Here is a 56,121-nt window from a genome sequence, read left to right on the forward strand (position 1 = left end):
AGCAGCACCCGATGCTCGGCGTGCCACTGGACGGCACGGCAGAGCGTGCGGCCCTCGACGTCGCGCCCGAGCTGCACGAACTGCTCGGGGGTCTTCGAGTGGTCCACCCGGATGACCTCCTGCTCGATGATGGGCCCTTCGTCGAGGTCGGCGGTCACGTAGTGGGCTGTGGCGCCGATGATCTTGACGCCGCGTGCATGCGCTTGGTGGTAGGGCTTCGCCCCCTTGAACGAGGGGAGGAACGAGTGGTGGATGTTGATCGCCCTGCCTTCGAGGGCACGGCACAGATCGTCGGAGAGGATCTGCATGTAGCGCGCGAGCACCACGAGCTCGATGCGGTGCTCCTCGACGAGGGCGAGCAGCTTGTCTTCGGCTTCGGCCTTGGTCTCGGACGTGACGGGAAGGTGCACGAACGGAATCCCGTAGAACTGGGCCATCGGGGCCAGCTCGGTGTGGTTGGACACGATGACGGGCACTTCGATGGGCAGAGCGCCGGAGCGCTGCTGGAACAGGAGGTCGTTGAGCGTGCGGCCGTCCTTCGAGCACATGATGAGGGTCCGCATCCGATCGCCGTCGGCGGAGATGCCGAGCTTCATTCCGAAGGCTTCGGCCACGGGCGCGAGTGAAAGCTCGAGCTCCTCGCGCGGCGCGGTCGTTGCGACGGTCACCCGCATGAAGAACGTGCCGGTCTCTCGGCTCTCGTACTGGCGGGATTCGGAGATGTTGCAGCCTGCTTCGAGCAGGGCGCCGGAGACGGCGTGCACGATCCCGGGCCGGTCCGGGCAGGAGAGCGTGACGATGAAGGAGTTCGGTACCACGCTGTATAGGTTAGGCGCTGCGGGCACCTTCGCGGTTTTCGGGACGCGGGAGTGCGTCCAGCCGGTGGAGGGCAGCGACCGCGGCGGCCCGGCCGGCGCGGGTCGCGCCGACGGTCGATGCAGACGCGCCATAGCCCACGAGGAAGAGGCGCGGTTCCCGCACGACGCTCACGCCGTCGTCGGACATGAGGACTCCGCCGCCGTGCTCGCGCAGCCCAAGCGGAGCGAGGTGCCCCAGGGAGGCCCGGAACCCGGTGGCCCACAGGATCGCATCGAGTTCGAGCCCCCGCCCGCCCGCCAGCACCGCGCCCTCCCGCGTGAGCCTCGAGAGGGGGCCCAGCGAGGCAAGCACGCCGCGCTCGATGCCGTCCCTGTACTGCCCGGTGAGCGGCAGGCCCGTCGCGGCGACGACGCTGAGTGGGGGGAGCCCGGCGCGCGTGCGTTCGCCGACCCGGCGTTCGACGTCGGCGCCCCAGTTGGCGTCGAAGGGCGCAGTCCGGAAGTCGGGGGTGCGCCGCGTGGACCAGAACGTGGTCGCCCCGGCCGCGTCGAGCTGGAGGAGGAACTGCAGGGCGGACGTCCCGCCGCCGACCACCAGCACGCGTTGGCCACGGAACTCCTCGGCGGAGACGAAGTCATGCGTGTGCAGCTGGCGCCCCCGGAAGAGCTCCTGGCCGGGGTAGCGAGGCCAGTGGGGACGGTCCCACGTGCCGGTGGCGCTGATGACCGTGCTGGCGAGCCATGACCGCCCGTCGGCCGCGCTCACGAGGAGCCCGTCGTCGTCCGTGGGCCTCGTGACCGAGGTGATCCTCACGGGCCGCTCGACCGGCAGCCCGAAGGTCCTCTCGTATTCCCCGTAGTAGCGGCTCACGACGGCGGAGCTTGGCTCGGCGGGGTCGGGGGCCTCGAGCGGGAGGCCCGGGAGGGGGTGGAGACCGTGGGCGGCGTCGAACGTGAGGGATGCCCACCGATGACGCCAGGCGCCTCCGGGTCCGTCGTTCGAGTCAAGGGCGACGTAGTCGCCCCAGGGACGCAGACCTCGGCGCTGGAGCCAATAGGCGGCGCTCAAGCCAGCCTGCCCGGCCCCGATCACCACGCTCTTCAGCGCTGCCACGCACCCTCCTCCATCAGCCAGCTCCATTGACGTGTCAATCAGTGGCATAACCCCAGCGTGAACCGCTGTGTTCCCGCCTCACGCCCGCTGCTCCGGCATGCCGGCCTGGGGGCAGCGCGGTAGACTGGCGTCGTCGCGACTGGCGTTGGGTGGATCACCACCGGGGAGCGACGAGCGCCGCACCGGAGGCTTCCGCCATCCGGGAGGCGCGAACGGGACACCGTGGGTCGTACGCCTGGGCCAGGGGTCGAGCACTCCGTGCCGTCACGCCCCGCCATGCAGTTCCGGCACCGGCGAAACGGCCGGTAGCCTGACCAATAGCACGCCGAGCCCAAATCCCAGGAGATCCCGTGACCACCGCGAATCCCACCGTGTCCTCCGTCAGCAACCTTCCCCTCGCCGACGTCGATCCTGAGATCGCCGCCGTCCTCGACCAGGAACTCGGGCGCCAGCGCGGCACGCTCGAGATGATCGCGTCCGAGAACTTCGCGCCCCGCGCCGTCATGGAGGCGCAGGGCTCGGTCCTGACCAACAAGTACGCCGAAGGCTACCCGGGGCGCCGCTACTACGGCGGCTGCGAGTACGTCGACGTCGCTGAGAACCTCGCGATCGACCGCGTCAAGGCGCTCTTCGACGCCGAGTTCGCCAACGTCCAGCCGCACTCCGGCGCCCAGGCCAACGCCGCGGCGCTCTCTGCGCTCATCAACCCGGGCGACAAGATCCTCGGGCTCTCGCTCGCGCACGGCGGCCACCTCACCCACGGAATGAAGCTCAACTTCTCCGGGAAGCTCTACCAGGTCGCCGCGTACCAGGTGGAACAGGATACGTTCCGGGTCGACATGGACAAGCTCCGCGAGCAGGCCCTCGCCGAGCGGCCGCAGGTCATCATCGCGGGCTGGTCCGCGTACCCGCGGCACCTCGACTTCGCAGCGTTCCGCTCGATCGCCGACGAGGTCGGTGCCTACCTGTGGACCGACATGGCGCACTTCGCCGGACTTGTCGCCGCCGGCCTGCACCCGAGCCCGGTGCCGCACTCGCACGTCGTCACGTCGACGGTGCACAAGACCCTCGCGGGCCCGCGTTCAGGTGTGATCCTCGCGAAGCAGGAGTTCGGGAAGAAGCTCAACTCGAACGTCTTCCCGGGGCAGCAGGGCGGCCCGCTCATGCACGTCATCGCCGCGAAGGCCGTCGCCTTCAAGATCGCTGGCTCGGAAGAGTTCAAGGAGCGCCAGGAGCGCGTGATCGAGGGCGCCCGCATCATCGCCGAACGCCTCAACCAGAAGGACGTCGCGGATGCCGGCGTCTCCGTCCTCACCGGCGGCACCGACGTCCACCTCGTGCTCGTCGACCTCCGCAACTCCGAGCTCGACGGCCAGCAGGCCGAGGATCTGCTCCATGCGGTCGGCATCACGGTCAACCGCAACGCGGTCCCGTTCGACCCGCGGCCGCCGATGGTCACCTCGGGTCTCCGCATCGGGACCCCCGCGCTCGCGACCCGCGGCTTCGGGGCCAACGAGTTCACGGAGGTCGCGGACATCATCGCCTCGGCCCTCAAGGGCGGTGCCGACCTCGAGTCCCTGCACGCCCGCGTGGACCGGCTCGCTGCCGACTTCCCGCTGTACCCCGGCCACGAGGAGTGGTGAGCGCGTCGATGGCGTCCCGCACCTCGGGCAGCGCAGTCGTCCTTGACGGGAAGGCAGCTTCGGCCGCCATCAAGGCCGAACTCGCCGAGCGGGTCGCGGCCCTCAAGGCCAAGGGCATCACTCCGGGTATCGCGACCGTGCTCGTGGGCGCGGACGCGGCCTCCCAGCTCTACGTGGGCATGAAGCACAAGCAGTCCGTTGCGATCGGGATGAACTCGATCCAGAAGGAGCTGCCTGCGGACGCGACGCAGGAGCAGGTGGAGGCGCTGATCGACGAGCTCAACGCCGACCCCGCGTGCCATGGGTACATCGTTCAGCTCCCGCTGCCGAAGCACCTCGACACGGACGCGATCCTCGAGCGGATCGACCCAGCCAAGGACGCGGACGGGCTCCACCCGACGAACCTCGGACGGCTCGTGCTGAACGTGAACCGGCCCATCAGCACGCCCCTGCCGTGCACGCCGCGCGGCGTGATCGAGCTCCTCCTCCGCCACGACTACGACCTCAAGGGCAAGCATGTCGTCGTGGTGGGGCGTGGAGTGACCATCGGGCGGTCGATCCCGCTCCTGCTGACCAGACGCGCGATCAACGCGACCGTGACCCTCACGCACACCGGGACCGAGGATCTCTCGGAGCACCTGCGCCGGGCGGACGTCATCGTCGCAGCGGCAGGCGTCAAGCACATCGTCAAGCCGGAGGATGTCAAGCCGGGGGCCGCCGTGCTCGATGTCGGAGTGACCCGAGAGGCGGACCCGGACGGCGGCAGGCCGAAGGTGTTCGGCGACGTCGATCCGGGCGTCGCGGCCGTGGCCGGCTACCTTTCGCCGAACCCCGGGGGCGTCGGGCCCATGACCGTCGCGCTGCTCATGACGAACGTCATCGAGGCGGCCGAACGGCAGGCCGCCGCCGTCTGACCTTCACTGCAGCCTGATCTGCCAGTGCAGCATTTCCGCCCCCGCGGTCTCCGGACCGCAGGGGCGGAGCGCTTTCTTCTCTCCCGACTGCTACCGGGCCCGACTGCTACCGGGCCCGACTGCTACCAGGGGAGTAGGGCCGCCTGCGCCGAGCGGCCGACGACGGCGGCTTCCTCCGGCGCGTAGGCTCGGCAGCATGCGGGCGAGCCAAGGTGACGACCGGGACAGTGCCGTGCCCACCCGGCATGGCCCGCCGGGCTGGCACGGCCCGCTTGGCTGGCACAGTCCGCCCGGACCCCCGTGGAGCGGCTGGCGCGGCGGCCCTTGGCAGGGCGCCCCTTGGCAAAGCGGGCCGGGGCGCCGGCGTCGCCTGCTCTGGTCGGCCCGCGTCGCCGGCGCGGTGCTGCTCGCCCTCATCCAGCTTGTCGGCACCCACGTCGTGGCGGTGCACCAGCCCGGGTCGCGTCCGCTCGACGTCGTCGGCGTCGTGCTGCTCGTCGCGGGCCCCGCTCTCCTCCTGACGCTGGGCCGAAGCCCGGGTCCCGTGGCGGCGGCCGTGGCCGCGCTCGCGATCGCCTACTTCGCCCTCGGGTATCCGTGGGGCCCCGTCCTCGTTTCGCCTGCCCTCGCGTTCGTGTTCGCCACCGCCGCCGGCGCGCGCTGGTGGACGTGGGGTTCCGGCGCCGCGGTCATCATCGGGGCGGCGGGGTGGGGCCTTCCAGCGGGGGACTGGCTCAGGCCCGCAGCGGTCGCGGCCTGGACCGCCGTCGTCATCCTGGTCGGCGAGGGTCTGCGCGTGCGCCGCGAGCGCTTCGCAGCCCGTCGGCGGGAGTGGGAGGCGCAGCGTCGGGAGGCGCGCGACCAGGAAAGGCTCGACCTCGCCCGGGACATCCACGACGTCGTGGCCCATTCCCTCTCGCTCATCAACGTCCGCGCGAGCATCGCACTCCATCTGGCCGATCGTCGGCCCGAGGAGCTCCGCCCCGCGCTCGAGGCCGTCAAGCAGGCAAGCCACGAGGCCCTCGGCGAAGTGCGGGAACTGCTCGGCGTGCTCCGCCAGGACGTGCCGGTGACTCCGGGCGAGCCGTTCGAGCGGCTGCCAGGCCTCGTCGAGGACGCACGGGGGATGGGGCTCGAGGTGACCCTCGACGCCGAACTCGGCGGGCCGCCGTCGCCCGCCGTCCAGCGGGTCGCCTACCGCGTGGTGCAGGAGGCGCTCACGAACGCGGTGCGCCATTCCGGAGCCCGGCATGCGGACGTGCGGATCGCGCGGAGTGAAGGGAACGTCGTCGTCGAAGTGCACGACGACGGTTCCGGCCTCCGCGGCGCGGAGCCTGGGTCCGGCCTGCGCGGCATGCGGGAGCGGGTGGAGGCCGCGGGCGGGACGCTGACCTTGACCGACGCGGGTGGGCTCCTGATCCGTGCGGCGCTCCCCGAGGACGGTATTGGACCAGAGGGCCGAAAGTGATTCGGATCCTCATCGCTGACGATCAGGCGCTGCTCCGCGCGGGCTTCCGCGCGCTGCTTGACGCCGAATCGGACATGGAGGTGGTGGGCGAGGCCGGCACTGGCGCGGAGGCGGTGGCCCAGGCTGCGCGGCTCGTGCCCGACGTTGTGCTCATGGACATCCGCATGCCAGGGGGCGACGGGCTCGAGGCGACCCGCCGCGTCTTGGCGGCGCAGCCCGAGGGGGTGCGCATCATCATCCTCACGACGTTCGAACTCGACGAGTACGTCACGGGAGCGATCCGCGCCGGTGCGAGCGGATTCCTCGTCAAGGACACCGACCCGGACGAGCTGGTCCGTGCCGTGCGGGCGGTGCATGACGGCGATGCCATGCTCTCGCCGTCCGTGACTCGGCGGCTGCTCGAACGGCTTGCCGCTGAGCGCCCTTCGACCCCGAGTGCACCGCCCGTCGACGTCGCGCAGCTCACCGAGCGGGAGCGCGAGGTCGTGGCCCTCGTGGGGCAGGGCCTGAACAACGCAGAGATCGGTGCGCGGCTCTACATCACACCGCTGACCGCCAAGACTCACGTCTCCCGGGCGATGACGAAGCTTGGCCTGCGCGATCGCGCGCAGCTCGTGGTCCTGGCCTACGAATCGGGGCTCGTCAGGCCGGGCTGGCTCAGCTGAGGACCTCCCTCCCGCGGGGCGCCGCGGGCGGCCCACGTCGAGTACGCGGCGGTGCTCCCCGCGGAGTATCACGTCCCGTCAGGTCACTCCGCTCGGGGGACGCGGTGCCGGCCCCTGCTGGGAAGACTGGAATGAGCGGCTGATCCCAGAGCAGCCCTTGAGACCGAGGAGACACCGTCATCATGATCATGACCCCAGCACTCGTTGCCGCAGACACTGTAGGACACGGTCCCTGGCTCTGGCCGTGGTTCCTGCTCATCCCGCTGTCCTGGATCCTGCTGATCGCGCTCTTCTTCACGTTCGCCAGGCGCTTCTGGTGGCGGCGGCACTGGGGTTCGTTCCGCGGCGACTACCCCGGAACTCCCGGTGGGGGCTTCGGGGGGAGCTTTGGCGAGGGCGGCAGCGCCGAATCCATTTTGCGGGAGAGGTACGCGCGCGGAGAGATCGACGAGGCCGAATACCGCCAGCGCCTGGAGGTGCTCCGCGGCGACTACTACCAGGGCCCGTCGGAGGGGCGATCTTTCTGAAAGATGCGTTGCAGAATCTGGTCGAAATCCCTTCCGAATGACCCTGCTTGTCGAGTAGTGTGCCGTGAGTGTCGCATGAAGCGCGAGGCGTTGCCGGGGGGGCAATGGTGGCCAGTGTTCGTCCCGAGGGGGCGCCAGTAATCAGCGCTCAGGATCTGGTGAAGACGTACGGGGACGTCAACGCGGTCGACGGAATCAGCTTCGCCATTCCGGCCGGGGAATCGTTCGGCCTCCTGGGGCCGAACGGCGCGGGGAAGTCCACGACGATGCGGATGATCGGCGGCGTCAGCCAGCGCACCGCCGGCCAGCTGAACATCATGGGCCTCGACCCCGAGCAGCAGGGACCCGAAGTCCGTGCGCACCTCGGCGTCGTTCCGCAGCAGGACAATCTCGACGAAGAGCTCCGCGTCCGGGAGAACCTCATCATCTACGGCCGCTACTTCGGACTGTCGCGCAGCTACCTCAGCCAGCGCGCCGACGAGCTCCTCGAATTCGCGCAGCTCCAGGACAAGGCGAAGGCCCGGGTCGACTCCCTCTCGGGCGGGATGAAGCGCCGCCTCACCATCGCGCGGTCGCTCATCAACGACCCCAAGATCCTCCTCCTCGATGAGCCGACCACCGGGCTCGACCCGCAGGCTCGGCACGTCCTGTGGGACCGCCTCTTCCGGCTCAAGGAGCAGGGTGTGACCCTGGTCCTCACGACGCACTACATGGATGAGGCGGAGCAGCTGTGCGATCGCCTCATCGTCGTGGACAAGGGACGGATCATGGCCGAGGGCTCGCCTGCCCAGCTCATCCGGAAGCACTCGAGCCGAGAGGTGCTCGAGCTTCGGTTCGGCACGGATCGGAACGTCGCTGTGGCGGAGCGCCTGGACGGAACGGGGGACCGGATCGAGGTGCTCCCCGACCGGGTCCTCGTCTACAGCGACAATGGCGAGGAGTCGCTCGAGGCCATCCGCGGGAGGGGCTTCCACCCGATCACATCACTCGTGCGGCGAGCCTCGCTCGAGGACGTCTTCCTGCGGCTGACCGGGCGGTCCCTCGTTGACTGAGGGCCGGCTCCTCCGGGCGCAGGCTCCCGAGGTGTCTGCGGCCAAGGCGCGCCGCTGGGGCTCGCTCTACTTCATGGAGCACATGCTGCGCAGCATGCGCGCCTACGTTGTGACCATCATCGTCACGAGCATCGGCAACCCGCTCCTCTATCTGTTCTCGATGGGGGTCGGCCTCGCCTCGATCGTCGACCGCAGCCCGAGCGCGCACTTCGCCGGCGTCGGCTACCTTGCCTTCGCCGCGCCCGCGCTCCTCGTCTCGAGCTCGGTCATGACATGCGCGAACGAGATGATGTTCCCCGTCATGGACGGCTTCAAGTGGCGCCGCATCTACTACGGGCCCCACGTCACGCCGCTCGTGCCCGGGCAGCTCGCGGCCGGCCACGTCATGGCGGTGGGCATCCGGCTGCTCGTGCAGTGCACTGTGTTCTACCTGATCATGCTCGGGTTCGGCGCAACGCTGAGCCCGACCTCGTGGCTCATCGTCCCGGTGGGCGTCCTGGCGGGAATGGCGTTCGGGACGCCTCTCATGGCCTACGCGGCGAGGATCGACAAGGAGAACTTCCAGTTCTCCATGATCCAGCGCTTCATCGTCATGCCGCTCTTCCTCTTCTCGGGCACCTTCTATCCCCTCGGGACGATGCCTCAGGCCATGCAGTGGATCGGCTGGATCTCCCCCCTGTGGCACGGGAACCAGCTCGGTCGCCTCGTGACCATCGGGCCCACGGAACCCGTCTGGCTCGTCGCCGTCCACGTCGTCTACCTCGCAGCTCTCGGCACGTTCGGGATGGTCTGGGCGCGCCACAACTACGCGAGGCGGATGGACGCATGAGCATCCTGCACGACGACGACTACATCCTCGCCGCCGACCGCCGCCCGCTGAGCGCGCTCTACTCCCGCAACGCCCGAGCCGTGATCGAGCGGGGCTTCCGGGTCATCAAGAGCCAGAACTGGATCGTGCTCGTGTCGGGCTTCTTCGAGCCGGTGTTCTACCTGCTCTCCATGGGCATCGGACTCGGCCAGCTCGTCGGCTCCGTGCAGGGTCCGAACGGCGCGCCCATCAGCTACGCGGCGTACATCGCCCCAGCCCTCCTGGCTGTCTCCGCGATGAACGGGGCGATCTACGACTCGACGTGGAACATCTTCTTCAAGATGCACTTCGGGAAGCTCTACCAGAGCATGCTCTACACATCGCTCGGTCCATTCGACATCGCGGTGGGCGAGATCTTCATGGCGCTGTTCCGCGGGTTCCTCTATGCACTCGGGTTCACGGGGGTCATGGCAGTCATGGGCCTCATCACGACGCCGTGGGCGCTCCTGCTGGTCCCGGCATCGGTCATGGTCGCCTTCGGCTTCGCGAGCTTCGGCATGGCCATCACGAGCTACATGAAGACGTTCCAGCAGATGGACATCATCACGTTCGTGATGCTCCCCATGTTCCTCTTCTCTGCGACCTTCTATCCGCTCACGGTGTACCCGGAACCGGTCCAGTGGCTCGTCCAGGCGCTCCCGCTCTGGCACGGTGTCGAACTCATGCGCGAGATCAGCACGGGGGCCTTCAGCCTCGTGACGCTCCTGCACCTGCTCTACTACGTCGTCATGGTCCTCGTGGGCCTCGCGTTCACGACGCGGCGTCTCCGCGCGCTCTTCCTCCGCTGACCTCGGTTCAGCCGTCACCTTCCGTGTGACGGGTCTGGGAGAATGGTCGCCATGCAGTCTCTCGGCTCCCAGCACCCTGCCTCCACACGATCGGGCATCCGCATCGGCACCCTCGGGCTGTCCGTCCTCGTCCTCGCGTTCCTCGTCGCGGTCATCTTCGCCGCGAACCGGAACGAGGTGATCGGCTGGATCGTCGCGGTCATCTCGCTCGCGTGGCTCGTGTTTGCCGTGTTCGTGTTCGTCTCCGTCCGCAATGCGGGGCGCCGGGCTCAGGCCAAGTTCGAGGAGGCGGCCCGCCGTCTCGGCGGCCGCGCGCCGTCGATGGCGGGGCCGCAGGCGGCGGGGGAGGTGCGTACGGTCGACGACGCTCGCGACCTCAAGCTCGACCACTCGTTCAAGATCATCCAAGTGCAGGAACGCGTAGTGCGCGAGAATCTCGGCAGGGATTCCGAGCAGGTCGCCCGCGCCCTCGAGACCATCCAGATCACCGCGGCCAACGCCCGCGACATGCTGCGTCCCGACGGTGGGGAGCCCGTCACGGGGACGGTCGTCGACGAAGGGTAGAGTGTCAAGGTGACCCTCGAAGCTGCCATCACTACGCCTGCGTACGCGCCGAAGGACGGCGCGCTGCGCGTCGCAACGGTCAACGTCAACGGTCTGCGAGCGGCATGGCGCAAGGGAATGCCCGAGTGGCTCGCGCCGCGCGACGTCGACATCCTCTGCCTCCAGGAGGTGCGGGCCCCCGACGACGTCGTCAACGGGTACCTGGAGGGTTGGCACGTCCTCCACGCCGAGGCGGACGCGAAGGGCCGGGCCGGCGTCGCCATCGCCTCGCGGGAGCAGCCGACGGCGACGCGAGTCGGCATCGGCGACGACTACTTCGCGACGGCGGGCCGCTGGGTCGAGGCGGATTTCGCGGTCGACGGCGGGAAGCAGCTCACCGTGGTGAGCGCCTACGTGCATTCGGGCGAGGTCGACACCCCCAAGCAGGTCGACAAGTACCGCTTCCTCGACGTCATGCTCAAGCGGCTCCCAGAGCTCGCCGAGCTCAGCGACTACGCGCTCGTCGTGGGTGATCTCAACGTCGGGCACACGCCATTGGACATCCGCAATTGGAAGACGAACCAGAAGCGCGCAGGCTTCCTCCCGGAGGAGCGGGCGTACTTCGACCGCTTCTTCGGCGGCGAGATCGGCTGGAAGGACGTGCATCGCGAGCTGTCGGGCCAAATCGACGGCCCCTACACGTGGTGGTCGCAGCGCGGCCGCGCCTTCGACAATGACGCCGGGTGGCGGATCGACTACCAGATGGCCACTCCTGGCCTTGCGGCCTCGGCGAGGAACGCCGTCGTCGACCGGGCGACGGCCTGGGACACGCGCTTCTCGGACCACGCCCCGCTCGTCATCGACTACAAGCTCCAGACCCCGGAAGACCACCGACCATGACGACTGACTCCACTCCGGCCATGACTCCTCCCGGGCGCCAGCGCCTCGTCTCGGGCATGCAGCCTTCGGGTGACTCGCTGCACCTCGGCAACTACGTCGGGGCGCTCGTGAACATGGTGAAGCAGCAGGACGAGTACGACTGCTTCTACTTCATCCCCGACCTGCACGCGATCACCGTTCCCCAGGAACCCTCGGAACTGCGGGAGCGCACGCGCCTGACGGCGGCCCAGTTCATCGCGGCGGGAATCGACCCCGAGAAGTCGACGCTCTTCGTCCAGTCGCACGTGCCCGAGCATGCACAGCTTGCGTGGGTGCTGAACTGCCTCACGGGCTTCGGCGAGGCGTCGCGGATGACGCAGTTCAAGGACAAGGCGGCCCGCCAAGGCCATGACGCCGCGAGTGCAGGCCTCTTCACGTACCCGATGCTCATGGCAGCGGACATCCTGCTCTACAAGCCCTACGGCGTCCCGGTCGGGGAGGACCAGCGGCAGCACCTCGAGCTTGCCCGCACGCTCGCGCACCGCTTCAACGCCCGGTTCGGGGACACCTTCGTGGTGCCGGAGGCGCTCATTCCGCCCGTCGCCGCGAAGATCTACGACCTGCAGAACCCGACGGCCAAGATGTCGAAGTCGGCGGAATCGCCCAACGGCCTCATCAACATCCTCGATGATCCGAAGGTCACGGCGAAGCGGATCAAATCGGCCGTGACGGACACGGAGACGGTGGTCCGCTTCGATCGGGAGACGAAGCCCGGCGTCTCGAATCTGCTGACCATCAGCTCGACGATCACGGGCCGCAGCATCGACGAGCTGGTGGCCTCGTACGAGGGCAAGATGTACGGCCACCTCAAGGCCGACGTCGCGCAGATCGTGGTCGACGCGGTCGCGCCCATCAAGGCGCGTACAGAAGAGCTCCTCCGCGACCCGGCCGAGCTTGACCGGCTCCTCGCTGTCGGCGCGGCCAAGGCCCGGGAGATCGCAGCGGAGACGCTCTCGGACGTCTATCGGAAGGTGGGCTTCCTGCCTGCCATGGCCCCGGCTGCTGCCTCCGTCTGAGGCGATGACAGGCCGGCCTGAAGGGCAGACTCAGTCGCAGGACGGGGCGAATCCGCTCGTCGGCGTCATCCTCGGCTTCCCGGAGGACGTCGCGGCGGAGCTCCGGAAGTGGCGCGCGTCCTTCGGGGACCCGGTGGCCGACGTCATCCCCGCTCACATCACGCTTGTGACGACGACGGAGACCGAGGACTGGGACGCGACGGTGAGCCATGTGCGCGAAGTCGCGGCGCGGCAGGCCCCTTTCCGGGTGACGCTCTGCGGCACCGGTTCGTTCCGTCCGATCTCGGATGTGGTGTACCTCGAGGTCACGGAGGGGTTCGAGGAGTGCGTGCGGCTCCATGTCGAACTGCAGCGCGGACCCCTCGAGCGTGAGCTCCCGTTCCCCTACCACCCGCATGTGACGGTGGCCCACGATGTGGACGCCGAGCGGCTCGACGAGGCGGAGGAGGCGCTGAAAAACTACAGCACCTCCTTCACAGTGGCTAGCATGGGGCTATATGAGCACGACGCCGACGGCTTCTGGCAACTACGGGAAGAGCTCGACTTCGGGGGAGAAGCGCCAGCGCGCCGCCGGAGCTGACCCGCAGAAGGCCGGCCCGACCCCGCCCACCGACTTGGATCGGCTGCGTCTCAACGCGCTCCATGCCCGCCAGGCCTGGGGCCGGGCGAAGCTGGACGAGAAGGCTGGGGTCAAGCGCTATCTCGCCCTCATCCAATGGATCGTCGCGAAGGTGAGCACCTGGCGCCTCCCGCGCACGATGCAGCTCTACGGGCTTCGCCACGGCCCGCTCATGAGCGCAGGAATCGGCTTCAACATGTTCTTCTCGATCCTCGGCCTGTTGACGACCGGGTTCTCCATCGTCGGCCTCGTGCTGGCCGGGCAGCCGGAGATCGTGAACAAGACTGTCCAGCTTGTCGCGCAGTCCGCTCCCGGCCTGCTCAAGGTCGACGGCCATGAGGGCATCGCGGACCCCAACGCGCTCCTCAACCCCTCCGGTCTGGGCCTGACGGCCATCATCGGGGCCATCGTCACCGTCTTCACCTCCTTGGGCTGGATCAGCAGCCTGCGGGATGGCCTCCGGGGCGTTCTGGCGGAGCCGCCGCTCCAGGTCAATGCCGTCATCGTGCGCCTCCACGACGCTGGAACCCTTCTGCTCCTCGGCGTCGCGCTCGTGCTCACCTCTGGCGTGAGCATCCTGTTCACGGGAGCGATCGGCTTCATCGCGGACCTGCTGCACCTCGACAAGGCCGTCGTGGCACCGATCAGCTGGCTCATCGGGATCGTGGTTCCCCTCGTCCTCAACTGGGTCACCGCCGTCATCATGTTCCGTCTCGCGGCCGGCCTCCGGCTGTCGCGGCGCGCGTGGCTCGAGGCGACGATCATCGCGGGAGCGGGCACCACGGTGCTGCAGCTCTTCAGCAGCCAGCTGCTCGCGCGGGCGGGCGCCAATCCGTTGCTCGCATCCTTCGCGATCATCATCGGCCTGCTCATCTGGTTCAACCTCGTGAGCCAGGTCTACCTCGTCTCGGGATCGTGGGCCGCGATCCGAGAGGCTGATGCGGGTGCCGTCGCTGGGCGCCGGCCTGGCATGCTCGGCTCGTCCCGCCCGTCGTTCCGCCCCGGGCCTCAGCTTTCACGCAGCGAAGCGGAGCTTCGGGCGCGGCCCCGTCGTCAACCCGTCAACGTCGGCTCGCGCGGGCCGCACACGGACGACGGCGCGCGCTCGCCGGGCCTTCCGGACGTTCCGGTCAGCGTGGGGCCGCCCGAGCCCGTGACCGCCGTGGCACCGGATACCGCGCCGCTCGCGCCCGACGCGCCGCAGAAGCACGGCATCGGGAGCTGGCTGCGAGGCCTGCGCCGCCGCGGGCGTGCCTGACGTAGGTTTCCAGAGAGGGCCGGCGGGCACAGCGATCCCGGCGAGATAGGGAGCTGGGCGGCATTGAACGCCGAGCGACATAGGAGGAGGGGCGCCACTGCGATGCAGCAGTGGCGCCCCTCCTCATTCCCTCGGCCCCGCGTCCGGCGGGGGTGGGGTTGACTCAGAACTGGCGGGCGAGGACCGCCTGCTTGACCTCGGAGATCGCCTTCGTGACCTGGATGCCACGCGGGCAGGCCTCCGAGCAGTTGAAGATCGTGCGGCAGCGCCACACGCCTTCCTTGTCGTTGAGGATCTCGAGCCGCATGTCGCCGGCGTCGTCACGCGAATCGAAGATGAAGCGGTGCGCATTCACGATCGCGGCCGGCCCGAAGTACTGGCCGTCGGTCCAGAAGACGGGGCAGGAGGACGTGCAGGCGGCACAGAGGATGCACTTCGTGGTGTCGTCGAAACGCTCGCGGTCCTCGGGAGACTGGAGGCGCTCCTTCGTGGGCGCGTGGCCCGTCGTCACGAGGAACGGCATGATCTCGCGGTACGACTGGAAGAACGGCTCCATGTCCACAATCAGGTCCTTCTCGACCGGGAGGCCCTTGATGGGCTCAACGGTGATCGGCTTGGACGTGTCGAGGTCCTTGAGGAGGGTCTTGCACGCGAGGCGGTTTCGGCCGTTGATGCGCATGGCATCGGATCCGCACACGCCGTGCGCGCACGAGCGACGGAACGAGAGCGAGCCGTCGAGCTCCCACTTGACCTTGTGGAGGGCGTCGAGCACGCGGTCCGTGCCGTACATGGTGAGCTTGAACTCGTCCCAGTGCGACTCGTCCGAGACCTCGGGGTTGTAACGGCGCACGCGGAGCGTCACGTCGAACGTGGGGATCTCGCCCCCGCCGCCGACGCTCGCGGGAAGCTCGACCTTGGATGCAGGCTCTGCAGTTGACGCGGTCATCAGTACTTACGCTCCATCGGCTCGTAACGGGTGAACACGACCCGCTTCGTGCCGAAGCGGATGCCCTTGATGCCCTCGGTCTCGGCCGTGGGGTCCTTGTAGAGCATCGTGTGCTTCATCCAGTTGGCGTCGTCGCGGTCGGGGAAGTCCTCACGGTAGTGGCCACCGCGGGACTCCTTGCGGTGGAGGGCAGCAACAGTCATGGCCTCGGCGAGGTCCAGAAGGAAGCCGAGCTCGACTGCCTCGAGGAGATCGAGGTTGAACCGCTTGCCCTTGTCCTGGATGCTGATGTTCCGGTACCGCTCGCGCAGCTTCGTGATGTCGCCGAGGGCCGTCGTGATCGATTCGGCGGTGCGGAACACCTGCATGTTCGCGTCCATGGTCTCCTGGAGGTCCGAGCGGATCGCGGCGACCCTCTCGGTTCCGGTTCCGGTGCGGACGACGTCGAGCATGGCGATCGTCTCGGCTGAGGGGTCCTCCGGGAGTTCGACGAAGTCGGCCGTCTTGGCGTACTCGGCTGCGTTGATGCCCGATCGCTTGCCGAAGACGTTGATGTCGAGGAGCGAGTTGGTGCCGAGGCGGTTGGAGCCGTGCACCGACACGCACGCGACCTCGCCGGCTGCGTAGAGGCCGGGGATGACCGTGTCGTTGTCCTGGAGGACCTCGCCCTTGATGTTCGTGGGGATGCCGCCCATGGCGTAGTGCGCGGTCGGGTAGACGGGCACGGGCTCGGTGTAGGGCTCGACGCCGAGGTACGTGCGCGCGAACTCGGTGATGTCCGGGAGCTTGGCATCGATGTGCGCGGGCTCGAGGTGGGTCAGGTCGAGCAGGACGTAGTCCTTGTTCGGGCCGGCGCCGCGTCCCTCGCGCACCTCGTTGGCCATCGAGCGGGCCACGATGTCGCGGGGAGCGAGGTCCTTGATGGTCGGCGCGTAGCGCTCCATGAAGCGCTCGCCCTCGGAGTTGCGCAGGATCGCGCCCTCGCCGCGGGCTGCCTCCGAGAGGAGGATTCCGAGTCCGGCGAGGCCCGTCGGGTGGAACTGGAAGAACTCCATGTCCTCGAGGGGGATCCCGCGGCGGAAGGCGATGCCCATGCCGTCGCCCGTGAGCGTGTGCGCGTTCGACGTCGTCTTGAAGACCTTGCCCGCGCCGCCCGTCGCGAAGATGATGGCCTTCGCCTGGAAGATGTGGATCTCGCCCGACGCGAGGTCGTAGCTCACGACTCCGGCAACGCGCTTCTGCTTGTACGGCGTTCCGTCCTCGCGCACAGCGTCCTCTTCGACGACGAGGAGGTCGAGGACGTAGTACTCGTTGTAGAACTCGACATTGTGCTTGACGCAGTTCTGGTACAGCGTCTGGAGGATCATGTGTCCCGTGCGGTCGGCTGCATAGCACGCCCGGCGGACGGGCGCCTTGCCGTGGTCGCGGGTGTGGCCGCCGAACCTGCGCTGGTCGATGCGGCCCTCAGGCGTGCGGTTGAACGGAAGGCCCATCTTCTCGAGGTCGAGGACGGCGTCGATCGCCTCCTTCGCCATGACCTCCGCGGCGTCCTGGTCGACGAGGTAGTCGCCGCCCTTGACGGTGTCGAAGGTGTGCCACTCCCAGTTGTCCTCCTCGACGTTGGCGAGGGCGGCACACATGCCGCCCTGTGCCGCGCCGGTGTGGGAGCGGGTGGGGTACAGCTTGGTCAGCACCGCGGTGCGGGCACGCTGGCCGGATTCAATGGCTGCGCGCATGCCGGCGCCGCCGGCGCCGACGATCACCACGTCGTACTTGTGGACCTGCATACTGGATGCTTCTCTCTCTAGCGCAAGACTGCGGCGTCGCTCGCGTGCGGAGGGCGCCGCCTGGAAGGCATGCTACGGCTTGGGGCAGAAGTCGGCGCCGGTATGGACGCCGTTGATGACCGGGCACGGGTCGAAGGTGAAGATCACCAGCGTGCCGAGGATGATGATGGCCGTTGCGGCGGCGTACAGGACGACGAGGAGCCAGAAGCGGAGGCTGTCCCGGTCGGCGTAGTCGTTGATGATCGTGCGGACGCCGTTCGCGCCGTGGAGCATGGCAAGCCACAGCATGGCCAGGTCCCACCACTGCCAGAACGGGTTGGCCCACTTGCCGGCGACGAAGCCGAAGTCGATCGCGTGCACGCCATGGCCGACCATCAGGTTGACGAACAGGTGCCCGAAGATGAGCACGACGAGCACGATGCCCGAGAGGCGCATGAAGAGCCATGCCGCCATCTCGAAGCCGCCCTTGGCGCCGCTGCCGTGGCGCGTGTACTTGGGGGAGACGCGGCCCGTCTCGGACGTGCTGCGGGGGAATCGAATGTCAGGGGTGGTGCTCATGCCGGTCAGCCTCCGAACACGATCGAGAGTTGGCGGATGGCGAACGCCACGAACACGACGGCCCACACGATGACGACCGTCCACAGCATCTGGCGCTGGTACTTGGGGCCGCTCTTCCAGAAGTCGACGGCGATGATCCGCAGGCCGTTGAAGGCGTGGAAGAGGATGGCGGCCACGAGCGCGGTCTCGCCGAGGCCCATGACCGGGTTCTTGTATTCGCCGATGACGGCGTTGTAGGCGTCAGGGGACACACGCACCAATGAGGTGTCCAGCACATGCACCAACAAGAAGAAGAAGATCACGACACCGGTAATACGGTGCCCGACCCAGGACCACATGCCTTCACGGCCGCGGTACAGGGTGCCAGCTGGTTTCGTCGGCACTGATAAACCTCCCTGCGAGCACCGATGCGGGCGCTCACCAGAAAGGCGAGGGCACCGATGCAGAAGGCGCCCGTCTCGGCTGGCGGACGCGTACTCTGTCGAGCTCCAGCCTAAATCTAGGCTTCGCCCACAGCTTATTCAATTTGCCGACTTCCGTGCGGTCAGGAGAGTGGGGATTATCACAGGGTCCCGCAGTCCGGGCAGAGCGGGGCGCTGCTCCCTCACACTCCGTGCGTCCGGCTCCATTAGAGTGGGGGTGATGAGCACTGATTTTCCGGCGGCGAGCGCACCAGGCCGCGACCCCGTCGTGGACCGATTCGTCGCCGTCATCCCGGCTGGTGGTGTCGGCACGCGGCTGTGGCCACTCTCGCGCGCGGCGGCCCCGAAGTTCCTCCATGACCTCACGGGGTCTGGGAGCACGCTCATCCGGGCGACGTACGACAGGCTGAGGCCCCTCGCCAACGGCCGCCTCCTCGTGGTGACCGGTCAGGCGCACCGCGCGGCCGTGTGCCTCCAGATCCCCGAACTCGACTCGGCCGACCTCGTGCTCGAGAGCGAGCCGAAGGACTCCGGTGCCGCCATCGGGCTGGCTGCGGCCATCCTGCACCGCCGCGACCCGGCGACGATCATGGGCTCGTTCGCTGCGGACCACGTGATCAGCCCTGACTCCGTGTTCCGCGCCGCGGTGCTCGAGGCCATCCATACGGCCGCCTCGGGGGAGCGCGGAAAGATCGTGACCATCGGCATCGAGCCGACCCATCCCTCGACCGGCTTCGGCTACATCCGCGGGGGAGAGGCGCTCGACGTCGAGGGGGCACCCAGCGCCCGTGCCGTCGCCGAGTTCGTCGAGAAGCCGAACCTCGAGGTGGCCGAGAAGTACCTCGCGTCCGGCGAGTACCTGTGGAACGCAGGCATGTTCGTCGCCCCGGTCTCCCTGATGCTCGAGCATCTCGAGGCGAACCAGCCGGAGCTCTATGCCGGTCTCGCCGAGATCGCAGCTGCATGGGATACCCCAGACCGGGACGAGGTGACCGCACGCGTGTGGCCGACCCTGCCGAAGATCGCCATCGACTACGCCGTCGCCGAGCCGGCAGCGGCCGCCGGGGACGTCGCCGTCGTGCCCGGTGCCTTCCGCTGGGACGACGTCGGGGACTTCGCCGCGATCGGCCGGCTCAACAGCGCCCGCGAAGTCGACGCCGTCACCGTCCTGGGCGAGGGCGCACGGGTCTTCACGGAGGACGCGAGCGGAATGGTCGTCTCCGATACGAAGCGCGTGATTGCGCTCATCGGCATCCAGGATGTCGTGATCGTCGATACGCCCGACGCACTCCTCGTGACCACGAAGGAGCACGCCCAGAAGGTCAAGGGCGCCGTGGCGGCGCTCAAGGCGAGCGGCGACACCGACGTCCTCTGAGCCCCGAGGCCATCGGAGACCCGGAGCGGACCGGGGCCGTCCCTGAAGCATGGGCGAAGAGGGCGTGGCGCTAAAGTGAACAGGTGCGCAACTACACCACGGAAGCCGACCCGACGCCCCTCGTCGGCCCCCGTCTCGATCATCTCCTCCCTGATCTCATTGCCTTCCGCCGTGACCTGCATGCGCACCCAGAGCTGAGCTTCCAGGAATACCGAACGACCGACCGCATCGTCGCCCGTCTGGAGGCGGCCGGGCTCGAGCCCAGGCGCCTCGACGGGACCGGCGTCGTCGTGGACATCGGTGAGGGGCCGATCGCGACCGCGCTCCGGGGCGACATCGACGCCCTTCCGATCATCGAGGAGACGGGCCTTCCATTCGCCTCGCTCAACCACGGCGTCACGCACGCGTGCGGCCATGACGTGCACGCGACGTGCGCCCTCGGCGCGGCCCTCGTCCTGGCCGACAAGCACCGCGAGGAGCCCCTCGGGGCAACGGTGCGCATCGTGTTCCAGCCCGCCGAGGAAACGATGCCGGGCGGCGCGCTCGCGTGCATCGACCAAGGAGTGCTCTCGGGTGTTCCGCGCATCATGGCACTCCACTGCGATCCGCGGATCGAGGTGGGCCGGATCGGCACTCGGATCGGCTCCATCACCTCTGCCTCGGACACCATTCGGATCGAGCTCGTGGGGCGTGGCGGCCACACGTCCCGCCCGCACCTGACCGAGGACCTTGTCTTCGCGCTGTCCCAGATCGCGATCAACGTTCCCGCGGTACTGTCCCGCCGCGTCGACGTGCGCAGCGGCGTCTCGATGGTCTGGGGCCAGATCGCAGCGGGCGCGGCGCCCAACGCGATCCCCGCCATCGGCCATATGGCCGGGACGATGCGCTGCCTCGACCGGGAGGCCTGGCACAGCGCGGGCGAGCTCCTCGACGAGGTGGTCCAGCAGGTGGCAGCACCCTACGGCGTCGACGTGCGGCTCGAGCACACCCGCGGCGTACCGCCGGTCGTGAACTCCGAGCACGAGACGGCGCTCATCGAAGCAGCCGCGAGGGCTGAGCTCGGCGAGGACGCGGTCGTCCTCACGCCGCAGTCGATGGGTGGGGAGGACTTCGCCTGGTTTCTCGCCGAGATCCCTGGGTCGATGTTCCGTCTCGGTATCCACACGCCCGGCGGTGAGGAGTATGACCTGCACCGCGGTGACCTCATCGTCGATGAGGGCGCGATCGCGTGCGGTGTCCGCGTCCTCGCCGCGGCCGCCCTGCGCAGTATCCGGGATCTCTGAGGGCCCATGCAGCCGCTCGAGAGCACGCCTGAGGCAGAAGCCGTCGACTGGCCGATGCTCGCGGCGCTTGCCCAGAGTGCTATGCGCAAGGCCTACGCCCCGTATTCCCGGTTCCCGGTCGGCGCAGCCGCCCTGCTCGACGACGGCCGCACCGTCTCCGGCTGCAACGTCGAGAACGCGTCCTACGGGCTCACGCTGTGCGCGGAATGCACCCTCGTCGGCCAGATCCAGTTGACCGGCGGCGGCCGCATCCGCGCCTTCGCGTGCGTGGACGCCGAGGGGGCGCCACTCATGCCGTGCGGGCGCTGCCGCCAGCTCCTCTACGAGTTCCGCGCCCCTGGCATGGAGCTCATGACGAAGCGGGGCATCCGATCGATCGATGACGTCCTTCCGGACGCGTTCGGGCCCGAGGACCTTGAAGTTCCCGAGGAGGAGGAGGCACTGTGAGCGAGCCCTTAGCCAGAGCCGGCGCGGCCGAGCCGTTCGACGCAGTCGACGTCATCCGCACGAAGAGGGACGGCAGAGACCTCTCGGACGGTCAGATCGAGTGGGTCGTCGACGCCTACACCCGCGGCGTCGTGGCCGAGGAGCAGATGTCCGCACTCGCCATGGCGATCCTGCTCAACGGGATGACCCATCGTGAGACCGCCCGGTGGACGGCCGCCATGATCGCCTCGGGCGAGCGCCTCGACTTCTCCACGCTGCGGACGCCGGGCGGGGGGACGCCGGTGACGGCGGACAAGCACTCCACCGGCGGTGTTGGCGACAAGATCACCCTCCCGCTCGCCCCCCTTGTCGCGGTGTTCGGGGTTGCCGTGCCGCAGCTCTCGGGGCGGGGCCTGGGCCACACCGGGGGGACGCTTGACAAGCTCGAGTCGATTCCCGGCTGGCGTGCCGGGCTCAGCAACGACGAGATGATGGCCCAGCTCGACGCCGTGGGCGCGGTCGTCTGTGCAGCAGGCAGCGGGCTGGCTCCCGCCGACAGGAAGCTCTACGCGCTCCGCGATGTCACGGGCACGGTCGAATCGATCCCGCTCATCGCCTCCTCGATCATGAGCAAGAAGATCGCCGAGGGCACAGGCTCCCTGGTCCTCGACGTCAAGGTGGGGTCCGGTGCGTTCATGAAGGACGAGGCACAGGCGCGCGAGCTCGCAGAGACGATGGTGGCCCTGGGTGCGGACGCCGGGGTGAACACGGTGGCGCTCCTCACCAACATGTCGACTCCGCTCGGGCTCACCGTCGGGAACGCGATCGAAGTCGAGGAGGCCGTCGAGGTGCTCGCCGGCGGCGGGCCCGACGACGTCGTCGAGCTCACGGTGCGTCTGGCCGAGGAGATGCTCGCGTGCGCCGGCGTGCACGACGCCGACCCCGCCCAGGCGCTCCGCGACGGACGCGCGATGGATGTATGGCGGAGGATGATCGAGGCCCAGGGCGGCGACCCGGATGCTGCCCTCCCGCGCGCGCGGGAGAACGAGATCGTCTACGCCGCGGCCGATGGGGTCCTCGTCGAGCTCGACGCCCTCAAGGTGGGGACCGCCGCGTGGCGGCTCGGTGCCGGCCGTGCGCGCAGGGAAGATGCCGTGCAGGCGGCCGCAGGAGTACGACTGCACGCCAAGCCGGGCGCGTTTGTCCGTGCTGGCGAGCCGCTCATGACCCTCCTGACGGACACCCCAGAGCGCTTCGGGCGGGCGAAGGAGGCGCTGGAGGGAGTTGCCCTGATTGCGCCGGCCGGGGCCCGCCCAGCCCAGAAGCTTGTCATCGATCGACTCGCATGACACCCTGAAAGAGACCTTAGCGGCGCCAGGGGACAGCGTCGCTACGCGGAGCGTTCCACTCCAGCGGATGGCGGCATGCCTGAGGGCATGCGAAACTGAAATCAGGCCCGCCGCGCAAGGAGCACCCTCACATGCTGAACGTTCTGGATCATGCGATTCTGCATGCTGCGGGGCAGTGGTGGATCTATCCGATCCTGCTCCTCTTCTTCTTCATAGACGGCTTCGCCGTGATCGCTCCGAGCGAGACCCTCATCGTGGCGCTTGCAGCCTACTGGCGTCACAGCGGCGAGCCGAATCTGTGGGTCCTCGGCCTCACCGCCCTGGTGGGCGCGATCGCGGGTGACAACACCGCGTACATGCTGGGGCGGGGCATCGGCACCGATCGCTGGCGGTGGATGCGTCGCCCAAGGGTGCAGAAGATGTTCGGCTGGGCGCGGCACGAACTCGACAAACGCGGGGCAGTACTCATCTTCACGGCGCGCTACATCCCCTGGGGCCGAGTGGCGGTCAACTATGTCGCAGGATCGACCCGATTCCGTCACCGCACCTTCTTCTGGCTCGACGCGTTCGCGTGCCTGACTTGGGTGGGGTACTCGCTCGGGGTTGGCCTGCTCGCGAGCTCCTTCCCCTGGCTGCACCACAATCCGCTCATGAGTGCGGTGGTCGCCGTCGTGTTCGCGCTCATCCTCGGCGTCGTCCTCGATCACCTGATCACGCTGCTGCACCGCTGGCGCGACGCCAAGGATGCGGAGCGGGCAGCGGCGCGCGCGGAGGCTGCGCGTCGGGCGCACTATGGCCAGCACGCGGAGGCACCCGTTTCGGCGGACGACTATGCCCCGCACAGGAAGAGCGCCGAGGGCCCGGCTGGTGCCCGCCGTAGCCCTTCCCTAAAGTTGGACCGTGACTGAGCCGATCTTCGACGCCGCCCCTGATCTGACCTTCGACCTCCGCTCCCTTCCCAAGGTTTCCCTCCACGACCATCTCGACGGCGGCCTGAGGCCTGCCACGATCATCGAGCTCGCCGCAGAGATCGGGCACGAGCTGCCCTCCACCGAACCCGTAGCGCTGGCCGAGTGGTTCCGTGAATCGGCGGATTCAGGCTCGCTCCCGCGGTACCTCGAAACGTTCGACCACACGATCGCCGTCATGCAGACCGAGTCCGCACTGCGCCGCATCGCGCGCGAATTCGTCGAGGACCTCGCGGACGACGGCGTGGTGTACGGCGAGGTGCGCTGGGCGCCCGAGCAGCACCTCACGCGGGGGCTCAGCCTCGACGAGGCCGTGGAAGCGGTCCAGGCCGGGATCGAGGAGGGCATTGCGAGGGTGGAGGAGTCCGGTCGCGTCATCGCCGTCGGCCAGCTCATCACGGCCATGCGCCATGCCGACCGCGCGCAGGAGATTGCCGAGCTCGCCGTGCGCCACCGCGCGCACGGCGCCGTCGGCTTCGACATCGCCGGGGCCGAGGACGGCTTCCCGGCGTCGCGTTTCGCGGATGCCTTCACGTATCTCGCGAGGAACAGCTTCCCGGCCACGGTGCACGCCGGCGAGGCCGCGGGGCTCGAGAGCATCCAGTCCGCGCTCGTCGACGGTCGCGCCCTGCGCCTCGGCCACGGCGTCCGCATCGCCGAGGACATCTCAGTCGAGGAATCGGGGGAGGTCGACGAGGACGGCGTGCCGATCCTCGACGTCGCGCTCGGCGAGCTGGCCGCCTGGGTGCGCGACCGGGGGATCCCGCTCGAGCTCTGCCCGTCCTCGAACCTCCAGACGGGGGCTATCGCCCGCTGGGGCGAAGACATCCTCGACCATCCGATCGACATGCTCTACGAACTCGGCTTCAAGGTCACGGTCAACACCGACAACCGGCTCATGAGCGGCGTGACGCTCACGGACGAGTTCGAGCTGCTCGTCGAGGCCTTCGACTACGATCTCGACGATCTGCTCGAGCTCACGCTCAACGCGGCCGAGGCGGCGTTCCTTCCGCTCGAGGATCGTGAGGACCTCGTGGAGTTCATCAACGAGGCTTACGGGGACCTGGGCGAGTAGGGATCCCCGAATATGAGCGCCGCCGTCGACCGTCTCGTGGAGGTGGTGCGCCTCCTCCGCGAGCACTGCCTCTGGACGGCGGCGCTCACGCACGCCTCGCTCGTCGAGTACCTCATCGAGGAGTCGTATGAGCTCGTCGAGGCCATCGAGGAGCGGCACCCCGACGATGAGCTGAAGGGGGAGCTCGCCGACGTCCTCCTCCAGGTCGTGCTGCACTCCGAGATCGCACGGGAGCGCGGAACCTTCGATCTGGACGCTGTGGCAGAGGCACTGACCGCCAAGATGATCCGCCGCAATCGCCACGTCTTCACGTCCGACGGCGCGCTGCAGCCGAGCTTCCCGACGACCGTCGAGGAGATCATCACCTCGTGGGACGCAGCGAAGCGCGAGGAGAAGACCGAGCTTGCGGCGTCCGCCGAGCGGGACGACGTGCTGCCGATGGCGGCTTCTGGGGAGGGCAGCGTCGAAGGGCTTCCGCGTCACCTCCCCGCGCTCGCCCTCGCCGACAAGGCGCTCGGGCGAGCCGAGCGGCGTAGGGCACTCGACGGTGCCGGGCCTCGGCAAGCGGACACCGACGGGTCGGCGCTGGCCGAGTTTGTGACCGAAGAAGAGCTCGGGGAACTGCTCCTGGATGTTGTCCGAGCAGCGAGATTCCGGGGACTCGATCCAGAGCGCGCCCTTCGCAGAGCCGTTCGCCACATGCCGACCTGACTGAACGCGTTGCTTGGTCTGGCTGACGCCGACCTCCTGTTGTAGATTCAAAAAAGCGAACCAGCAACGGCTGGGCGCCAGAGGTGGGAGGGGACGCCATGAAGAAGAAGAGAATTGCCGGAATCGCAGCCGTGCTGGCGGGGCTCGTCGGGGGAGCGGGTCTCGCACCCGCTTCCGCCGACTCCGGATGTGCGAACAACCAGGTGTGCTTCTGGACCGACATCAACTACGTCGGGGCGAAATACGGTGCGCCATACCGCAACGGTTACGTCGGCTGGATGAACGATCAGGCGAGCACTTTTCGGATCGGCTGGTCTACGAGCCCGTATCACTACGTGATGTTCTACGAGCACGCCAACTTCTGGGGCCATCGATTCTATGCAAAGGAAGGGCAAGCCTTCAATTTGACTTCGTTGGCATTTCCCGGCGGCGGGAGCTGGAACGACAAGATCAGCAGTCACGATGAGGCGCGCTGATCAGGCCGCGGACCCTTCCGACCGCAGCTGCCCGATCGATAGAGGGAAAGCATGAAAGACAGGCTTGTGAAGTGGTGGGCCATAACGGTTGCGAGCGTGCTGGTCTTTGCTATCAGTGGATGCTCCACCCAGAGCGGGCAGAACTCGGGCGAAAGCACGAAGGAAACGCCACTTCCTGCAATCGATCGGAAGGAGTTTGCGTCGGTGAAGGCCGTGGTGGACGAGGCATCGGCGTCCATCACCCTGCCGATGGACGTTTATACGTACTCTTCCGAGGAGTGGGTGGACGTGTCCGCGGCAAATTTATACCTCATCGAGGGCTGCGTACGAGCGCAAAGCCGACCGGTGCGCGAGATCCACGGGGATTTCGAAGTGCGGGGTGAACTCAAGTATGGGCCATGGGTCATGTGGTCGGCTGCGGTCAACGGATGGGACAAGGGCACAATCCGAACGATCAAGGGCAGATACGACTCGGGCGTTCGCAACGACGGGGAAGGTGATCCCGACGCCTACGCGGCCTATCAGGAATGCGAGTCCAGTCTCACCGCCTCGGGGCAATTCCTTGCTGAGTTGCTCCCGGGACAGATAGCCGGGAAGACAACTCTCCACGGTCAGATCATTTCCGACGCGGTGGGCCTAACAGCGGCGGATCCGGAGTATCGGCAGATCAATCGCCAGTGGCTCGAATGCATCAAGGCCGAGGGCCTTACTCCAGATCCCGGATCGGGGGAGTGGGGAGTGTCGATGGGGAACTCGTCGAAGGAACAGCAGATCCGCGACGCCGTGAAGGACGTCCGCTGCAAGCAGAGGTTCTCGGTGATGCAGCGGTTGTCCGACATCGAGGCGCAGTACCAGGCCGCGCTCATGGCCCTGAAGGAGGCGCAGCTGGCCGAGCTGGCCAAGACCAAGCAGGACGCGCTGGCCAGGGCGCGCAAGGTCCTGGCTGAGCATGGCGCGTAGGGGACCGGAGCCTCGTATTCCATTTGCCGGCCGTCCAGCTGTCATTTCTGGCTTCATAATCCTCGTCGTCGCGAGCATTGCCTGCAGCTATTGGCTCGGCACGCTCGTGCGTTCCCCTGAAGACGTAACGCTCCGGGAAGCCCCCGAGTCGGTCCGCGTAATGGCAGCGGTGGAGGAACGTATCGTCACGTCCAGCCTGAGCGTCCAGGGAATAGTCAGCGGCGCCCCGACCCATGAAGTCCGGTTCGACGTGCCAGCCGCAGGCTCCAAGCAGATCGTGACGTCGGTGCTGAAGGCCCCCGGTACGCCGGTCGCCGTCGGCGATCTCCTGGCGACGGTCTCAGGCATCCCCGTCTTCCTGATACCTGAAGGGATCCCGCTCTACCGCGACATGCGTCAGGGCGATGTGGGGCCAGACGTCGCGGCGTTCCAGACGCTGCTAGTGCGTCTTGGCTATCTCCGTGGGGCAGCCACTGGCACGATGGACGCCCGGACCCTCGCGGCGACAGGACTCTGGTACAAGTCGTCCGGTCAAAGGCTTCCCGAGAGCGACGGGAGGGCCTACGTCGCCATGGAGCATTTTGCCTTCGCCTCAGGGGACGGTTCGGTTCGGCAGGCCCCGGCCGTCGGCCAGAGGCTCGAGCCGGGCAAGCCGCTGTTCGTTCTATCGGCGGGCCAGCAGTCGGTCACTTCGAGGTTCACCGTGCCAGAGGCGGATTCCGTCAAGGTCGGGACGGCTGTGACGGTCAGAGCATCGGGAGGGGCCAGCTTCCCCGGGACCATTGCATCCATCGGGCCGTTCCAGAGCAACGAGGCCTCGAAGGAACAGCGCGCCGGTCACGACGTCCGCGTTGAGTTGTCCGCCCAGGACGCCGCCGCCCTCAAGGAGTCGAGCACAGTCTCCGTCACGGTCAGCGGCCAAGGAAAGCGCGGGCCAGCGGTGCCGTTGAGCGCCGTCAGACAAGGCTCGCAGGGGACTTTCGTGACGCGCGACGCCGAGCGAGCGAGCGCGGGCACCTCGCCGCCGACGCGCGATGTGCCGGTCAAGATCCTCGCCCAGGAAGGCGGATGGGCAAGCATCGACCCGAGCCCCGAGCTTCCCGTGGGAACCAAGGTCATCGTCGGATGAGCGCGGACGAAGAGGCGTGCCCGACGCCCGCGATCTCCCGGCCCGTTATCTCCCGGCCCGCGATCTCCCTGCGCGGCGTCGCCAAGAGCTTCGACGAAGGCACCATTGCCCTGCGGGGATGCGACCTCGATATCGAGGACGGCGACTTCGTCGCGATCGTCGGCGCGTCCGGTTCGGGCAAGTCCACGCTCCTGAACATCATCGGAACCCTGGATAGGGCGGACGAGGGGGAGTATCTCCTGCAGGGGCGCCCAGTGGGGACCTGCGGGAACGCGACCTGTGCCGGCTGCGCAAGGAGACCTTCGCCTTCGTCTTCCAGGAATCGCACGTGCTTCGTGAGGAGACGGCGGCCCGGAACGCGGCACTCGGGCTCCGGGTGCAAGGCGTCCGACGGCGGGAGCGTGCGAGGGCTGTCGCCCGGGGCCTCGCCCGAGTGGGGCTCGGCCATCGATGGTCCACGCGAGGCCGGCACCTCTCGGGTGGCGAAAGGCAGCGGCTCGCGTTCGCGCGGGCCGCCTCGACGGAGGCACCGATCCTGTTGGCGGACGAGCCGACGGGGAATCTCGACTCCCGCAGCAGCGAGGAGCTCATCGGCCAGCTCAGGCGACTCAACGCGGAAGGCACGACGGTCGTCGTCGTGACCCACGACGAGCGGGTCGCGGCGGCAGCCCGACGTCGGATCCGCCTCGTGGACGGCGAGGTAACAGAGGACGTAGCGCCTCCAGGTCTCATCCGCGCGGCCGTGACTCACCGTGGCTCCGTTGATGCTGGACGGCGCAGTACCCGCTGGGACCCCCTCGATGACATCTCGGACGCCGTGTCCTCAGCGACCTCGCGGATCGGACGCAGCGCCATGGTGGTCCTCGCGTTTGCGCTGGGTGTCGCGGGGCTCACCGCCTCGGTGGGCCTGAGCGAGAGTGCGGCAGCGCAGGTGTCGCAGCGCATCTCGGCGGCCGCGCTCGACGAGGTCACGGTCACGGCTGCCGGCGAACCGACCACCGAGCACGGGTTCTTCGCGCAGGCGGACGAGATTCGGGAGAGGCTCGCCGCCGTCGAGGGCGTCCGCGGAGCCGGAGTGAGCGCGACGCTCTCGAGCCAGGAGTACGCAGTCACGGTACTCCCGCCCCAGAGCACCCCCGGCCAGTCCCGCTTCAGGGGAGAGCTCGTGGCGGCCGACGGCGCGTGGCTGGGGTTGCAAGGCGGGGAGGCATCCGCACGCGACACCTTCGCCGCGTTCGACGCCGCCACCAGGCAGGGCCGCCCGGCGGTCCTCGTCGGAGAGGGAGCGGCCGCGACGCTCGGCCTGGACAGCATCGTCGTCGGGCAACAAGTATGGATCGACGGGCGGAGGATCGATGTCATCGGCGGACTGCGGGGCGCGAGCCGGGCTCCGGGCCTCCGCGACGCCGTCGTGGTCAACTTCGCGTCGCTGGCAGGGCGCGCCGGGCTCAGCCCGGTCCTGCTCGTCCGGACGAAGGACGGCTATCCTGCAGCACTGCGCACCGCCCTGCCGTTGGCCCTGAACGCGGCGCAGCCCGGTACGTACACGGTCTCGCTCACAGCCGATCTCCGCTCGCTCCGCCGGGGTGTCTCCGCCGATCTGGCCGACCTCGTCCGCGTCGTCTCGTGGGCCCTCCTCCTTTTCTCCGGACTCGGCGCAACCTCGGCGATGTACCTCGCCGTGCAAGCCCGGTCGGCTGAGATCGCCCTCCGCCGTGCACTCGGGGCGAGCCGCCCCTCGATCGGGCGGATCTTCCTCCTCGAGGGCGCGGTGCTCGGTGTGGGAGGCGGCCTCCTCGGCTCGGCCCTCGGGGTGGCCGCCGTCGTCGTCTACTGCGTGCTCCAGGGGTGGACGGCGGTGCTGAGTCCCGAGCTCACGTGGCTCGGGACCGGCATTGGGGCGCTCGTCGGCGTCGCCGCCTCTGTCTACCCTGCGTGGGCGGCAGCAACAGGTGCCATTGCGGAGCGGATCCGAGGGTAGCGCGCGCCCCGGACACGGCCCAGCGAGTCACAGTGTCGCGCCGTCCCCCGCGCGCCGACTAGGCTGTGGGTGACACCGAGGTCATCCACGTGTAATTTCCCGTGCCCAACGCTCCGTTCACCATTGCTGACCATTGCAAGGAGTTCATCCATGGCCCTTATCGATGCCATCCACGCCCGCGAGATCCTCGACTCCCGCGGCAATCCCACGGTCGAGGTCGAGGTCCTCCTGAGCGACGGTTCCCTCGGCCGTGCCGCGGTCCCCTCGGGAGCGTCGACCGGCGAGTTCGAGGCCGTGGAGCGCCGCGACGGCGACAAGGACCGGTACCTCGGCAAGGGCGTCCAGCAGGCGGTCGAGGCCGTAGTCGACCAGATCGCCCCTGCGCTCCAGGGCTTCGATGCGACCGATCAGCGCGCGATCGACCAGGCGATGATCGACCTCGACGGGACTCCGAACAAGTCCAACCTCGGCGCGAACGCGATCCTCGGCGTCTCGCTTGCAGTCGCGAACGCGGCGGCCGACTCCGCGAACCTCCCGCTGTACAAGTACCTCGGCGGCCCCAACGCGCACGTCCTCCCGGTCCCCCTCATGAACATCCTCAACGGCGGCTCCCACGCGGACTCGGACGTCGACATCCAGGAGTTCATGGTCGTCCCGCTCGGTGCCGAGACGTTCTCCGAGGGCCTGCGCTGGGGCGTCGAGGTCTACCACGCCCTCAAGGGCGTCCTCAAGGACAAGGGCCTCGCGACCGGCCTCGGCGACGAGGGCGGGTTCGCCCCGAACCTGCCGTCAAACCGCGCCGCGCTCGAGCTCATCACCGAAGCCATCACCAAGGCCGGCTACGAGCCGGGCAAGGATGTTGCCCTTGCCCTCGACGTCGCCTCCTCCGAGTTCTTCAAGGACGGCTCCTACCAGTTCGAGGGCCAGTCCCGTTCCGCCGCTGACATGAGCGCCTACTACGAGGAGCTCGTCCGGGACTTCCCGCTCGTCTCCATCGAGGACCCGCTCGACGAGAACGACTGGGACGGCTGGAAGACCCTCACCGACGCTATCGGCGACAAGGTCCAGCTCGTCGGCGACGACCTGTTCGTCACGAACCCGAAGCGCCTCCAGCAGGGCATCGACGCGAAGACGGCGAACTCGCTGCTCGTCAAGGTCAACCAGATCGGTTCGCTCACCGAGACGCTCGACGCCGTCTCCCTCGCCCAGCGCGCGGGCTACACCACGATCACGTCGCACCGCTCGGGCGAGACCGAGGACACGACGATCGCCGACATCGCGGTTGCCACGAACGCGGGCCAGATCAAGACGGGCGCGCCGGCCCGCTCCGAGCGTGTGGCGAAGTACAACCAGCTTCTCCGCATCGAGGAAGAGCTCGACGACGCCGCCCGCTACGCCGGCCGTACGGCGTTCCCGCGCTTCAAGGCGTAAGCACCGGCCGGTCTCCCCGGCTTAGCGGGCTGCGGCGGTTATGGTTGAACGAGACCATAGCCGCCGCAGCCGTTTCTGGAGGGATTTCCATGGCGACGAGACGCCCGCAGGTTCCCCGGTCCGTCCGGGCCGCCGGCGCTTCGACGTCTGCGTCCGCGTCGAGCGGGGGGAAGGGCCACGCCCAGCACGAGGCGCCGCAGGGCGCCGGCCCCAGCCGCGCGCCGTCGTCCGCCGCAGGCCGTCCGGCGCAGGCCGGGCGTACGCGATCGCCCTCGGCGACCCACAGGCCGGCCTCGGAGCGAGCCCTCGCGCCCTCACCCCGTCTCTCGGCGGCCCAGGGAACAACGGCCCGGGACCAGCATCCGGTACCCGCCCGCGCCTTCTCGGGCCGGATCGTGGCGCTCGCCATCGTGCTCATCGCAGTCACGATCATGCTCGCGCCGACAATCCGAATCTTCTTCAGCCAGCGCGCCGAGATCCATACGATCCAGGCCGACATCGCCGCCAAGCAGACCAACCAGACGAACCTCAAGGACGAGATCTCGCGTTGGCAGGATCCTGCCTATGTCCAGCAGCAGGCTCGCGACCGGATTAACATGGTGATGCCCGGAGAGACCTCGTACTGGGTTTTCGGCGACGTCGGCACCTCCTCGTCCTCGAGCGCAACGAGCCCGGCCGCGTCCAGTTCGTCGCCCACCGACGTCCCCTGGACGCAGTCGCTGCTCGACGCTGTGCGCCGCGCCGCCACCCAGTGATCCCTGCTCCGGCGGCCCCAGAAAGGACACCGTGACAGACCCGACCGCCGTGACCCCGCAGGACCTCGACGTCATCAGCCGGCAGCTGGGGCGCCCCGCCCGCGACGTGGTCGAAGTCTCGGCCCGCTGCGTGTGCGGCAACCCCCTCGTCGCTGCCACGGCTCCCCGGCTCTCGAATGGAACTCCCTTCCCGACCACCTTCTATCTGACGCACCCTGTCGTGACTTCGGCGGTCTCCCGGCTTGAGGCGGCTGGCGTGATGAACGAGATGAACGAGCGGCTCGCTGCCGATCCCGAACTCGCCACCGCGTACCGCCGCGCCCACGAGGCCTACCTGGCCGAGCGCGGTCGCGTCGGTGAGCGCGCCGGGACGGGCCCGGTCCCGGAGATCGACGGTGTCTCCGCCGGTGGGATGCCCGAGCGGGTCAAATGCCTCCACGTTCTTGTCGGCCAGTCGCTCGCGATGGGCCAGGGTGTAAACCCGCTCGGCGACGAGGCGATCGAGCGGATCGCCGAATGGTGGACCCGCGACCGCTGCTACTGTGTCGGGGCGTGGGACACCGAGTCTCCGGTCCCGAGCAGGGACCTGAGCCGGCACGGTCCTCAGGGCCTTCCGTCGATGACCGGCCGCCCGGCGCCGGTGCGGGGACACGAGACCGGGGGAGTCAGGACTGAAGGGACCGCTTCAGCGGCCGGACGAACAGAGGGGGAAGGCGCATGAGGGTCGCCGGGATTGACTGCGGCACGAATTCGATCCGTCTGCTGATTGCGGACACACAGGACGGTGCGGTGCACGACGGCGCCTCCTCGCGTCCGCCGAGGCTCACCGATGTGCACCGCGAAATGCGCGTCGTCCGGCTCGGCCAAGGGGTCGACGCGACGGGCCTGCTCGCCCCGGAGGCCCTCGAACGGACCTTCGCGGCCGTCGACGACTACGCAGCCACAATCCAGAGCCTCGGTGCCGAGCGCGTCCGCTTCGTCGCGACGAGCGCGACCAGGGACGCGCGTAATCGCGAGGACTTCGTGGAGGGCATCCGGTCTCGGCTCGGGGTCGAGCCGGAGGTGGTCCCGGGGAGCGAGGAAGCGGCGTTGAGCTTCGCGGGGGCCGCGAGCGTCCTGCCGCTCCGCGAGGGAGCGCCCGTCGTCGTGGTCGACCTCGGCGGCGGAAGCACCGAATTCGTGCTGGGCGACGCCGGTGGCGTCATCGCGGCGCGCTCCATCGACATCGGGAGCGTGCGGCTCACCGAGCGGCACCTCCGCACCGACCCGCCGACGGAGGCAGAGATCGCGGCGGCACAGGACGACGTCGACCGGGGCATCGACGAGGCGCTCGCCGAGGTGCCGCTTGCGGAGGCGACCGCCGTCATCGGCGTCGCGGGCTCGATCACGACGCTCACTGCCCACGCCCTTGCCCTGCCCTCGTACCAGCCCGACCGTATCCACGGGTCGGAGCTCGCGCTGCCCCAGATCGAGGCGGCCTGCAGCTCGATCCTCGGGATGAGCCGCGCGGAGCGGACCGCACTTCCGTACATGCATCCCGGACGGGCGGACGTCATCGGCGCTGGCGCACTCGTGTGGCGCCGCGTGCTCGAGCGGCTCGCGGAGCTCACGCGCGGACGCATCGCGACGGCGATCACGAGCGAGCACGACATCCTCGACGGCATCGCGCTCAGCACGCTGGGCGACACCGCGATCTGACGCATGCAGGCACTGCCCCGAAAGTCCCGTGACGCGGCGAGGCTGCTCGCCGCATTCCTCTCAGCCTTCGCGAGCGTCGCGCTCGTCGCCGGAGCGGTCCTCGCCCCTGCCGCGACCGCCCATGCGGACACCGTGCGGGACGGCGAGTACTGGCTCTCCGAGTACGGCATCGACAAGGCCTGGAACGTGTCGAAGGGGGCCGGCACCACGGTGGCCGTCATCGACAGCGGGATCAACGGCGGCATCCCGGACCTGCAAGGGGCCGTTGCCGGGGGAACCGACGTCTCGGGAAGCGGCCAGCCGGACGGGCAGAAGCCCATCGGTGCCGAGCCCGAGCACGGAACCCTCGTCGCGTCCGTCCTCGCTGGCCGCGGACACAACGCGGACGGCTCCCCGGTGCCGGCAGGGTCCAACGGCGCGGACGGCGTCGTGGGCGTCGCGCCGCAGGCTCACCTCCTCACCGTCTCGACCTGGCTCGGCTCGGCCAATCCCGCCGGCCGCACCGACATGCAGCAGATCCCGGACGCCGTGCGGTGGGCAGTGGACCACGGGGCCAAGGTCATCAACATGTCCCTCGGCAGCTCATCGCCCGATTGGCCCCCGAGCTGGGACGCTGCATTCCTGTACGCAGAGCAGAAGGACGTGGTCATCGTTGCCGCCGCGGGGAACCGGGGCGCTGGGAACCTCCAAGTCGGCGCGCCGGCCACCATACCCGGCGTCCTCACGGTCGCTGGCCTCGACCGCCAGGAGCACGCGAGCGTGGACGCCTCGTCGCAGGGCGTGAGCATCGGCGTCGCCGCCCCTGCCGAGCAGTTGGTGGGCGACCTTCCGGACGGGACGTACGCGCAGTGGGCGGGTTCCTCGGGTGCTGCCCCGATCGTCGCGGGAGTGGCCGCCCTGATCCGCTCGAAGTGGCCTCAGATGAGCGCCGACCAGGTCATCAACCGCATCGTCTCCACGGCTAAGGACGCGGGCGCTCCGGGCCACGACCCCATCTATGGCTACGGGATCCTCAACGCAGAAGCCGCCCTCACCGCCGACGTTCCGGAGACGAAATCCAATCCGCTCGGCTCGATCGCCGACTGGATCCGCGTCCACCGGCCTGACGCCGCCGCCGCCACCCCGGTCCCGACGCCCAGCGCCACGGGTCAGCCTTCCAGCGAGCCGCCCCTCGCGGAGCCTGCACCCCCTGTACCGGCCGCCGCCGCCGGCACGTCGCCCTGGCCGGCTCTTGTGGTCCTGGGCTTCGGCGGCCTCATTCTCGCGATCCTCGTGGGGGGCACGCTGCATGTCCTCGGCGTTCGGAGAAGAGAACGCGAAAAAGATAGTGAAACTTTTCACAAGTTGCTACAGTAGGGCCATGCCTTCCACCATTGATCTTGTCGACCGCCCGCGCGTCCTCGTCGCCGGCGGTGGTTACGTTGGTCTCTACGTCGCCCTCGGGCTTCAGAAGAAGATCGCCCAGGCCGGTGGCATCGTCACCGTCGTCGACCCCATGCCGTACATGACCTACCAGCCGTTCCTCCCCGAGGTGGCCGGTGGCAACATCGAGGCCCGCCACGTAGTGGTTCCGCTCCGCCGGACGCTGCCCGAGTCCGAGGTCATCCAGGGTTCGCTCGTCTCGGTCGACCACGCGAACCGGAAGGCCGTGATCCAGCTCCCGGGCAACGAGGGCACCGTCGAGATCCCGTACGTGGACATCGTCATGGCCGCTGGCGCGATCACGCGCACGTTCCCGATCCCCGGCCTCGCCGAGAAGGGCATCGGCAACAAGACCATCGAGGAGGCCATCGCCCTCCGCAACCAGGTCCTCGAGCGCATCGAGTTCGCGTCGACCGCCTCCGACCCGGCCGAGCGCCAGGCCGCGCTCACGTTCGTTGTCGTGGGCGGCGGCTTCGCCGGCATCGAGACCCTCACCGAGCTCGAGGACCTCGCCCGCTCCACCGTCGCGGTGAACGATCGCGTCAAGCAGGAGGAAGTCCGCTTCGTCCTCGTCGAGGCAATGGGCCGGATCATGCCCGAGGTCACGCCCGAGCAGGCCGACTGGGTCGTGGAGCACCTCCGCAGCCGCGGCATCGAGGTCCTCCTCAACACCTCGCTCGCGAGCGCCGAGGGAACCCTCAAGCTCATCAACATGCCTGACAAGTCCCCGGCGCAGGAGTTCGCCGCCGACACCCTCATCTGGACGGCAGGCGTCCAGGCCAACCCGGTGGTCCGCTCGAGCGGCTTCCCGCTCGAACCGCGCGGCCGCATCCGGGTGCTCCCCGACCTCCGCGTGGCGGGCGACGAGGGCATCGTCGAGAACGCCTGGGCGGCCGGCGACATCGCCGCCGTCCCGGACCTCACGGGCAAGGGCCTCCCGGACGGCACGTGCGTCCCCAACGCGCAGCACGCGCTCCGTCAGGCGAAGCTCCTCGCGAAGAACCTGTGGGCCTCCCGCTGGGACCGCCCGCTCGAGGACTACAAGCACAAGAACCTCGGCGCCGTGGCCGGCTTCGGGCCGTGGAAGGGCGTCGCGAACATCAACGTGGTGGGCCACATCGGCCTTCACGGGCCGTTGGCGTGGCTCGCTCACCGCGGCTACCACGGCCTCGCGATCCCGACCGTGGAGCGCAAGTTCCGCGTCGGCCTCGACTGGCTCTCGGCCCTCTTCGCGGGCCGCGACAACACGCCGCTCGAGAACCTCGACAACCCGCGCGCTTCGTTCGTCGCCGCGGCGAGCCCGAAGCCGAAGACGATCGCACCGCCGGCTGAGCCCGCGAAGGTGCCCGCGCAGTAGTCAGCGCAGCTCACCGGAGCACCGCACGACGGCGGCCGCACCCTCGCGGGGGAGCGGTCGCCGTCGTCGTCTGCAGACCGCGGAGGCCCGCCTCCGAACGGTAGTCTGGATCGACGCCCCAGTAGCCCAATTGGCAGAGGCAGCGGACTTAAAATCCGCAAAGTCAGGGTTCGAGTCCCTGTTGGGGCACTCTTCTCAGCGGCAATATGCCCGTTCAGCGCCCATCTGCGCGTTCAGCGGCCCCAATTGTGCACCCGTTATGAGGCTGTGACCTGTCGTTCTTCTGTGAATAACAACGGTGGTCTAGCCTGACGTTGTGATCAGGAACACACCTGAGTCCACCTGTCTGGGGAGTTCGCGCCCTTTGATGGAGGAGAGAAGAATCGAATGATCGAACGTCATGAGGTATTGCCCCGTGTGGCCAAGCTGACCGCTCTCGGCATCGGGGTTGCCCTGCTCGCGACTGCCTGCGGCGGAAGTCCGTCGGGGGGATCGTCCGGAGGGAGCAGCAGCTCCGCGGCCGCAGGGGGCATCTCGTGCCCTGCGCCCAGCTCCGCTGGGGGTCCCCAGGCGTCAGCAGGTGCTACGACCGTAGCCCCCGCAGACGTCCCGAAGTCGTCCACCACATCCCCTACACCGCTCAAGATCGGTTCGCTGCTCCCGCAGACCGGCGCGCTCGCGTTCCTCGGTCCGCCTGAGATCGCCGGCGTGAACCTCGCCATCAAGCAGATCAACGACGCCGGCGGCGTCCTGGGCCAGCAGGTCCAGGCCATCCACCGCGACTCGGGCGACACGACGACGGACATCGCCACCCAGTCCGTCACGAACCTCCTCGGTCAAGGGGTCGGCGCCATCGTCGGCGCCGCGTCCTCGGGCGTGTCCCAGACCGTGATCAACCAGGTCACCGGCGCCGGCACCGTCCTGTTCTCCCCGGCCAACACCTCGCCGGTCTTCAGCACGTGGCCGGCCCACGGCCTGTATTGGCGCACCGCTCCGTCTGACGTCCTGCAGGGCCGGGTCCTCGGCAACTACATGGCCTCGTGCGGCGCCCAGACCCTCGGCATGCTCGTACTGAACGACGCCTACGGCACCGGCCTCCGTGACAACGTCAAGAAGGCCTTCGAGTCCGCCGGCGGGAAGGTCGTCGACCAGGAGCTCTTCAACGAGGGCGACTCCCAGTTCAGCTCGCAGGTCGACAAGGTCGTGGCCGCGAAGCCGGACGCGATCGCCGTCATCTCCTTCGACCAGGCCAAGCAGATCATCCCGCTGCTCACGGCCAAGGGGATCAAGCCGACCCAGCTGTTCTTCGTCGACGGGAACACGTCCGATTACAGCAAGGACCTCAAGGCGGGCACCCTCTCGGGCGCACGGGGCACGATCCCTGGCACCTTCGCGAAGGATGACTTCAAGGCCCAGCTCAAGACGATCGACCCGAGCCTCAAGGACTACAACTACGCGGGCGAGTCATGGGACGCCGTCAACCTCATTGCGCTCGCGTCCGAGGAGGCCAAGAGCACCAAGGGCACCGACATCGCCAAGCACCTCCAGGACATCACGCATGGCACTGAGAACTGCTCCGACTTTGCTACGTGCGTGACCCTCATCCGGCAGGGGAAGTCGATCCACTACTTCGGAAAGTCCGGCCCCATCTCGTTCGCCGCCAACGGCGATCCGACTGAGGCCTACATCGGACTCTACAAGTTCGACGACAACAACGTCCCGCAGCCGATCAGTGAGGAATACGGCAAGCTCTCCTGAGCACCGACACTGGCAGGCAGAGGCCCCCGGATCCTTCTCAGGGTCCGGGGGCCTCTCTGTCGCTTTCGGCTGCTCGCCGTGCTGTCTTCTCGCGTTTCTGACTACTCGCCTGCGTTCTCGACCGTGTCCGCGAGCGTCCCGAGGTAGAGCTGGATGACCTTCGGGTCGTGGAGGAGCTCTCGGCCGGTGCCGGTGTAGGCGTCCCTGCCCTGGTCCAGGACGTAGCCGCGGTCGCAGATCTGGAGGCAGCGACGGGCGTTCTGCTCGACCATGATCACCGAGACCCCGGCCCGGTTGACCTCGTGGACACGCAGGAACGTCTCGTCCTGCTTGACGGGGGAGAGGCCCGCCGACGGCTCGTCGAGGAGCAGCACGGCCGGGTCCATCATGAGCGCCCGGCCCATGGCGACCATCTGCCGCTCGCCCCCGGAGAGCGAACCGGCACGTTGGGTGCGCCGGCGTGCGAGCTCGGGGAACAGCTCGGTCACGAAGTCCCAGCGTTCCTTGAAGTTCTTCGGCCGCTGGAACACGCCCATCTGCATGTTCTCCTCGATCGTCAGGGTCGTGAAGACGTTGTTCGTCTGCGGCACGAAGCCGATGCCGCGGCTCACGAGCTTGTTCGCCTTGAGTCCCGTGAGCTCCTGGCCACGGACGACGACGGAGCCCGAGTGAACTTTGACGAGCCCGAACATGGCCTTCAGGAGGGTCGACTTTCCGGCACCATTCGGGCCGATGATGCCGATCAGCTCGCCCTGCCGCGCCTCGATGCTGCACCCGTTGAGGATGTTGACCCCCGGCAGATAGCCGGCGACGAGATCCTTGACGCTGACGACGGCCTCGGCCTCGGCGGGTGCGGGCTGTGCCTGCCCGCCGGAGGCCCCCGCGGTTGCACGCTGCTCGCTCATTCGGAGTCGTCCTTTCGCAGATGGGACCCGTGCGGGCGTGAGTCGTCGTGCTGGGGAGGCCGTGGGGTGAGCGTCTCGGCCTCGTCCTCGCCCTCGCCCCGGGAGAGGATCCCGGCGTCGGCCGTCCCGACCACCGACTCCTCGTCGGCGGCCAGATCTGCCTCGAGCTCCTCGATGCCCTGCTTCGAGCCGAGGTCGACGTCGTGGTGCGCGCCAAGGTACGCGTCGATGACCGCCTGGTCCTTCATCACGGCGGCAGGTGGCCCCTCGGCGACGATCTTTCCCTCGGCCATGACCACGACCCAGTCGGCGATGTGCCGGACCACGTGCATGTCGTGCTCGACGAACAGCACCGTCATGCCTTCGGCCTTGAGGTTCTTGACGTGGTCGAGGAGGCTCTGGGAGAGCGCCGGGTTGACGCCTGCCATGGGCTCGTCGAGCATGACGAGCGCGGGGTTCACCATGAGGGCCCGCGCCATTTCGAGGAGCTTGCGCTGGCCGCCCGAGAGGGAGGCAGCGTAATCGTCCCGCTTGGTGTCGAGTCTGAACTTCGCGAGGAGTCCCTCGGCCTGAGCCGTGATGTCCTTCTCGCGCTGGCCCCACACGCCGCGGAACAGGGCGTTCCGCAGCTTCTCGCCGGGCTGTTCGGAGGCCCCGAGGCGCATGTTCTCCATGACGGTCAGCTTGCCCATGACCTTCGTGAGCTGGAACGTGCGCACCATGCCGAGCCGGGCGACCTTGTAGGAGGACATGCCCGAGAGGTTGGTCCCTTCGAACTGCCACGACCCCGAGTTCGGGGTGTCGAAGCCGGTCAGGAGGTTGAAGAGGGTGGTCTTTCCGGCACCGTTGGGGCCGATGAGCGCGGTGATCTTGTGCCGGGGGATTTCCAGGTGCTCGACGTCGACGGCGGTGATGCCGCCGAAGCGGCGGGTGACATTGTCCGCCACGACGATCGGATCGCGCTTGCTGCAGCCCGGTCCGATGGGTCCCTCGGCAATGGGGCGATCGTCCGCCATGTAGTCGACCGTCTCGGCGGTCGTCGGCTCACGATGGCTCATGAGAATGCAAGCTCCTTCTTGTTGCCGAACACGCCCTGCGGCCGGAAGATCATGAGCAGCATGAGCGCGATGCCGACGAGGATGTAGCGGAGCTGGCCTGCCTGCGAGGGGTTGAGCCAGGGCAGCGCGCCGATCTGGATGAGTCCGAAGAGGACGTTCTGGGTCAGCGAGAGGACGACCCAGAAGAGCATGGCGCCGATGATGGGGCCGAGCACCGTCGACATCCCTCCGAGAAGGAGGCAGGTCCACAGGAAGAACGTCAGCTCGGTGCCGTAGTTGGCCGGCTGCACGACGTCGCGTGGCAGCGTGAAGACGAGGCCGGCGAGGGCGCCGAAGACGCCGCCGATCACCAGGGCCTGCATCTTGTACGCATACACGTTCTTTCCGAGGGAGCGCACGGCGAGCTCGTCCTCGCGGATGCCCTTGAGCACCCTTCCCCAGGGACTGCGCATGAGGAGCCATACGACGATCCCCAGTACGATCACGAGGCCCCAGCCGAAGACGCGGTAGAAGAAGTCCGGGCTGCTGTAGCCGAGGTAGTTCCCCGGCGGGAACGGGTTGAGGCGGAGGAAGTCCTGCCGGAAGCCGGCGAGGCCGTTCGCCGACCCCGTCACGTCGGTGAGGCTGTTCGTCGTGACGATGTACCGGATGATCTCCGCGGCCGCGATCGTCACGATCGCGAGATAGTCCGCGCGGAGCCGCAGCGTCGGGATGCCCAGGATGAGGGCGAACGCGACCGACGCGACGATCGCGAGGAGGAGCCCGATCCACCAGGGCACTCCCAAGTGGATCGTCGACATTGCGAACGTGTACGAGCCGACGGCCATGAAGCCCGCCTGCCCGAAGTTGAGCAGCCCCGAGTAGCCGAAGTGAACGGCGAGGCCGAGCGCCGCAAGCGCGTAGGCCGCCGTCGTGGGGCTCACCATCTCGCCGATGGCCTCGCTGAAGATCAGACCGAAATCCATCCCTGCCTCCTTAGCCCACTCGCTCGCGGCGGCCGAGGATGCCCTGCGGCCGGAACAGGAGCACGAGGATCATGATCACCAGTGCTCCGACGTATTTCAGGTCGGCCGTCAGGCCGAAGACTGTGGTGAGCTCCACGAAGATGCCGACGACGACGGATCCGACGAGCGCGCCGAACACGGTTCCGAGGCCGCCGAGCGTGACGCCCGCGAAGATCATGAGCAGGATCTGCTGGCCCATGTTGAACGTCACCCCCGGGCGGTAGTAGGCCCACAGGATGCCGCCCAGGGAGGCCAGCAGGCCTCCCATTACCCACACGAGGCGGATGACGCGGTCGACGTCGATTCCGCTTGCCGCGGCGAGGGCCGGGTTATCGGCCACGGCGCGGGTGGCCTTCCCGAGCCGCGTCCGAAGCAGCACGAACCCGATGAGCGCGATCACGACGACCGAGATGAGGAGCGAGACGAGATTGTTCGGCGACACGGAGATCGGCCCGAGGTCGATGTCGGAGGTCTGCGCGTTGGGCAGCTGCTGGGTCGCACCTCCGAAGAAGAAGAGGATCACGTAGCGCGCCGCGAGCGCGAGCCCGATGCTCACGATCATCATGGGCACAAGGCCCGTTCCGCGCCGGCGGAGAGGCCTCCACAGGAGGGCGTCCTGGGCGTACCCGAACACGGCGCCGGAGAGGAGGCCGCCGAGGATCGCGAGCCAGAACGGCGCACCGATGGTGCTGAGCGAGAAGACGACGACGGCCCCCAGTGTCACCATCTCGCCGTGCGCAAAGTTCGTGAGGCCCGTGGTCCCGAAGATGAGCGAGAGTCCCACCGAGGAGAGGGCAAGGAGGAGACCGAAGCTGAGTCCGGCGACGAGCCGGTTTGCGAGGTCGGCGAAGAAGCTCCCCTGGTGGACGGCGATGCCGGCACCGAACGCGAAGATGGTGCTCACGTTCGTGGTCTGGTTGAACGTTACCGTCCTCGGGTTCTCCTGGCCCTCGGCAAGCTTGACTCCCGAGGGGAGCGTCGACTCGTCGAGCGTGAGCTGGTAGCTGCCCTCCGTCGGCACCGAGATGCTCCACGATCCGTTGGCTGCAGATTTGGTGCTCGCCTCGAAGCCGTTGCCCTTCGCGGTGATCTTGACGTTGGCAAGCGGCTGGCCCGCGTTCCGCAGGAATCCCGAGATGGTATTGGGGAACTGGGTGGTGGATCCTTGGCTGGAGGAAGCTCCGGGGCTGGGCGACGGCGAATCGGCCGCACCCGCTGCCGGCGCGACGGCCAGGAGGAGTGCGATCAGGACGCCGAGCAGCGCGGCTGCCGCTGGGAGCGAAGGGAAGAGCCGCGCGGTGCGCTCCGGGTTCCCCCACCGGTTCGCGCTCTTCTGCCTGATGCCGCTCTCGTGCCTCATGGCGCTCTCTCGTCTATTCAAGTTGGACCTCCGCTATTCCGGGGGCGGAGCTGGCCGAAGTCAGCTCGAGGACGGATCGTCGGCGCGATGCGTTAAGCGCTTGTGACGCATCTCACCTGATGAAACGTCATGTTACTCGGCAGAAGGTCCTCGCAGTCCACGCCGTCAGCGCGCGAAGGTTGAGATCAGGTAACGACTGCTCCGGTGGCAGACTCAGGGCACGTTGGAGGCGTCAGCGTGGGCTTCAGGACCGGTGAGAGCGTGGGCTTCAGGACCGGTGAGAGCGTGGGCTTCAGGACCGGAGGGAGAGGTTCTGGGCCGGAGGGGTCTCAGAGGTAGAGCCCGAGCTCGCTCACCTTGGTTTCCGGCTCGGCGACGGCGTGCAGGTCGCGCTCACGGAGCAGGATGTAGTCCTTCGTCGCCACCTCGACCTCGGATCGGTCCTCCGGGTCGAAGAGCACGCGATCACCCACGGACACCTGGCGGACGCTGGGCCCGGCAGCAACGACCTCTGCCCATGCGAGCCGACGCCCCAGGCTGGCAGTCGCCGGGATCACGATCCCTGACGCGGACCGCCGTTCGCTCGCATCCTTGTCGAGCTGCACGAGGATGCGGTCGTGGAGCATGCGCAGGGGAAGCCTCGACGGCGTGGTGGAGGGCCGGTTGAGGGACGAGGCTTCGGAGCTGTCGGCGTGGGGCACGGAGACAGTCTAGTGGCGCGGGGAACTCGACCACGGGCGCGCTCGTGAACTTGGTAGCCTCTGAGCGCAGCACCCTCGCACCTGTAGATCCATCACCCGCATCTCCATCACCCGCATCTCCATCACCGCACCTGATAGAGGAGACACCCATGGCCCTTGGTGGCAACCCCGTCTTCCGGGGCAAGAACTTCAGAACCGCGGTCGCGGCGCCTCCCGCCGGACCGTCCAGCTACGGCCCGCCCATGACAGCAGAGCAGCTCGACGAGCTGTACAGGGCGCCGTCGGCCGGCCCGGCGGAGACGGGTCGCCTCACCTACGACGACGTCATCGTCAAGACCCTCGTATGCCTCGGCGCCGTCGTGGTCGGGGCGGCCGTGACACTCGCGGTCCCGCCCGCCGTCGCCCTCGGCCTCATGCTCGTGGGCGCGCTCGGCGGATTCGTCCTCGGCCTCGTCAATACCTTCAAGCGCGAGCCCTCTCCGGCGCTCGTCCTCGCCTACGCGGGTCTTGAGGGACTGTTCCTCGGCGGCCTGACCCTCTTGCTCGACCGCGTCGCCCCGGGGATCGGGCTTCAGGCCGTGCTCGGAACGTTCGCCGTCGCGGGCACCACCCTGTTCCTGTACCGGAGCGGCAAGGTCCGGGCAACGCCCCGGCTCGCGAAGTTCTTCCTCATCGCGGTCGTCGGCTACCTCGCGTTCAGCGTCGTGAACCTGTTCCTGATGCTGTTCGGCGTCGTCCAGAATCCATGGGGCCTCCGGGGCATCACGGTGTTCGGCATCCCGCTCGGCGTGGCCATCGGGCTCCTCGCCGTGGTCCTGGCCGCGATCTCGCTCATCTTCGATTTCAGCAGCATCGAGCAGGCGGTCAAGGCGGGTGCTCCCCGACGGGTCGCGTGGACGGCTGCGTTCGGCCTCACCGTGACGCTCGTGTGGCTGTACACGGAGATCCTGCGGGTGCTTGCGATCGTCAACAGCAACGATTAACAGAAGCGACCTAGCTGGGCCGCTGGCCAAAGAGGCGGCCCGCAGGAACGAGTCCTGCGGCCGCCTCTTCTGTCGCCGGGCTTCTAGGCGAGCCGCCGCGCGCCGTCGGCCGGCGTCACGGTGAAGAGCCGCGGTGAACGGAAGCCGCGCTCGGCGAAGGCGGCGAGGACGGCGCTGCGCACCCGGTCCTCCTCAGCCAGGGGAACGAGCGCGACGGCGGACCCGCCGAAGCCCCCGCCCGTCATGCGTGCGCCGATAGCGCCCGCTGCGCGGCTTGCCTCGACGGCCGTGTCAAGCTCGTCGCAGGAGATCTCGAAGTCGTCGCGCATCGAGGCATGGCTCGCGTCGAGGAAGGAAGCAATCGCCCCGGGGCCAGACTCCCGGAGGGCGGCGACGGTGTCGAGCACGCGCTGGTCCTCGGTCACGACGTGCCGCACACGACGGAACGTCATCTCGTCCATGAGCCCGCGGGCCTCGTCGAGCTCCTCGACGGAGACATCGCGGAGGGCCTTGACGCCGAGCACCTCGGCGCCGAGCTCGCAGGCCTCCCGGCGGCTCGCGTAGCCGCCGTCCGCATGGGAGTGCGCCACACGAGTATCGATCACGAGGGTCACGAGCCCGGCCGAGGCGGCATCGAAGGGGACCAGCTCCGCGCTCTGGTCCCGGCAGTCCAGGAACACCGCGTGGCCCGAGCGGCCGCGCAGCGACGCCGACTGGTCCATGATCCCGGTCGGTGCGCCGACGAACGCGTTTTCGGCCCTCTGGGTCGCGAGCACGAGCTGCTGCGCGTCGAGGCGGGCAGCCGTGAGGTCATTGAGGGCCGTAGCGACAGCGCATTCGATCGCGTGGGAGGACGAGAGCCCTGCCCCAAGCGGCACATCCGAGTCGAGGACGAGGTCGAACCCCGGCACGTCGATCCCGCGCTCCTTGAATGCCCACACGACGCCCGCGGGGTAGACGCTCCAGCCGGAGGCGTGCTCCGGCCGCAGGCCCTGCACGGAGAGCTGGCTGGTCCCGCTCTCCGCTTCGGCTGTCGAGACGAGGCGCATCGCTCCGTCGTCCCGGACGCGCAGGGCAACGCGTGCGGCGAGGTCGATCGCGAAGGGGAGGACGAAGCCCTCGTTGTAGTCGGTGTGCTCCCCGATGAGGTTCACGCGCCCCGGAGCCGTCCAGACGCCGTCGGCCTCCCCGCCGAAGGCGTCGCGGAAGGCGGCCGTCACACGTTCCACGCCCTGGCTCATCTGCCTGCCTCCGAAACCGCATCCCGAAGCCGGGACGCTACGTCCTCGGCCCGAGTGTCGTTGATGAATGCGCCCATGGCGGCCTCCGATCCGGCGAGGTACTTGAGCTTGTCCGCCGCTCGGCGCGGCGAGGTGAGCTGGAGGTGGAACCGCGAGGGGGGTCCGAGGAGGGGATCCAGCGGTGCCTGGAACCACGCGGCGATGTAGGGGGTCGGTGTCTCGTAGAGAGCGTCGATCCCGCCGAGCAGCCGAAGGTACACGTCGGTCAGCTCGTCCTTCTCCTCGCCCGTGAGGCCGGCGAAGCTCGCGACGTGGCGGTGGGGCACGAGGTGCACCTCGAGGGGCCAACGTGCGGCGAATGGGACGTAGGCGCTGAAGTGCTCGCCTTCGAGGACGAGGCGGGCCCCGTCGGAGCGTTCCCGGTCGAGGAGCGAGCCGAGGAGCGTCTGGGTTCCGTCGGTCGCGTCGAAGTGCCGCAGGGCGGTCTGGGCGAGCTGGGCGCCTCGCGGTGTGAGGTATGGGTAGGCGTAGATCTGCCCGTGGGGGTGGTGGAGCGTGACGCCGATCTGCGCGCCGCGGTTCTCGAACGGGAAGACCTGCCGGATCCCGGGGAGGGAGCTGAGCTCCGCGGTGCGGTGCGCCCACGCGTCGACCACGGTCCGCGCCCGGGCGTAGGGGAGCGAGCCGAAGGATCCCGTGTGCTCGGATGTGAAGGACACGACCTCGCACCGACCGGCGGCGGGGACGGCCTCACCCCAAGGGAGGGTGGCGGGCAACTCCGCGAGGGCGGGGCCGAGCGACGGGAAGCGGTTCTCGAAGACGACCACGTCGTAGCCGGGGTCGGGGATCTCGGACGCGAACGACGGCGTGCTCGGGCACAGCGGGCACGCGTCGGCTGGCGGGAGGTGGGTCCGCGACTGCCGGTGTGCAGCGACCGCTATCCAGTCTCCGCTGAGGGCGTCGTAGCGGAGCTCGCCCGGCTCGGACCGGGCCGGCAGGCCCCGGGAGTCCGGCACAGGGGTACGTGGAGGAGTCCCGGGATCGTCGAAGTAGATGAGCTCCCGCCCATCGGCGAGCGTGCTTCGGGTGACGGCGGAGCGGTCGGTGCCTGTGGTCATGCGTGGCTCCCGGATGCGTGGCCCACAGCGGTTGCGGGGTCGACGAGGATGACGTGGGGGATCCGCTCGTCGAGTTCGCGCCGGGCGACGTCGGAGAGCCCGATGTCGGAGATGAGCGTGTCGGCGCGTTCGAGCGGCGCGATCTGGGCGAGGCTCAGGAGGCCGTACTTCGTGCTGTCCGCCAGGACGACGAGCCGCGCCGCGGCGTCGGCTGCGGCCCTGTTCGTCTCCGCTTCGAGGAGGTTCGGCGTCGTGAGGCCACCGCGCGGGTGCAGGCCGTGGACGCCCATGAAGCAGAGTTCGACGTGGAGCTGGGCGAGCGAGGCGGTCGCGAGCGGACCCACAAGGGCCTCGGACGGCGTGCGCTCACCGCCCGTGAGGATCGTGCGGACCGAGTGCCCGAGGGCTTCGGCGACCTTGATCGAGTTCGTAGCCACGGTGAGGTCCGGGACGGCGGGAAGGAGCTTCGCGAGCGCGAACGTCGTCGTGCCGGCCGTGACGAAGAGCGTCGAGCCTGGCCGGACCAGTGCGACGGCCTCCCGGGCGATCGCCGACTTGTTGTCCGCGTGATGCCCGAACTTGACCTCGAAGCCCGGCTCTGCGAACGCGAAGTCCACCACCCTGGCGGCACCGCCGTGGACCCGTCGGGCGAGTCCGAGGTTCTCGAGCTGCTCGATGTCCCGCCGGATCGTCATCTCGGAGACCGAGAGCGAGGCCGCAAGCTCGGCCACCCTGACCGCCTCGCGCTTCTCGAGTTCCGCCACGATGCGAGCGTGGCGCTCTGCTGCCAGCACGGTTCCCCCTGCACTCTTTCAAGCTGCCGGCGGCTGACTCTGTCGGCGAAGTCACAGCAACTCAACTTTTCTAACAAAACATAACATTTCCCGCGGGCGAAGGGAAGAGGCAGCTTCGTTGCGTCTCGCGCTCGCGGAGCGCGAGGGGAAGTCGGGGCTAACGTGGGGAACCATGAGCGAACTCCGTCCCGCCATCACCCGTCGCACAGCAGCGACCGGACGCCAGTACCGCATTTCACGGGGTGGCAGCGCCGCCGTCGTCGTCGAACTCGCGGCGGGGCTCCGCTCCTTCGAGGTCGACGGCGTTCAGCTCACCGAAACGTACGCCGACGACCAGATCCCGCCCGGCGCCGTCGGCATCACCCTGGCGCCCTGGGCCAACCGCGTCGAGGATGGCCGGTGGACCCTGGAGGGGACTGTCCAGCAGCTCGACATCACGGAACCGTCGAAGAACAACGCGAGCCATGGGCTGCTCCGCAACACGGGCTACGAGCTCCTCGAGCACGAAGGGGATCGGGTGGTCCTCGAGGGGACGGTCTTCCCACAGCACGGCTATCCGTTTCTGCTTCGGCATCGCGTGGAGTACCGGATCGACGACGACGGCGGGCTGCGCGTGCGCCAGGCCCTCGCCAACGATTCCGAGCGCCCCGCGCCGTTCGTGCTGGGCGCCCACCCCTACCTGCGGCTCGGCGACGTCGAGACCGGCGAGCTCCTGCTCACGGTGCGCGCCGGACACCGCCTCGTGACGGACGCGCGGCTCATCCCGCGCTCGGCCGCTCCGGCGGCGGGGGAGTGGGACCTGTCCTCCCCACGCCGCGTCAGCACCCTCGACCTCGATGCGGCGTATACAGGCCTCGCCTTCGAGGACGGAGTGGCCCGAGCGACGCTCACGGCGCCGGACGGTCGCTCCGTGTGGCTCTGGCAGGACAATCGCTGCCCCTACACGCACGTGTTCGTGACGCGTCGTTTCCCGGGCCGCGAGGTGGCCGTCGCCCTCGAGCCCCAGACGGGGCCAGCCAACGCCTTCAACAGCGGGGAGAGCCTCGGCTGGGTACCTCCCGGCGGGGAGGCAGCCATGGAATGGGGGATCGGGGCCGCGCTCTGAGCGCAGGCGAGATGGCAGGATGGGCAGATGGACGCCTCCGACGCACCCCGGACCGACGCCCCTGACCGCTCCACGCTTACCCAAGGGCCAGCCACCCACCGCCGTGTGACCGACGCTGACCTGCCCTTCGCCCTGCGCATCGCCGCCGCGTGGTCGTGGCGGCTCGCGATCATCATCGCGGTCGTGAGCGCCGCGCTGTGGGGCCTCGCGCACCTCAGCTTCCTCGTGATCCCCGTCCTCGTGGCGGCCCTGCTCGCGGGCCTCCTCGGGCCCGTCGTCGTCTGGCTGCGCCGCGCCCACGTCCCGCGCGGCCTCGCCGTCGCCATCACCGAGCTCGGCTTCATCGGGGTGGTCGCGGGACTCCTGACACTCGTGGGCCGGCAGATCACGGCCGGCCTCGCCCAGCTGTGGGACCAAGCGCTCGCAGGCCTCGGCGAGGTGCAGAAGTGGCTCGCCGAGGGCCCGCTCCAGCTCACGGCCGCCCAGCTCCAGACCTACATCGACAACGGCAAGGACCTGCTCCAGAACAACCAGAGCGGCGTGCTCAATGGGGTCCTGAGCGTCGGAAGCTCCGCCGGCCACATCATCACGGGTGCGCTCATCGCCCTTTTCGTGCTCGTGTTCTTCCTGCTCGAGGGCGAACGCATCTGGACGTTCCTCGTCGGGCTCCTGCCGAGGAACGCACGGGCGGCGACCGACGGCGCCGGCCGGGCCGGGTGGGTCTCGCTCGTGAGCTACGTCCGCGTCCAGGTCCTCGTCGCGGCCGTGGACGCCGTCGGAATCGGTGTGGGGGCCGCGATCCTCGGCGTCCCGCTCGCGCTCCCACTCGGAATCCTCGTCTTCGTCTCGTCCTTCATCCCTGTGGTCGGTGCCCTCGTGAGCGGCGCGGTCGCCGTCCTGCTCGCACTGGTCGCGAACGGCCTCGTCAACGCCGTCGTCATGCTTGCTGTCGTCATTGCGGTGCAGCAGCTCGAGAGCCATGTCCTTCAGCCGCTCGTCATGGGGCGGGCCGTCGCCCTCCACCCGGTCGCGGTCGTCCTCAGCGTCGCCGCGGGCTCTTACCTGGCGGGCATCCCGGGAGCCCTGTTCGCGGTGCCCACCCTTGCCGTCGCAAACTCTGCGGTTCGCTTCATCTCGGCCCGGGCGTGGGAAACTGATAGGGCGCTGACTCTGCCGGAGGCCCCCTCCGAGAGTCCCCGCGCCGCAGAGACCCCCGAAAGCCCCTAGGAGCCGGACCCATGAATGTCCTCTCGACCCTCGCTGTGACGCTGGACGATGTCCTTGCCGCACAGGAGCTGCTCGGAGGCATTATTGCGAAGACCCCGATCGAAACGTCGAGGGCGCTTGGCCAGATGGTCGGGTCCGACGTCTACTTCAAGTGCGAGAACCTCCAGCGGGCGGGCTCCTTCAAGGTGCGCGGCGCGTACGTGCGTATGGCCCGGCTGAGCGCGGAGGAGCGCCTTCTCGGCGTCGTCGCGGCCTCGGCGGGCAACCACGCGCAGGGCGTGGCCGTCGCGGCAAAGCGCCTGGGCATCAGGGCCCGCATCTACATGCCGCTCGGCGTGGCCCTCCCCAAGCTCCAGGCCACGCGGAGCCACGGAGCGGAAGTCGTCCTCCACGGCCACAACGTCGACGAGGCGCTCGCCGAGGCGAAGCGCTACGCCGAGGAGACGGGGGCCGTGTTCGTCCACCCGTTCGACAACGCCGACGTCGTCGCAGGGCAGGGCACCGTGGGGCTCGAGATCCTCGAGCAGATTCCCGACGTCGACACGATCCTCATGGGCGTTGGCGGCGGCGGCCTGCTCGCCGGCGTGGCCGTCGCAGTCAAGGCCCGGGCGGCGCAGCTGGGCCGGGACATCCGCGTGATCGGCGTGCAGGCGGAGAACGCGGCAGCGTACCCGCCGTCGCTCGCCGCCGACGCCGTCGTGCCGCTCCAGAAGGTCGCCACGATGGCGGACGGCATCGCGGTCGGGCTGCCTGGCCAGATCCCGTTCAGCATCATCCGCGAACTCGTCGACGACGTGGTGACCGTGAGCGAGGACTCGCTGGCCCGCGCGCTCATCTTCCTCCTCGAGAGGGCCAAGCTCGTGGTCGAGCCGGCAGGCGCCGTCGGCGTCGCCGCGCTCATGGACGGCAAGCTCGCCGAGCTCGGCATCGACGCCAAGAAGACCGCAGTCATCCTCTCGGGCGGCAACATCGACCCGATGCTCATGCTCAAGGTGATCCAGCGCGGCCTCTCCGCCGCCGGCCGGTTCCTGACGGTGCGCATGATGCTCGACGACCGCCCTGGTTCGCTCGCCACCATCTCGCGGATCATCGCGGAGAACGACGCGAACGTCACGGGCGTCGACCACACCCGCGTGGGTGGGTCGATCGCCATGGGCGACGTCGCCATCACCATCGACATGGAGACGAAGGGCCACCAGCACTCGGACCAGGTCCTCGAGGCGCTGCGCGCGGAGGGCTTCCAGCCGGTCGTCATCCACGTCTGACAACCGCCGGCGGCACACGGACCAACAGGGGCAGCCGGACGCAGACGACGGCGGCGCCGCACCCATCGATGGGTCGGCGCCGCCGTCGTCGTTCTCCCTGGTGTTGCCGCCCGCGATGCCGTCGGGACGACGCTTGGAGTCAGCCCGCGTACGGGGTGGCCGAGATGATCTCGACCTTGATCTCCTTGCCGTTCGGCGCGGTGTAGGAGAGCTTCTCGCCCTGCCTGTGCCCGATGATCGCCGCGCCGAGCGGGGACTTCTCGCTGAAGACGTCGATCTCCGCGTCGCCCGCGATCTCACGCGAACCGAGCAGGAAGCGTTCCTCCTCGCCCGCGATCTTGGCCACGACGAGCATGCCCGGTTCGACGACGCCGTCGTCAGCGGGCTTCTCGCCTACCTGCGCGTTGCGGAGGAGCTCCTGCAGCTGGCGGATGCGGGCCTCGATCTTGCCCTGCTCCTCCTTGGCCGCGTGGTAGCCGCCGTTCTCCTTGAGGTCGCCCTCCTGGCGGGCCGCCTCGATCCTCTCGACGATCTCGTGACGGCCGGCACCTGAGAGGTGGTCAAGCTCGGCCTTCAGGCGGTCGTACGCCTCCTGCGTGAGCCATGCGCCGCCATGGTGGGTGGTGGTCATCTCGTCTCCTCCATCAATCCGTGCACATCCCTGCACGGCCTTCCATGCAAAGACCCCGCCGGAGCGCTGCCGCGGCGCCGGGTGGAGACCCGGTCCGCCTGCTGCACCGACGGGGCATTGGTATCACTCCATTGTAGTGACCGAGCCAGACGATCCCAAGCTGGGAATGAGGCGCGTGTCACACTCCCCGAGGCTGCCGCTGGTCCTGTGGGCCGGTCAGGTGCCGGCGATCCAGCAGGAATCGACCGAGACGGAGACGGCCTTGACCTGGGTGCGGAGCGCCACGTGCGCCTGCTGCGTCACCTCACCGGAGGCGCCCTGAACGGGCCCGAATTCCAGCTGCTTCCAGCCGACGACGCCGAACGAGCTGTCGAGCGCCTTCACCGTGCAGTAGGCCGTCTGGGAGGCTTCCTTCGTCACCTGGATGTCCTCGGTGGCGTGCCAGGCGTCCGGCGTCGTGAAGTTGACGTCCTTGAAGGAGACGGTCTGGCTGTTTCCGCTCCACGCGAACACCGCGACACCGATGATGACGACGACGAGCGCGATGGCGGACAGGATCAGCCCCGCGCGCTTGGACAGCCTGTGCCGGGGGGCGCCGTAGCGGTCGCCGTACCGAGCGCTCCCGCCGGGGGCGTGTCGCGAGTCGGCTGCTGCTCCGGGGCTTTGGGTCACCCCACTATTCTAGGAGACGTGTCTGTAGGTAACGAGCCGCTCCGTCTCCTCGCCGTCCACGCCCACCCGGACGACGAGTCCAGCAAGGGCGCCCCCATGATGGCGAAGTACCTCGCCGAAGGCCACGAGGTCATGGTGGTGAGCTGCACGGACGGATCGCGAGGGGACATCCAGAACCCCGCGCTGTTGGGCCACCCCCACGCGAGCCGTGACATGGCTGGCGTCCGGCGGCTCGAGATGGCCGAGGCGCAGCGCATCATCGGCATGCAGCACCGGTGGCTCGGCTTCACCGACTCGGGACTCCCCGAGGGCGATCCTCTGCCGCCGCTGCCGTGGGGCGCGTTCGCGACCTTCCCGCTTCACCAGGCCGCGGCGCCTCTTGTGCGGCTCGTGCGCGAGTTCCGGCCCCACGTCGTCGTCTCGTACGACGAGAACGGCGGCTACCCCCACCCGGACCACATCATGGCCCACAGGGTCGCGGTCGAAGCATTCCGCGCGGCCCCGCTCGAGGACGAGTACCGGGACGCCGGGGAACCATGGGAGCCGTCGAAGCTCTACTACGACGTGCCCTTCAACGTCCGCAAGTACGAGTCCTTCCACCGGGCCCTGCTCGAGGCGGGGCTCGAATCCCCTTACGCGCGCTGGGTCGCCTCAGCCACCGAGGACGACGCCGAGGGCCACCACCCGTGGGCGGCGCGGCACCCTGTGACGAGCCAGGTCGAGTGCGGCGAGTACTTCGAGATCCGGGACCGCGCCCTCGCCGCGCACGCCTCGCAGGTGGACCCGGACGGTTCGTTCTTCGCCGTCTCCCTCGAGCTGCGGCAGCGCCTGTGGCCCTGGGAGGACTACTCCCTCATTTCGTCGTCCGTGGGCTACCCGCAGGACGGCGAGACTGAGACGGATCTCTTCGCCGGGCTGCGATAGTTTCGCACGCTAAGATTGTGGGGTGCATTCTCTGCTTCTGGCCCTCGCCGCCACGCCCAGCCCGACTGATTCGGGGACGCTCCGCCCGGGCCTGACGGACGACCAGATCACCCCGGGAATCTGGGGATTCCTGTCGACGGCGTTCATCGTCGTCCTCATGCTGTTTCTCATCGTGGACATGGTGCGCCGCCTCCGGCGCGTCCGGTACCGGAGCCAGGTCGAGGAGGAGCGCGCTGCCGGCGAGACTCCCGAGGGCCGCGGGGACGCAGACGAGGGCGACGGCGACGCGGACGAGGCTGCCGGTCCGGAGGCCCTCGGCGACGGCGCGAAGTCAGAGAACGGGTCTTCGGCCAGCCGGGGTCCCAAGGCCCCGCGCTAGGTGCTCGCGACCGGCGCGGCCGGAGCGGGCGCACCGCCCGCCGGTTCGTGCAGGTGTGTAGCCGTCCCCTTTCCGGGGGAGACTCAGGGGTATGGCGAATCGACTGGCCGGGAGCCCCTCGGCCTACCTCCGGCAGCATGCGGACAATCCCGTCGACTGGCAGCCTTACGGCGACGAGGCATTTGCCGAGGCAGAGCGACGCGGCGTCCCACTCTTCATCTCGATCGGCTACGCCGCGTGCCACTGGTGCCACGTCATGGCCCACGAGTCCTTCGAGGACCGCGCAACGGCCGAGGTGCTCAACGAGCGGTTCGTGAGCATCAAGGTGGACCGCGAGGAGCGCCCGGACGTCGACGCCGTCTACATGGCGGCGTGCCAGGCCATGAGCGGCCAGGGCGGCTGGCCCCTGAGCATCTTCGCCCTGCCGGACGGCCGCGCGTTCTACGCCGGCACCTACTTCCCGCCGCTCCCGTACCCGGGACGCCCCAGCTTCCGCCAGATTCTCGACGCGGTCTGGGAGGCCTGGACCGAGCGCCGGGACGCCGTCGAGCAGCAGGCCGCCGCGCTCGCCGAGGGGCTGGGCGGGGTATTCTCCGCGCACCTACTCGACGTCGAGGCCCCCGCGGGGAGTGTTGAGCCTCAGACGCTCGAGGCGGCAGTCGCGGGACTCGTGCGGACCGAGGATCCCGAACACGGCGGCTTCGGGGGCGCCCCCAAGTTCCCGCCGTCGCCCGTTCTCGAATTCCTCATCCGCCACGCTGTGGGAACCTCCGCTGGAACGTCCCCTGACAGCGGCAGCGGCAGCGCCGACGTCGCGCGCGGCCTCGCGGGCCGCACGCTCGCGGCCATGTGCCGCTCGGCCCTCTTCGACGCCCTCGGCGGCGGGTTTGCCAGGTACTCCGTGACGGCGGACTGGTCTCTCCCGCACTACGAGAAGATGCTGTACGACAACGCTCAGCTGCTGCGGGTCCTCGCGCACTGGGTGCGCCTCGGAGGCTCGGCGGAGTTCCCGCTCGAGGAGGCACGTCGGGCCGCCGGGCTCACGGCGGACTTCCTCGTCCGCGAGCTCGGCCTTCCCGAGGGGGGCTTGGCGTCGTCCCTCGACGCCGACTCGGACCGCGATGGACGCAGCGTCGAGGGCGGCTACTACGTCTGGACGCGCCGGGAGCTCGGCGATGCCCTGGGCGCGGACAACTCGGACGACGCCGGGCGCCTTGCCTCGCTCTTTGGGCTCCCCAGCGGCGACCAACCCGAGAATGCCGCTCCCCTGCACGCGGGCCGCGAGCTCGGCCCCGAGGAGCGCGAACTCCTCGAACGGCACCGCGCTGCGCTCCTCGCCGCCCGGTCCCGCCGGACACCGCCCGGGCGGGACGACAAGGTGGTCGCTGGCTGGAACGGCCTCGCCGTCGCCGCCCTCGCGGACGCGGCGTGGGCCCTTGAGAGGCCCGAACTCCTCGACGAGGCGCGCCGCGCCGCGGAGCTCCTCGCAACCGTGCACTGGGACGGGGAGCGGCTCCTCCGCGTGTCCCACGCCGGCTCGGCAGCGGGGATCGAGGGCCTGCTCGCGGACTATGCGGGCTGCGCGGAGGGCGCCTTCGCGCTCTATGCGGCAACCGGGGAGGAGCGCTGGTACGCGTGGGCGGAGGAGCTCGTCACTGCCGCCACTGGGCGCTTCGTCGCGGATGGGCTGCTCTCGGACGAGGCAGTGGCCGGTGATGGGTCGGCCCGTGAAGCAGTGGCCGCTGATGGCTCCGGTGGAGCATCGGCTGGCGTACGTGCCGCTCTCGCCGGAGCGCGCACGCTCGATCCCCACGACACGGAGATTCCGAGCGGAGCCTCCTTGCTCGCCGGCGTCCTTCTGACCCACGCTGCGTACAGCAGTTCCTCCGGCGACCGGGGGCTCGCATCCTCGATCCTCGCTGGCCTGCCACGTGTCCTCGCCCAGGGGCCTCGGGTGGCGGGCTGGCTCCTCGCCGTGGCCGAGGCCGCCCTCGCAGGCCCCCTCGAGATCGCCGTCGTCGGCGCCCCCGGCGAGGAACGACGCCGTCTGCTCGCCGCAGCGTGGGCAGCACCCAGCCCCGGGCTCGTGGTCGCCGCCGGGAAAGCCGTGGCCGAGGACTCACGCGTCCCGCTGCTCGCCGACCGGCCAGCAGGCCCGCATGGGTCGCCGCTCGCCTACGTGTGCCGGGACTTCGCCTGCCGGCTCCCGGTCAGCACGCCTGAGGAGCTGGTGGAACAGGTGCGTGCCGGAGGATGACGGGTGTCAGAGGCCGGGTGCGCCCACAATCGCGACCATGATCGCGACGAAGTGCACGGCGAAGCCCGCGACCGTGAAGGCGTGGAAGAACTCGTGGAACCCGAAATGCTGCCAGCTGAAGTTGGGCCGCCGGAACCCGTAGAAGACCGCGCCGGCAATATAGAAGGCCCCGCCCACGCACACGAGAATCGCGGCGGGGGCGTTCGCCGCGAAGAACTGGGGGAGGAACAGGAGTGCGGCGCAGCCGAGGGCAATGTAGATCGGCACGTAGAGCCACCGTGGCGCGGTGAGCCAGATGACGCGGAAGAGTACTCCGAGCACGGCCGCGGCCCAGATCGCGACGAGGAGGACGACGGCCGTCGGGCGCGGAAGGAGCACCCACGAGAGCGGGGTGTAGG

At 68.9% G+C, this 56,121-nt stretch carries 55 protein-coding genes, 1 tRNA gene, 1 pseudogene and 1 riboswitch (2 of these 58 only partly in view); of the genes and pseudogenes, 40 read left to right on the plus strand and 17 right to left on the minus strand.

Translation table 11 applies throughout. The features are described 5' to 3' along the window. A protein-coding gene (purU, locus tag E6A21_RS06010; RefSeq protein WP_171041274.1) for a formyltetrahydrofolate deformylase crosses the window boundary here: on the minus strand, positions 1-818 show its 5' portion. 31 nt of this gene lie to the left of the window's left edge; only the first 818 of its 849 coding nucleotides appear in the window; it begins with the start codon at positions 816-818; its stop codon lies off the left edge, out of view. Between the two features lie 10 nt (positions 819-828). Beyond that, positions 829-1,923, minus strand: coding sequence for an NAD(P)-binding domain-containing protein (locus E6A21_RS06015; RefSeq protein WP_246036242.1), 1,095 nt, complete (start codon positions 1,921-1,923; stop codon positions 829-831). Positions 1,924-2,057: 134 nt separating this feature from the next. Next, a riboswitch (ZMP/ZTP riboswitch) is annotated at positions 2,058-2,180 on the plus strand. A gap of 102 nt (positions 2,181-2,282) precedes the next feature. Between E6A21_RS06015 and glyA the strand changes: the two genes are divergently transcribed. From glyA to E6A21_RS06080, 13 genes are all read left to right on the plus strand, one after another. Next, a complete protein-coding gene (gene glyA, locus E6A21_RS06020) occupies positions 2,283-3,575 on the plus strand; it encodes a serine hydroxymethyltransferase (protein ID WP_138443241.1) in 1,293 nt (430 codons plus the stop codon). Positions 3,576-3,583: 8 nt separating this feature from the next. Beyond that, complete coding sequence (locus tag E6A21_RS06025) at positions 3,584-4,489, plus strand: bifunctional methylenetetrahydrofolate dehydrogenase/methenyltetrahydrofolate cyclohydrolase (protein WP_138443340.1); 906 nt, start codon at positions 3,584-3,586, stop codon at positions 4,487-4,489. A gap of 196 nt (positions 4,490-4,685) precedes the next feature. Next, positions 4,686-5,957: a sensor histidine kinase gene (locus E6A21_RS06030; protein ID WP_138443242.1), complete on the plus strand. Its 1,272-nt coding sequence runs from the start codon at positions 4,686-4,688 to the stop codon at positions 5,955-5,957. Then, complete coding sequence (locus E6A21_RS06035; protein WP_138443243.1) at positions 5,954-6,622, plus strand: response regulator; 669 nt, start codon at positions 5,954-5,956, stop codon at positions 6,620-6,622. Before E6A21_RS06030 ends, E6A21_RS06035 begins: the two co-directional genes overlap by 4 nt. Positions 6,623-6,804: 182 nt before the next feature. Further along, positions 6,805-7,149 (plus strand): SHOCT domain-containing protein, encoded by a 345-nt coding sequence (locus E6A21_RS06040; protein ID WP_138443244.1) that lies wholly within the window; start codon positions 6,805-6,807, stop codon positions 7,147-7,149. A 104-nt stretch (positions 7,150-7,253) separates the two neighbouring features. Continuing rightward, positions 7,254-8,201: an ABC transporter ATP-binding protein gene (locus tag E6A21_RS06045; RefSeq protein ID WP_138443341.1), complete on the plus strand. Its 948-nt coding sequence runs from the start codon at positions 7,254-7,256 to the stop codon at positions 8,199-8,201. 31 nt (positions 8,202-8,232) lie between these two features. After that, on the plus strand, positions 8,233-9,030 hold the full coding sequence (locus E6A21_RS06050; RefSeq protein WP_246036228.1) for an ABC transporter permease: 798 nt from the start codon (positions 8,233-8,235) through the stop codon (positions 9,028-9,030). Then, positions 9,027-9,857: an ABC transporter permease gene (locus tag E6A21_RS06055; RefSeq protein ID WP_138443245.1), complete on the plus strand. Its 831-nt coding sequence runs from the start codon at positions 9,027-9,029 to the stop codon at positions 9,855-9,857. The genes E6A21_RS06050 and E6A21_RS06055 overlap by 4 nt, the downstream gene beginning before the upstream one ends. A gap of 51 nt (positions 9,858-9,908) precedes the next feature. Further along, entirely contained in the window at positions 9,909-10,421 is a 513-nt protein-coding gene (locus E6A21_RS06060; RefSeq protein WP_138443246.1) for a hypothetical protein, read from the plus strand. 9 nt (positions 10,422-10,430) lie between these two features. Further along, positions 10,431-11,300 (plus strand): exodeoxyribonuclease III, encoded by an 870-nt coding sequence (locus tag E6A21_RS06065; protein WP_246036229.1) that lies wholly within the window; start codon positions 10,431-10,433, stop codon positions 11,298-11,300. Continuing rightward, on the plus strand, positions 11,297-12,355 hold the full coding sequence (gene trpS / locus E6A21_RS06070) for a tryptophan--tRNA ligase (protein ID WP_138443247.1): 1,059 nt from the start codon (positions 11,297-11,299) through the stop codon (positions 12,353-12,355). Before E6A21_RS06065 ends, trpS begins: the two co-directional genes overlap by 4 nt. 4 nt (positions 12,356-12,359) lie before the next feature. After that, positions 12,360-12,935: a 2'-5' RNA ligase family protein gene (locus E6A21_RS06075; protein WP_138443248.1), complete on the plus strand. Its 576-nt coding sequence runs from the start codon at positions 12,360-12,362 to the stop codon at positions 12,933-12,935. Next, positions 12,853-14,232: a YihY/virulence factor BrkB family protein gene (locus tag E6A21_RS06080; RefSeq protein WP_246036230.1), complete on the plus strand. Its 1,380-nt coding sequence runs from the start codon at positions 12,853-12,855 to the stop codon at positions 14,230-14,232. Before E6A21_RS06075 ends, E6A21_RS06080 begins: the two co-directional genes overlap by 83 nt. A 163-nt stretch (positions 14,233-14,395) precedes the next feature. On the opposite strand, the gene E6A21_RS06085 is transcribed toward E6A21_RS06080, so the two are convergent. The 4 genes from E6A21_RS06085 to sdhC form a co-directional block, all read right to left on the minus strand. Continuing rightward, on the minus strand, positions 14,396-15,178 hold the full coding sequence (locus E6A21_RS06085) for a succinate dehydrogenase iron-sulfur subunit (RefSeq protein ID WP_138443249.1): 783 nt from the start codon (positions 15,176-15,178) through the stop codon (positions 14,396-14,398). Beyond that, positions 15,178-16,965, minus strand: coding sequence for a succinate dehydrogenase flavoprotein subunit (gene sdhA, locus E6A21_RS06090; RefSeq protein ID WP_138443250.1), 1,788 nt, complete (start codon positions 16,963-16,965; stop codon positions 15,178-15,180). Before sdhA ends, E6A21_RS06085 begins: the two co-directional genes overlap by 1 nt. Positions 16,966-17,037: 72 nt before the next feature. Then, positions 17,038-17,523 (minus strand): succinate dehydrogenase hydrophobic membrane anchor subunit, encoded by a 486-nt coding sequence (locus E6A21_RS06095; protein WP_138443251.1) that lies wholly within the window; start codon positions 17,521-17,523, stop codon positions 17,038-17,040. A 5-nt stretch (positions 17,524-17,528) separates the two neighbouring features. Further along, entirely contained in the window at positions 17,529-17,906 is a 378-nt protein-coding gene (sdhC, locus tag E6A21_RS06100) for a succinate dehydrogenase, cytochrome b556 subunit (protein WP_138443252.1), read from the minus strand. 259 nt (positions 17,907-18,165) lie between these two features. Between sdhC and E6A21_RS06105 the strand changes: the two genes are divergently transcribed. The 20 genes and pseudogenes from E6A21_RS06105 to E6A21_RS06200 all read left to right on the plus strand — a co-directional run bounded on the left by E6A21_RS06105 (position 18,166) and on the right by E6A21_RS06200 (position 38,099). Then, complete coding sequence (locus tag E6A21_RS06105) at positions 18,166-19,320, plus strand: mannose-1-phosphate guanylyltransferase (protein WP_138443253.1); 1,155 nt, start codon at positions 18,166-18,168, stop codon at positions 19,318-19,320. 83 nt (positions 19,321-19,403) lie between these two features. Further along, positions 19,404-20,603 carry an amidohydrolase gene (locus E6A21_RS06110; RefSeq protein WP_138443254.1) on the plus strand — a complete coding sequence of 400 codons (1,200 nt, stop codon included), beginning with the start codon at positions 19,404-19,406 and terminating at the stop codon, positions 20,601-20,603. 6 nt (positions 20,604-20,609) lie between these two features. Then, positions 20,610-21,050 carry a cytidine deaminase gene (locus E6A21_RS06115; protein ID WP_138443255.1) on the plus strand — a complete coding sequence of 147 codons (441 nt, stop codon included), beginning with the start codon at positions 20,610-20,612 and terminating at the stop codon, positions 21,048-21,050. Then, positions 21,047-22,378, plus strand: coding sequence for a thymidine phosphorylase (locus tag E6A21_RS06120; protein WP_138443256.1), 1,332 nt, complete (start codon positions 21,047-21,049; stop codon positions 22,376-22,378). The genes E6A21_RS06115 and E6A21_RS06120 overlap by 4 nt, the downstream gene beginning before the upstream one ends. A gap of 131 nt (positions 22,379-22,509) precedes the next feature. After that, positions 22,510-23,286, plus strand: coding sequence for a DedA family protein (locus tag E6A21_RS06125; RefSeq protein WP_138443257.1), 777 nt, complete (start codon positions 22,510-22,512; stop codon positions 23,284-23,286). After that, positions 23,279-24,421: an adenosine deaminase gene (locus E6A21_RS06130; RefSeq protein ID WP_138443258.1), complete on the plus strand. Its 1,143-nt coding sequence runs from the start codon at positions 23,279-23,281 to the stop codon at positions 24,419-24,421. Before E6A21_RS06125 ends, E6A21_RS06130 begins: the two co-directional genes overlap by 8 nt. Positions 24,422-24,433: 12 nt before the next feature. Then, positions 24,434-25,132, plus strand: coding sequence for a MazG nucleotide pyrophosphohydrolase domain-containing protein (locus tag E6A21_RS06135; protein WP_138443259.1), 699 nt, complete (start codon positions 24,434-24,436; stop codon positions 25,130-25,132). Between the two features lie 98 nt (positions 25,133-25,230). Beyond that, positions 25,231-25,608: a hypothetical protein gene (locus E6A21_RS06140; protein ID WP_138443260.1), complete on the plus strand. Its 378-nt coding sequence runs from the start codon at positions 25,231-25,233 to the stop codon at positions 25,606-25,608. A gap of 51 nt (positions 25,609-25,659) precedes the next feature. Then, a complete protein-coding gene (locus E6A21_RS06145) occupies positions 25,660-26,568 on the plus strand; it encodes a hypothetical protein (protein ID WP_138443261.1) in 909 nt (302 codons plus the stop codon). 160 nt (positions 26,569-26,728) lie between these two features. Next, complete coding sequence (locus E6A21_RS06150) at positions 26,729-27,697, plus strand: efflux RND transporter periplasmic adaptor subunit (protein WP_212745881.1); 969 nt, start codon at positions 26,729-26,731, stop codon at positions 27,695-27,697. Continuing rightward, positions 27,694-27,900 (plus strand): annotated as a pseudogene (locus E6A21_RS18270) (ATP-binding cassette domain-containing protein); the annotation flags it as partial. The gene E6A21_RS06150 and the pseudogene E6A21_RS18270, both read left to right, overlap by 4 nt. Positions 27,901-28,025: 125 nt before the next feature. Beyond that, positions 28,026-29,678, plus strand: coding sequence for an ABC transporter permease (locus E6A21_RS18120; RefSeq protein WP_281281559.1), 1,653 nt, complete (start codon positions 28,026-28,028; stop codon positions 29,676-29,678). A 150-nt stretch (positions 29,679-29,828) separates the two neighbouring features. After that, on the plus strand, positions 29,829-31,109 hold the full coding sequence (eno, locus tag E6A21_RS06165; protein WP_138443265.1) for a phosphopyruvate hydratase: 1,281 nt from the start codon (positions 29,829-29,831) through the stop codon (positions 31,107-31,109). 89 nt (positions 31,110-31,198) lie between these two features. After that, a complete protein-coding gene (locus E6A21_RS06170) occupies positions 31,199-31,864 on the plus strand; it encodes a septum formation initiator family protein (RefSeq protein ID WP_138443266.1) in 666 nt (221 codons plus the stop codon). Between the two features lie 31 nt (positions 31,865-31,895). Further along, entirely contained in the window at positions 31,896-32,585 is a 690-nt protein-coding gene (locus E6A21_RS06175) for a DUF501 domain-containing protein (RefSeq protein WP_171041286.1), read from the plus strand. Further along, positions 32,582-33,562, plus strand: coding sequence for a Ppx/GppA phosphatase family protein (locus E6A21_RS06180; RefSeq protein ID WP_138443268.1), 981 nt, complete (start codon positions 32,582-32,584; stop codon positions 33,560-33,562). The genes E6A21_RS06175 and E6A21_RS06180 overlap by 4 nt, the downstream gene beginning before the upstream one ends. Positions 33,563-33,565: 3 nt before the next feature. Further along, positions 33,566-34,918, plus strand: coding sequence for a S8 family serine peptidase (locus tag E6A21_RS06185; protein WP_138443269.1), 1,353 nt, complete (start codon positions 33,566-33,568; stop codon positions 34,916-34,918). Positions 34,919-34,922: 4 nt separating this feature from the next. Next, positions 34,923-36,341: an NAD(P)/FAD-dependent oxidoreductase gene (locus E6A21_RS06190; protein ID WP_138443270.1), complete on the plus strand. Its 1,419-nt coding sequence runs from the start codon at positions 34,923-34,925 to the stop codon at positions 36,339-36,341. A gap of 115 nt (positions 36,342-36,456) precedes the next feature. Next, positions 36,457-36,530, plus strand: a tRNA-Leu gene (locus E6A21_RS06195). A 198-nt stretch (positions 36,531-36,728) separates the two neighbouring features. After that, positions 36,729-38,099 (plus strand): ABC transporter substrate-binding protein, encoded by a 1,371-nt coding sequence (locus E6A21_RS06200; protein WP_138443271.1) that lies wholly within the window; start codon positions 36,729-36,731, stop codon positions 38,097-38,099. A 101-nt stretch (positions 38,100-38,200) separates the two neighbouring features. Here E6A21_RS06200 and E6A21_RS06205 read toward each other — a convergent pair whose 3' ends face one another. From E6A21_RS06205 to E6A21_RS06225, 5 genes are all read right to left on the minus strand, one after another. Beyond that, on the minus strand, positions 38,201-39,004 hold the full coding sequence (locus E6A21_RS06205) for an ABC transporter ATP-binding protein (protein WP_138443272.1): 804 nt from the start codon (positions 39,002-39,004) through the stop codon (positions 38,201-38,203). Beyond that, positions 39,001-40,062, minus strand: a complete 1,062-nt coding sequence (locus E6A21_RS06210) for an ABC transporter ATP-binding protein (protein WP_138443273.1) — start codon at positions 40,060-40,062, stop codon at positions 39,001-39,003. The genes E6A21_RS06205 and E6A21_RS06210 overlap by 4 nt, the downstream gene beginning before the upstream one ends. Further along, positions 40,059-41,027, minus strand: coding sequence for a branched-chain amino acid ABC transporter permease (locus E6A21_RS06215; RefSeq protein WP_138443274.1), 969 nt, complete (start codon positions 41,025-41,027; stop codon positions 40,059-40,061). Before E6A21_RS06215 ends, E6A21_RS06210 begins: the two co-directional genes overlap by 4 nt. A gap of 10 nt (positions 41,028-41,037) precedes the next feature. Further along, positions 41,038-42,426 (minus strand): branched-chain amino acid ABC transporter permease, encoded by a 1,389-nt coding sequence (locus E6A21_RS06220; RefSeq protein ID WP_138443275.1) that lies wholly within the window; start codon positions 42,424-42,426, stop codon positions 41,038-41,040. Positions 42,427-42,755: 329 nt separating this feature from the next. Then, entirely contained in the window at positions 42,756-43,052 is a 297-nt protein-coding gene (locus tag E6A21_RS06225) for a GroES family chaperonin (RefSeq protein ID WP_138443345.1), read from the minus strand. 224 nt (positions 43,053-43,276) lie between these two features. Here E6A21_RS06225 and E6A21_RS06230 point away from each other — a divergent pair, with 224 nt between their 5' ends. After that, positions 43,277-44,110, plus strand: coding sequence for a Bax inhibitor-1/YccA family protein (locus E6A21_RS06230; protein ID WP_138443276.1), 834 nt, complete (start codon positions 43,277-43,279; stop codon positions 44,108-44,110). An 83-nt stretch (positions 44,111-44,193) separates the two neighbouring features. Here E6A21_RS06230 and galK read toward each other — a convergent pair whose 3' ends face one another. From galK to E6A21_RS06245, 3 genes are read right to left on the minus strand one after another with little or no spacing between them, the layout of a single operon-like run. Then, positions 44,194-45,351: a galactokinase gene (gene galK, locus E6A21_RS06235; RefSeq protein ID WP_138443277.1), complete on the minus strand. Its 1,158-nt coding sequence runs from the start codon at positions 45,349-45,351 to the stop codon at positions 44,194-44,196. Next, the gene (gene galT, locus E6A21_RS06240; RefSeq protein WP_138443278.1) at positions 45,348-46,469 is read right to left on the minus strand and encodes a galactose-1-phosphate uridylyltransferase; all 1,122 of its coding nucleotides are present in this window, start codon (positions 46,467-46,469) and stop codon (positions 45,348-45,350) included. The genes galK and galT overlap by 4 nt, the downstream gene beginning before the upstream one ends. Further along, positions 46,466-47,263 (minus strand): DeoR/GlpR family DNA-binding transcription regulator, encoded by a 798-nt coding sequence (locus E6A21_RS06245; RefSeq protein ID WP_138443279.1) that lies wholly within the window; start codon positions 47,261-47,263, stop codon positions 46,466-46,468. The genes galT and E6A21_RS06245 overlap by 4 nt, the downstream gene beginning before the upstream one ends. A gap of 172 nt (positions 47,264-47,435) precedes the next feature. Between E6A21_RS06245 and E6A21_RS06250 the strand changes: the two genes are divergently transcribed. From E6A21_RS06250 to ilvA, 3 genes are read left to right on the plus strand one after another with little or no spacing between them, the layout of a single operon-like run. Beyond that, positions 47,436-48,368, plus strand: coding sequence for an aldose 1-epimerase family protein (locus tag E6A21_RS06250; protein WP_138443280.1), 933 nt, complete (start codon positions 47,436-47,438; stop codon positions 48,366-48,368). A 27-nt stretch (positions 48,369-48,395) separates the two neighbouring features. Next, positions 48,396-49,595: an AI-2E family transporter gene (locus E6A21_RS06255; protein ID WP_138443281.1), complete on the plus strand. Its 1,200-nt coding sequence runs from the start codon at positions 48,396-48,398 to the stop codon at positions 49,593-49,595. 11 nt (positions 49,596-49,606) lie between these two features. Further along, the gene (gene ilvA, locus E6A21_RS06260; protein ID WP_138443282.1) at positions 49,607-50,860 is read left to right on the plus strand and encodes a threonine ammonia-lyase; all 1,254 of its coding nucleotides are present in this window, start codon (positions 49,607-49,609) and stop codon (positions 50,858-50,860) included. A gap of 139 nt (positions 50,861-50,999) precedes the next feature. Here the strand turns inward: ilvA and greA are convergent, their stop codons facing one another. Continuing rightward, positions 51,000-51,491, minus strand: coding sequence for a transcription elongation factor GreA (greA, locus tag E6A21_RS06265; protein WP_138443283.1), 492 nt, complete (start codon positions 51,489-51,491; stop codon positions 51,000-51,002). 216 nt (positions 51,492-51,707) lie between these two features. Next, positions 51,708-52,163, minus strand: a complete 456-nt coding sequence (locus E6A21_RS06270; RefSeq protein WP_246036231.1) for a DUF4307 domain-containing protein — start codon at positions 52,161-52,163, stop codon at positions 51,708-51,710. 18 nt (positions 52,164-52,181) lie between these two features. Here E6A21_RS06270 and mca point away from each other — a divergent pair, with 18 nt between their 5' ends. From mca to E6A21_RS06285, 3 genes are all read left to right on the plus strand, one after another. After that, positions 52,182-53,087: a mycothiol conjugate amidase Mca gene (gene mca / locus E6A21_RS06275; protein ID WP_138443284.1), complete on the plus strand. Its 906-nt coding sequence runs from the start codon at positions 52,182-52,184 to the stop codon at positions 53,085-53,087. Positions 53,088-53,109: 22 nt separating this feature from the next. Continuing rightward, complete coding sequence (locus tag E6A21_RS06280; protein ID WP_138443285.1) at positions 53,110-53,466, plus strand: hypothetical protein; 357 nt, start codon at positions 53,110-53,112, stop codon at positions 53,464-53,466. A gap of 91 nt (positions 53,467-53,557) precedes the next feature. Further along, positions 53,558-55,723, plus strand: a complete 2,166-nt coding sequence (locus E6A21_RS06285; RefSeq protein WP_138443286.1) for a thioredoxin domain-containing protein — start codon at positions 53,558-53,560, stop codon at positions 55,721-55,723. 6 nt (positions 55,724-55,729) lie between these two features. Here E6A21_RS06285 and trhA read toward each other — a convergent pair whose 3' ends face one another. Next, positions 55,730-56,121 carry the 3' portion of a PAQR family membrane homeostasis protein TrhA gene (gene trhA / locus E6A21_RS06290; protein WP_138443287.1) on the minus strand. Its footprint extends 283 nt past the window's final position, so only the last 392 of its 675 coding nucleotides appear in the window; the start codon falls outside the window, past its right edge; its stop codon occupies positions 55,730-55,732.

Origin of the sequence: Sinomonas susongensis (assembly GCF_005877005.1) — a bacterium.
GTDB classification, from domain to species: domain Bacteria; phylum Actinomycetota; class Actinomycetes; order Actinomycetales; family Micrococcaceae; genus Sinomonas; species Sinomonas susongensis.

Excerpts from the sequence above, each read along its gene's own strand:
- galK (WP_138443277.1), bottom strand. The coding sequence starts at position 45,351 with ATGAGCCAGGGCGTGGAACGTGTGACGGCCGCCTTCCGCGACGCCTTC.
- E6A21_RS06080 (WP_246036230.1), top strand. The coding sequence starts at position 12,853 with ATGAGCACGACGCCGACGGCTTCTGGCAACTACGGGAAGAGCTCGACT.
- E6A21_RS06135 (WP_138443259.1), top strand. The coding sequence starts at position 24,434 with ATGAGCGCCGCCGTCGACCGTCTCGTGGAGGTGGTGCGCCTCCTCCGC.
- E6A21_RS06225 (WP_138443345.1), bottom strand. The coding sequence starts at position 43,052 with ATGCTCCACGACCGCATCCTCGTGCAGCTCGACAAGGATGCGAGCGAA.
- E6A21_RS06075 (WP_138443248.1), top strand. The coding sequence starts at position 12,360 with ATGACAGGCCGGCCTGAAGGGCAGACTCAGTCGCAGGACGGGGCGAAT.
- E6A21_RS06205 (WP_138443272.1), bottom strand. The coding sequence starts at position 39,004 with ATGAGCGAGCAGCGTGCAACCGCGGGGGCCTCCGGCGGGCAGGCACAG.
- E6A21_RS06220 (WP_138443275.1), bottom strand. The coding sequence starts at position 42,426 with ATGAGGCACGAGAGCGGCATCAGGCAGAAGAGCGCGAACCGGTGGGGG.
- E6A21_RS06185 (WP_138443269.1), top strand. The coding sequence starts at position 33,566 with ATGCAGGCACTGCCCCGAAAGTCCCGTGACGCGGCGAGGCTGCTCGCC.
- greA (WP_138443283.1), bottom strand. The coding sequence starts at position 51,491 with ATGACCACCACCCACCATGGCGGCGCATGGCTCACGCAGGAGGCGTAC.
- sdhA (WP_138443250.1), bottom strand. The coding sequence starts at position 16,965 with ATGCAGGTCCACAAGTACGACGTGGTGATCGTCGGCGCCGGCGGCGCC.
- E6A21_RS06025 (WP_138443340.1), top strand. The coding sequence starts at position 3,584 with ATGGCGTCCCGCACCTCGGGCAGCGCAGTCGTCCTTGACGGGAAGGCA.
- E6A21_RS06095 (WP_138443251.1), bottom strand. The coding sequence starts at position 17,523 with ATGAGCACCACCCCTGACATTCGATTCCCCCGCAGCACGTCCGAGACG.
- trpS (WP_138443247.1), top strand. The coding sequence starts at position 11,297 with ATGACGACTGACTCCACTCCGGCCATGACTCCTCCCGGGCGCCAGCGC.
- E6A21_RS06030 (WP_138443242.1), top strand. The coding sequence starts at position 4,686 with ATGCGGGCGAGCCAAGGTGACGACCGGGACAGTGCCGTGCCCACCCGG.
- eno (WP_138443265.1), top strand. The coding sequence starts at position 29,829 with ATGGCCCTTATCGATGCCATCCACGCCCGCGAGATCCTCGACTCCCGC.
- E6A21_RS06170 (WP_138443266.1), top strand. The coding sequence starts at position 31,199 with ATGGCGACGAGACGCCCGCAGGTTCCCCGGTCCGTCCGGGCCGCCGGC.
- E6A21_RS06140 (WP_138443260.1), top strand. The coding sequence starts at position 25,231 with ATGAAGAAGAAGAGAATTGCCGGAATCGCAGCCGTGCTGGCGGGGCTC.
- E6A21_RS06060 (WP_138443246.1), top strand. The coding sequence starts at position 9,909 with ATGCAGTCTCTCGGCTCCCAGCACCCTGCCTCCACACGATCGGGCATC.
- E6A21_RS06190 (WP_138443270.1), top strand. The coding sequence starts at position 34,923 with ATGCCTTCCACCATTGATCTTGTCGACCGCCCGCGCGTCCTCGTCGCC.
- E6A21_RS06150 (WP_212745881.1), top strand. The coding sequence starts at position 26,729 with ATGGCAGCGGTGGAGGAACGTATCGTCACGTCCAGCCTGAGCGTCCAG.
- ilvA (WP_138443282.1), top strand. The coding sequence starts at position 49,607 with ATGAATGTCCTCTCGACCCTCGCTGTGACGCTGGACGATGTCCTTGCC.
- E6A21_RS06115 (WP_138443255.1), top strand. The coding sequence starts at position 20,610 with ATGCAGCCGCTCGAGAGCACGCCTGAGGCAGAAGCCGTCGACTGGCCG.
- E6A21_RS06105 (WP_138443253.1), top strand. The coding sequence starts at position 18,166 with ATGAGCACTGATTTTCCGGCGGCGAGCGCACCAGGCCGCGACCCCGTC.
- E6A21_RS06200 (WP_138443271.1), top strand. The coding sequence starts at position 36,729 with ATGATCGAACGTCATGAGGTATTGCCCCGTGTGGCCAAGCTGACCGCT.
- E6A21_RS06125 (WP_138443257.1), top strand. The coding sequence starts at position 22,510 with ATGCTGAACGTTCTGGATCATGCGATTCTGCATGCTGCGGGGCAGTGG.
- E6A21_RS06085 (WP_138443249.1), bottom strand. The coding sequence starts at position 15,178 with ATGACCGCGTCAACTGCAGAGCCTGCATCCAAGGTCGAGCTTCCCGCG.
- E6A21_RS06250 (WP_138443280.1), top strand. The coding sequence starts at position 47,436 with ATGAGCGAACTCCGTCCCGCCATCACCCGTCGCACAGCAGCGACCGGA.
- galT (WP_138443278.1), bottom strand. The coding sequence starts at position 46,469 with ATGACCACAGGCACCGACCGCTCCGCCGTCACCCGAAGCACGCTCGCC.
- E6A21_RS06055 (WP_138443245.1), top strand. The coding sequence starts at position 9,027 with ATGAGCATCCTGCACGACGACGACTACATCCTCGCCGCCGACCGCCGC.
- E6A21_RS06210 (WP_138443273.1), bottom strand. The coding sequence starts at position 40,062 with ATGAGCCATCGTGAGCCGACGACCGCCGAGACGGTCGACTACATGGCG.
- E6A21_RS06215 (WP_138443274.1), bottom strand. The coding sequence starts at position 41,027 with ATGGATTTCGGTCTGATCTTCAGCGAGGCCATCGGCGAGATGGTGAGC.
- E6A21_RS06180 (WP_138443268.1), top strand. The coding sequence starts at position 32,582 with ATGAGGGTCGCCGGGATTGACTGCGGCACGAATTCGATCCGTCTGCTG.
- E6A21_RS06040 (WP_138443244.1), top strand. The coding sequence starts at position 6,805 with ATGATCATGACCCCAGCACTCGTTGCCGCAGACACTGTAGGACACGGT.
- E6A21_RS06285 (WP_138443286.1), top strand. The coding sequence starts at position 53,558 with ATGGCGAATCGACTGGCCGGGAGCCCCTCGGCCTACCTCCGGCAGCAT.
- E6A21_RS06255 (WP_138443281.1), top strand. The coding sequence starts at position 48,396 with ATGGACGCCTCCGACGCACCCCGGACCGACGCCCCTGACCGCTCCACG.
- E6A21_RS06230 (WP_138443276.1), top strand. The coding sequence starts at position 43,277 with ATGGCCCTTGGTGGCAACCCCGTCTTCCGGGGCAAGAACTTCAGAACC.
- E6A21_RS06145 (WP_138443261.1), top strand. The coding sequence starts at position 25,660 with ATGAAAGACAGGCTTGTGAAGTGGTGGGCCATAACGGTTGCGAGCGTG.
- E6A21_RS06045 (WP_138443341.1), top strand. The coding sequence starts at position 7,254 with ATGGTGGCCAGTGTTCGTCCCGAGGGGGCGCCAGTAATCAGCGCTCAG.